At 63.1% G+C, this 55649-nt stretch carries 59 protein-coding genes (2 of these 59 running past the window's edge); 31 read left to right on the top strand and 28 right to left on the bottom strand.

Features of this window, described 5'->3' with window-relative positions; all coding sequences use genetic code 11:
* From AC0L2P_RS26770 to AC0L2P_RS26760, 3 genes are all read right to left on the bottom strand, one after another.
* Nucleotides 1–61, bottom strand: the 5' portion of a protein-coding gene (locus AC0L2P_RS26770) for a hypothetical protein (RefSeq protein ID WP_473505565.1). Its footprint begins 533 nt before the window's first position; the window shows 61 of its 594 coding nt (coding positions 1–61); it begins with the start codon at nt 59–61; the stop codon falls past the left edge of the window.
* Nucleotides 58–402, bottom strand: a complete 345-nt coding sequence (locus tag AC0L2P_RS26765; RefSeq protein ID WP_473505563.1) for a hypothetical protein — start codon at nt 400–402, stop codon at nt 58–60. Before AC0L2P_RS26765 ends, AC0L2P_RS26770 begins: the two co-directional genes overlap by 4 nt.
* A gap of 491 nt (nt 403–893) precedes the next feature.
* Nucleotides 894–1325 carry a winged helix-turn-helix transcriptional regulator gene (locus AC0L2P_RS26760; protein WP_473505561.1) on the bottom strand — a complete coding sequence of 144 codons (432 nt, stop codon included), beginning with the start codon at nt 1323–1325 and terminating at the stop codon, nt 894–896.
* A gap of 137 nt (nt 1326–1462) precedes the next feature.
* Between AC0L2P_RS26760 and AC0L2P_RS26755 the strand changes: the two genes are divergently transcribed.
* Nucleotides 1463–2278 (top strand): antibiotic biosynthesis monooxygenase, encoded by an 816-nt coding sequence (locus AC0L2P_RS26755; protein WP_473505559.1) that lies wholly within the window; start codon nt 1463–1465, stop codon nt 2276–2278.
* Between the two features lie 141 nt (nt 2279–2419).
* Nucleotides 2420–3115, top strand: coding sequence for an SDR family NAD(P)-dependent oxidoreductase (locus tag AC0L2P_RS26750; RefSeq protein ID WP_473505557.1), 696 nt, complete (start codon nt 2420–2422; stop codon nt 3113–3115).
* A gap of 58 nt (nt 3116–3173) precedes the next feature.
* Here AC0L2P_RS26750 and AC0L2P_RS26745 read toward each other — a convergent pair whose 3' ends face one another.
* From AC0L2P_RS26745 to AC0L2P_RS26705, 9 genes are all read right to left on the bottom strand, one after another.
* Complete coding sequence (locus AC0L2P_RS26745) at nt 3174–3380, bottom strand: sugar phosphorylase (RefSeq protein WP_473505555.1); 207 nt, start codon at nt 3378–3380, stop codon at nt 3174–3176.
* Nucleotides 3381–3555: 175 nt separating this feature from the next.
* Nucleotides 3556–4032, bottom strand: a complete 477-nt coding sequence (locus tag AC0L2P_RS26740) for a hypothetical protein (RefSeq protein ID WP_473505553.1) — start codon at nt 4030–4032, stop codon at nt 3556–3558.
* Nucleotides 4033–4235: 203 nt separating this feature from the next.
* Nucleotides 4236–4841, bottom strand: a complete 606-nt coding sequence (locus AC0L2P_RS26735) for a hypothetical protein (protein ID WP_473505551.1) — start codon at nt 4839–4841, stop codon at nt 4236–4238.
* Nucleotides 4842–5053: 212 nt separating this feature from the next.
* Nucleotides 5054–6334, bottom strand: a complete 1281-nt coding sequence (locus AC0L2P_RS26730) for a GNAT family N-acetyltransferase (protein WP_473505549.1) — start codon at nt 6332–6334, stop codon at nt 5054–5056.
* Nucleotides 6334–7734, bottom strand: a complete 1401-nt coding sequence (locus tag AC0L2P_RS26725) for a lipopolysaccharide biosynthesis protein (RefSeq protein ID WP_473505590.1) — start codon at nt 7732–7734, stop codon at nt 6334–6336. Before AC0L2P_RS26725 ends, AC0L2P_RS26730 begins: the two co-directional genes overlap by 1 nt.
* Before the next feature lie 153 nt (nt 7735–7887).
* Entirely contained in the window at nt 7888–8076 is a 189-nt protein-coding gene (locus AC0L2P_RS26720) for a YjiS-like domain-containing protein (protein WP_473505547.1), read from the bottom strand.
* Between the two features lie 322 nt (nt 8077–8398).
* Nucleotides 8399–8899: a hypothetical protein gene (locus AC0L2P_RS26715; protein WP_473505545.1), complete on the bottom strand. Its 501-nt coding sequence runs from the start codon at nt 8897–8899 to the stop codon at nt 8399–8401.
* Nucleotides 8900–9057: 158 nt separating this feature from the next.
* Nucleotides 9058–9363, bottom strand: a complete 306-nt coding sequence (locus tag AC0L2P_RS26710) for a hypothetical protein (protein ID WP_473505543.1) — start codon at nt 9361–9363, stop codon at nt 9058–9060.
* On the bottom strand, nt 9341–9613 hold the full coding sequence (locus AC0L2P_RS26705; protein ID WP_023677971.1) for a DUF4242 domain-containing protein: 273 nt from the start codon (nt 9611–9613) through the stop codon (nt 9341–9343). The genes AC0L2P_RS26710 and AC0L2P_RS26705 overlap by 23 nt, the downstream gene beginning before the upstream one ends.
* A gap of 199 nt (nt 9614–9812) precedes the next feature.
* Between AC0L2P_RS26705 and AC0L2P_RS26700 the strand changes: the two genes are divergently transcribed.
* Nucleotides 9813–12407 carry a helix-turn-helix transcriptional regulator gene (locus AC0L2P_RS26700; RefSeq protein ID WP_473505541.1) on the top strand — a complete coding sequence of 865 codons (2595 nt, stop codon included), beginning with the start codon at nt 9813–9815 and terminating at the stop codon, nt 12405–12407.
* Nucleotides 12408–12562: 155 nt separating this feature from the next.
* Here the strand turns inward: AC0L2P_RS26700 and secA are convergent, their stop codons facing one another.
* Nucleotides 12563–15295, bottom strand: coding sequence for a preprotein translocase subunit SecA (gene secA, locus AC0L2P_RS26695; protein WP_473505539.1), 2733 nt, complete (start codon nt 15293–15295; stop codon nt 12563–12565).
* A gap of 250 nt (nt 15296–15545) precedes the next feature.
* Between secA and AC0L2P_RS26690 the strand changes: the two genes are divergently transcribed.
* A complete protein-coding gene (locus AC0L2P_RS26690) occupies nt 15546–16463 on the top strand; it encodes a peptidylprolyl isomerase (RefSeq protein WP_473505537.1) in 918 nt (305 codons plus the stop codon).
* A gap of 43 nt (nt 16464–16506) precedes the next feature.
* Here the strand turns inward: AC0L2P_RS26690 and AC0L2P_RS26685 are convergent, their stop codons facing one another.
* Nucleotides 16507–17163, bottom strand: coding sequence for a TetR/AcrR family transcriptional regulator (locus AC0L2P_RS26685; protein ID WP_473505535.1), 657 nt, complete (start codon nt 17161–17163; stop codon nt 16507–16509).
* A gap of 160 nt (nt 17164–17323) precedes the next feature.
* Between AC0L2P_RS26685 and AC0L2P_RS26680 the strand changes: the two genes are divergently transcribed.
* The 6 genes from AC0L2P_RS26680 (at nt 17324) to AC0L2P_RS26655 (ending at nt 20918) form a co-directional block, all read left to right on the top strand.
* The gene (locus AC0L2P_RS26680; RefSeq protein ID WP_473505533.1) at nt 17324–17452 is read left to right on the top strand and encodes a hypothetical protein; all 129 of its coding nucleotides are present in this window, start codon (nt 17324–17326) and stop codon (nt 17450–17452) included.
* Between the two features lie 287 nt (nt 17453–17739).
* Nucleotides 17740–18981 carry a bifunctional glutamate N-acetyltransferase/amino-acid acetyltransferase ArgJ gene (gene argJ, locus AC0L2P_RS26675; protein WP_473505531.1) on the top strand — a complete coding sequence of 414 codons (1242 nt, stop codon included), beginning with the start codon at nt 17740–17742 and terminating at the stop codon, nt 18979–18981.
* Nucleotides 18982–18986: 5 nt separating this feature from the next.
* Nucleotides 18987–19760 carry a GNAT family N-acetyltransferase gene (locus AC0L2P_RS26670; RefSeq protein ID WP_473505529.1) on the top strand — a complete coding sequence of 258 codons (774 nt, stop codon included), beginning with the start codon at nt 18987–18989 and terminating at the stop codon, nt 19758–19760.
* Complete coding sequence (locus AC0L2P_RS26665) at nt 19757–20179, top strand: (deoxy)nucleoside triphosphate pyrophosphohydrolase (RefSeq protein ID WP_473505527.1); 423 nt, start codon at nt 19757–19759, stop codon at nt 20177–20179. Before AC0L2P_RS26670 ends, AC0L2P_RS26665 begins: the two co-directional genes overlap by 4 nt.
* A 126-nt stretch (nt 20180–20305) precedes the next feature.
* Nucleotides 20306–20611, top strand: a complete 306-nt coding sequence (locus AC0L2P_RS26660; protein ID WP_473505525.1) for a hypothetical protein — start codon at nt 20306–20308, stop codon at nt 20609–20611.
* A gap of 127 nt (nt 20612–20738) precedes the next feature.
* Nucleotides 20739–20918 carry a Flp family type IVb pilin gene (locus AC0L2P_RS26655; RefSeq protein WP_473505523.1) on the top strand — a complete coding sequence of 60 codons (180 nt, stop codon included), beginning with the start codon at nt 20739–20741 and terminating at the stop codon, nt 20916–20918.
* Between the two features lie 50 nt (nt 20919–20968).
* On the opposite strand, the gene AC0L2P_RS26650 is transcribed toward AC0L2P_RS26655, so the two are convergent.
* Entirely contained in the window at nt 20969–21841 is an 873-nt protein-coding gene (locus AC0L2P_RS26650; RefSeq protein ID WP_473505521.1) for a methyltransferase domain-containing protein, read from the bottom strand.
* Nucleotides 21842–22091: 250 nt separating this feature from the next.
* Here AC0L2P_RS26650 and AC0L2P_RS26645 point away from each other — a divergent pair, with 250 nt between their 5' ends.
* Nucleotides 22092–23051 (top strand): DUF2971 domain-containing protein, encoded by a 960-nt coding sequence (locus AC0L2P_RS26645; protein ID WP_473505519.1) that lies wholly within the window; start codon nt 22092–22094, stop codon nt 23049–23051.
* Between the two features lie 124 nt (nt 23052–23175).
* Nucleotides 23176–23967, top strand: coding sequence for a hypothetical protein (locus tag AC0L2P_RS26640; RefSeq protein WP_473505517.1), 792 nt, complete (start codon nt 23176–23178; stop codon nt 23965–23967).
* A 317-nt stretch (nt 23968–24284) separates the two neighbouring features.
* Here the strand turns inward: AC0L2P_RS26640 and AC0L2P_RS26635 are convergent, their stop codons facing one another.
* The 3 genes from AC0L2P_RS26635 to AC0L2P_RS26625 form a co-directional block, all read right to left on the bottom strand.
* Entirely contained in the window at nt 24285–24458 is a 174-nt protein-coding gene (locus AC0L2P_RS26635; protein ID WP_473505515.1) for a hypothetical protein, read from the bottom strand.
* A gap of 18 nt (nt 24459–24476) precedes the next feature.
* A complete protein-coding gene (locus AC0L2P_RS26630) occupies nt 24477–25094 on the bottom strand; it encodes a hypothetical protein (RefSeq protein WP_473505514.1) in 618 nt (205 codons plus the stop codon).
* Between the two features lie 161 nt (nt 25095–25255).
* Entirely contained in the window at nt 25256–25624 is a 369-nt protein-coding gene (locus AC0L2P_RS26625; RefSeq protein ID WP_473505512.1) for a hypothetical protein, read from the bottom strand.
* A gap of 371 nt (nt 25625–25995) precedes the next feature.
* On the opposite strand from AC0L2P_RS26625, the gene AC0L2P_RS26620 reads away from it, so the two are divergent.
* Nucleotides 25996–26397 carry a hypothetical protein gene (locus AC0L2P_RS26620; RefSeq protein ID WP_473505510.1) on the top strand — a complete coding sequence of 134 codons (402 nt, stop codon included), beginning with the start codon at nt 25996–25998 and terminating at the stop codon, nt 26395–26397.
* Nucleotides 26398–27216: 819 nt separating this feature from the next.
* On the opposite strand, the gene AC0L2P_RS26615 is transcribed toward AC0L2P_RS26620, so the two are convergent.
* From AC0L2P_RS26615 to AC0L2P_RS26600, 4 genes are all read right to left on the bottom strand, one after another.
* The gene (locus tag AC0L2P_RS26615) at nt 27217–27579 is read right to left on the bottom strand and encodes a hypothetical protein (protein WP_473505508.1); all 363 of its coding nucleotides are present in this window, start codon (nt 27577–27579) and stop codon (nt 27217–27219) included.
* Nucleotides 27580–27852: 273 nt separating this feature from the next.
* Nucleotides 27853–28434, bottom strand: coding sequence for a hypothetical protein (locus AC0L2P_RS26610; protein ID WP_473505506.1), 582 nt, complete (start codon nt 28432–28434; stop codon nt 27853–27855).
* Nucleotides 28431–28637, bottom strand: a complete 207-nt coding sequence (locus tag AC0L2P_RS26605) for a hypothetical protein (protein ID WP_473505504.1) — start codon at nt 28635–28637, stop codon at nt 28431–28433. Before AC0L2P_RS26605 ends, AC0L2P_RS26610 begins: the two co-directional genes overlap by 4 nt.
* A complete protein-coding gene (locus tag AC0L2P_RS26600) occupies nt 28634–28915 on the bottom strand; it encodes a hypothetical protein (protein WP_473505502.1) in 282 nt (93 codons plus the stop codon). The genes AC0L2P_RS26605 and AC0L2P_RS26600 overlap by 4 nt, the downstream gene beginning before the upstream one ends.
* A 376-nt stretch (nt 28916–29291) precedes the next feature.
* Between AC0L2P_RS26600 and AC0L2P_RS26595 the strand changes: the two genes are divergently transcribed.
* Nucleotides 29292–29516, top strand: coding sequence for a hypothetical protein (locus AC0L2P_RS26595; protein WP_473505500.1), 225 nt, complete (start codon nt 29292–29294; stop codon nt 29514–29516).
* A gap of 390 nt (nt 29517–29906) precedes the next feature.
* Here the strand turns inward: AC0L2P_RS26595 and AC0L2P_RS26590 are convergent, their stop codons facing one another.
* Nucleotides 29907–31136 (bottom strand): tyrosine-type recombinase/integrase, encoded by a 1230-nt coding sequence (locus AC0L2P_RS26590; protein ID WP_473505498.1) that lies wholly within the window; start codon nt 31134–31136, stop codon nt 29907–29909.
* 232 nt (nt 31137–31368) lie between these two features.
* Here AC0L2P_RS26590 and AC0L2P_RS26585 point away from each other — a divergent pair, with 232 nt between their 5' ends.
* From AC0L2P_RS26585 to AC0L2P_RS26570, 4 genes are read left to right on the top strand one after another with little or no spacing between them, the layout of a single operon-like run.
* A complete protein-coding gene (locus AC0L2P_RS26585; protein ID WP_473505496.1) occupies nt 31369–32169 on the top strand; it encodes a ComF family protein in 801 nt (266 codons plus the stop codon).
* Between the two features lie 37 nt (nt 32170–32206).
* Nucleotides 32207–32476: a glutaredoxin 3 gene (gene grxC, locus AC0L2P_RS26580; protein ID WP_473505494.1), complete on the top strand. Its 270-nt coding sequence runs from the start codon at nt 32207–32209 to the stop codon at nt 32474–32476.
* Between the two features lie 10 nt (nt 32477–32486).
* The gene (locus AC0L2P_RS26575) at nt 32487–33371 is read left to right on the top strand and encodes a carbon-nitrogen hydrolase family protein (protein WP_473505492.1); all 885 of its coding nucleotides are present in this window, start codon (nt 32487–32489) and stop codon (nt 33369–33371) included.
* Entirely contained in the window at nt 33368–33793 is a 426-nt protein-coding gene (locus AC0L2P_RS26570) for a DUF1178 family protein (protein ID WP_473505490.1), read from the top strand. Before AC0L2P_RS26575 ends, AC0L2P_RS26570 begins: the two co-directional genes overlap by 4 nt.
* A gap of 132 nt (nt 33794–33925) precedes the next feature.
* Here the strand turns inward: AC0L2P_RS26570 and AC0L2P_RS26565 are convergent, their stop codons facing one another.
* Entirely contained in the window at nt 33926–34726 is an 801-nt protein-coding gene (locus AC0L2P_RS26565) for an SDR family NAD(P)-dependent oxidoreductase (RefSeq protein WP_473505488.1), read from the bottom strand.
* Between the two features lie 151 nt (nt 34727–34877).
* On the opposite strand from AC0L2P_RS26565, the gene AC0L2P_RS26560 reads away from it, so the two are divergent.
* Together AC0L2P_RS26560 and AC0L2P_RS26555 are read left to right on the top strand one after the other, a co-directional pair.
* Nucleotides 34878–36098, top strand: a complete 1221-nt coding sequence (locus AC0L2P_RS26560; protein WP_473505486.1) for a helix-turn-helix domain-containing protein — start codon at nt 34878–34880, stop codon at nt 36096–36098.
* A gap of 9 nt (nt 36099–36107) precedes the next feature.
* Nucleotides 36108–36761 (top strand): Vgb family protein, encoded by a 654-nt coding sequence (locus AC0L2P_RS26555; protein ID WP_473505484.1) that lies wholly within the window; start codon nt 36108–36110, stop codon nt 36759–36761.
* A 39-nt stretch (nt 36762–36800) separates the two neighbouring features.
* Here AC0L2P_RS26555 and AC0L2P_RS26550 read toward each other — a convergent pair whose 3' ends face one another.
* Entirely contained in the window at nt 36801–37286 is a 486-nt protein-coding gene (locus AC0L2P_RS26550; protein WP_473505482.1) for a MarR family winged helix-turn-helix transcriptional regulator, read from the bottom strand.
* Between the two features lie 96 nt (nt 37287–37382).
* On the opposite strand from AC0L2P_RS26550, the gene AC0L2P_RS26545 reads away from it, so the two are divergent.
* Entirely contained in the window at nt 37383–38273 is an 891-nt protein-coding gene (locus AC0L2P_RS26545; RefSeq protein ID WP_473505480.1) for a DMT family transporter, read from the top strand.
* Nucleotides 38274–38292: 19 nt separating this feature from the next.
* Here the strand turns inward: AC0L2P_RS26545 and ubiG are convergent, their stop codons facing one another.
* Nucleotides 38293–39042 (bottom strand): bifunctional 2-polyprenyl-6-hydroxyphenol methylase/3-demethylubiquinol 3-O-methyltransferase UbiG, encoded by a 750-nt coding sequence (gene ubiG, locus AC0L2P_RS26540; RefSeq protein ID WP_473505478.1) that lies wholly within the window; start codon nt 39040–39042, stop codon nt 38293–38295.
* A gap of 211 nt (nt 39043–39253) precedes the next feature.
* On the opposite strand from ubiG, the gene AC0L2P_RS26535 reads away from it, so the two are divergent.
* The 9 genes from AC0L2P_RS26535 to AC0L2P_RS26495 all read left to right on the top strand — a co-directional run bounded on the left by AC0L2P_RS26535 (nt 39254) and on the right by AC0L2P_RS26495 (nt 52151).
* Complete coding sequence (locus AC0L2P_RS26535) at nt 39254–39820, top strand: putative glycolipid-binding domain-containing protein (RefSeq protein WP_473505476.1); 567 nt, start codon at nt 39254–39256, stop codon at nt 39818–39820.
* 199 nt (nt 39821–40019) lie between these two features.
* Nucleotides 40020–41273 (top strand): aspartate kinase, encoded by a 1254-nt coding sequence (locus tag AC0L2P_RS26530; RefSeq protein ID WP_254816709.1) that lies wholly within the window; start codon nt 40020–40022, stop codon nt 41271–41273.
* A 181-nt stretch (nt 41274–41454) separates the two neighbouring features.
* A complete protein-coding gene (gene ptsP, locus AC0L2P_RS26525; protein WP_473505474.1) occupies nt 41455–43725 on the top strand; it encodes a phosphoenolpyruvate--protein phosphotransferase in 2271 nt (756 codons plus the stop codon).
* A 138-nt stretch (nt 43726–43863) separates the two neighbouring features.
* Nucleotides 43864–44943, top strand: coding sequence for a peptide chain release factor 1 (gene prfA / locus AC0L2P_RS26520; protein ID WP_473505472.1), 1080 nt, complete (start codon nt 43864–43866; stop codon nt 44941–44943).
* On the top strand, nt 44936–45814 hold the full coding sequence (gene prmC, locus AC0L2P_RS26515; RefSeq protein WP_473505470.1) for a peptide chain release factor N(5)-glutamine methyltransferase: 879 nt from the start codon (nt 44936–44938) through the stop codon (nt 45812–45814). The genes prfA and prmC overlap by 8 nt, the downstream gene beginning before the upstream one ends.
* A 331-nt stretch (nt 45815–46145) precedes the next feature.
* A complete protein-coding gene (locus tag AC0L2P_RS26510; RefSeq protein WP_473505468.1) occupies nt 46146–47078 on the top strand; it encodes a DUF4167 domain-containing protein in 933 nt (310 codons plus the stop codon).
* Nucleotides 47079–47306: 228 nt separating this feature from the next.
* Nucleotides 47307–49913: an ATP-dependent chaperone ClpB gene (gene clpB / locus AC0L2P_RS26505; RefSeq protein ID WP_473505466.1), complete on the top strand. Its 2607-nt coding sequence runs from the start codon at nt 47307–47309 to the stop codon at nt 49911–49913.
* 145 nt (nt 49914–50058) lie between these two features.
* Nucleotides 50059–50424 carry an MmcQ/YjbR family DNA-binding protein gene (locus tag AC0L2P_RS26500; protein ID WP_473505464.1) on the top strand — a complete coding sequence of 122 codons (366 nt, stop codon included), beginning with the start codon at nt 50059–50061 and terminating at the stop codon, nt 50422–50424.
* Nucleotides 50425–50660: 236 nt separating this feature from the next.
* Entirely contained in the window at nt 50661–52151 is a 1491-nt protein-coding gene (locus tag AC0L2P_RS26495) for a L,D-transpeptidase family protein (RefSeq protein ID WP_473505462.1), read from the top strand.
* A 114-nt stretch (nt 52152–52265) separates the two neighbouring features.
* Here the strand turns inward: AC0L2P_RS26495 and AC0L2P_RS26490 are convergent, their stop codons facing one another.
* Nucleotides 52266–52898, bottom strand: coding sequence for a TMEM175 family protein (locus AC0L2P_RS26490; RefSeq protein ID WP_473505460.1), 633 nt, complete (start codon nt 52896–52898; stop codon nt 52266–52268).
* A 168-nt stretch (nt 52899–53066) separates the two neighbouring features.
* On the opposite strand from AC0L2P_RS26490, the gene AC0L2P_RS26485 reads away from it, so the two are divergent.
* Nucleotides 53067–54632 (top strand): MFS transporter, encoded by a 1566-nt coding sequence (locus AC0L2P_RS26485; protein WP_473505458.1) that lies wholly within the window; start codon nt 53067–53069, stop codon nt 54630–54632.
* Between the two features lie 17 nt (nt 54633–54649).
* Here the strand turns inward: AC0L2P_RS26485 and AC0L2P_RS26480 are convergent, their stop codons facing one another.
* Nucleotides 54650–55649, bottom strand: partial view of a M23 family metallopeptidase gene (locus tag AC0L2P_RS26480; RefSeq protein ID WP_473505456.1) — the 3' portion only. The gene runs 959 nt beyond the window's last position; the window shows 1000 of its 1959 coding nt (coding positions 960–1959); the start codon falls outside the window, past its right edge; it ends in the stop codon at nt 54650–54652.

The following is a 55649-nucleotide window of genomic DNA, read 5'->3' as shown; positions in this document are numbered from 1 at the left end:
TGGCGTAGAGGATCGCCGCCGCGAAGATGATCGCGCCGGCTTCCTTGAGACCTGCCCTCATTGCGCCGACCCGGCCATTTCGGTCTTTACCGGCAAGTCCACGATCGCGACCGGATCGCGGTCGAACCAGCCCGAGGCTCCATAGAGATTGTCACGCCGTTTGTAGATCTGGCTGCCGACCACGACATGCAGGTCCTGCGGCAGCGGCCGCGCCGCGGGCCACTCCCAGGCGGCGATCATGCGTTCCGGTATGCCCGGATGGACGCCGCTTGCGATCCATTTGTCGCGTGCAAGATAGAAGGCCGGCGCCGGCAAGTCCGCGATCGGCGGGTCGATGTCAAACATTGACGCGAAGACGTTGCTGGTCGATGCCGAGCGGTTGTCGAGATCGAATTCGATCATCAAAAATCTCTTCGGCTGCGACGACTCCATTCCTGTCGGCGGAACCGAGCCGGTTCGGGCACCGTGAAACGTAATGATCCAGCGCCCGGTGTCGATAGGCTCGCCCGCCGCGACCGTCGGAGTTGGCTGCGGGTTGGATGCTTCATACACAGTCATTGCGAATGACGCGGCGGCCGCCGCGAGGCCACCAAGGCCGGCGACGAGAAACGCGAAAAGACGCTGCCGCAAAGTCGATCGCTGTCCGACGGACATGTCTCCTCCCGCGAACTATCCACCAGACCCGAGCTCCGGATGCAACCTGGAGAGGTAAACTATGCGGTAACATTATGGCACAACGCGAAACAGCTTCGTCTTGGATCGTGCTGCAGCCCGGCCCCGCCGCGACGCCTAGAGCGGTTCATTCGTTTCACGGAAACGCCGAACCGCTCTATCTCTTTGTTTCTGCGCAATTCCGGACGGAAAAACCGTTCCACACTTTTCCTGGAATTGCCTTAGCGGAGGGCCGCCACGACGTCGGCGAGGTCGGGCCGCTTGCCATTGCCGGCGCGGCGCAATTGCACCTCGACGGGCTTGCCGTCGGATTGGTCGCAGTAGAAGATGGGCCCGGGCCGCACCCATTTGTCGCCCCACTCGGTCAGCGCGATAATCACCGTTTTGAATTCCAGCCCCTTTCGGGTCAGGACGTATTCGGCCTGCTCACCGGCGGCGCCCGGGCGACGATCCATCAAGCCGGCTTCGACAAAATCCTCGAGGCGCTTGGCCAGAATGTTGGTGGCGATCCCCAGGCTCTTCTGGAATTGCGAAAAGCGCGTGTAGCCGCCGAATATCGCGTCGCGCAGGATCAAGAGGCTCCAGCGCTCGCCGACCAGTTCCAGGGCGCGCGAGGCCGAGCAGTTCTGTTTTTCATAGAGACGACCAAGCATGGTGTGAACATACCCTGTTGACTTGCATCATGCAAGTATGCATTGTGCTTGCATGATGCAAGCGAAAGTGGTCGCTCAACTCATCGCCCGAGATTTCGGGTGTCCATCAATCATCAGATCCAGACAGGAGATATGTCATGAAAAAGCAAGAAGATTACACGACGTCATTTGTCGTTGAGCAAAGCCCGCAAGAGGTCTTTACGGCGGTTGTCAATCCGCGCGCCTGGTGGTCCGAAGACATCGATGGCGATACCGAGAAGCTCGGTGCGATATTCTACTATCACTTCAAGAATATTCACCGCGGCACCTTCAAGGTCACGGAGCTTGTGCCCGGCAAGAAGGTTGTCTGGCATGTCGTTCAGAACTACTTCAACTTCGTCAAGGATACGACAGAGTGGACCGGCACGGACGTGGTCTTCGATATCGCGCCGACCGACAAGGGAACCAAGCTGCGTTTTACCCATGTCGGGCTGAAGCCGAGTGAAGAATGCTACGACGTCTGCCATGATTCGTGGCGCTTCTATGTCGCGAGTCTTCGCGACCTGATTTCGACGGGCAAGGGGCAACCCAACAAAGGCGAAGAGAACGCCAATCCGACGGTCGTGCCGCGAAACGAGAACATCGGCCTCGAGCGCAATGCGGCAGGCGATGGCGCCGAGATGATCGTCATGACGACGGCAGCGGCCAAGCCCGGCATCGAGAGCAAAGTGCGGGATGCCCTGCGGGACGTAGCGGGGGCGGCCCGCAAGCAAAGCGGATGCATCGACTACAGCGTCTTTCGCTCGGAGGCAGAGCCCAACGTTACCATCTGCGTCGAGCGCTGGGCATCGAAGCAGGAGCGCGACGCTTTCCTGGGCTCGGCGGACGCGAAGAATTTCGTTTCGGCCATAACCGGCGCCTTCCTGGAGCGTCCTTCGCCCATCTCCTACACGAGACTGGAAGTCGGGTCCTAGTCGCAAGGGTTCGCCCGGCGACGGCGCCGGCTGCCCTGCAGCAGTGCAAGGGGGAGACGGCGTCCAAGCATGGAACAGAAAACTACAACATGATGCAAGAACTAATAGCTTGCATTCATGCAAGCAGGAGGAGAGATCGCCGTGCCGAAATCGATGGAAGTCACAGACAAAGCCGTTCTCGTGACCGGGGCCAACCGCGGCCTCGGCAAGGCGCTTGTCGAGGAAATATTGAAGCGGGGTGCGAAGCGCGTCTATGCCGGCGCGCGCAAACCGCTCGCCCACGCGGATCGGCGTGTCACGCGGCTGATCCTGGACGTGACCGACACGGCGCAGATCGGGGCGGCTGTCGAGCGGATCGGGTCTCTCGATATCCTCATCAACAACGCCGGCATCGGGCTCCATGACGACCTTGGCGATCGTGCCGCGCTCGAGCGACACCTCGCCGTCAACCTGCTCGGCGTGCATGGCGTAACCCACGCATTGCTGCCGCTGCTCACGCTTTCGCGCGGCGCCGTGGTCAACATCCTGTCGGAAGCGGCTCTCGTTCCCTTCCCGATTATTCCCTCCTATTCGCTGTCGAAGGCCGCCGCGTTCTCCATGACGCAGTCGCTACGTGCTCTCGCCGGGGCTCGTGGCATGAGCAGAGACGCCGACATACCGAAGAGCTCCGCGGAGAGCGTCGCGAGAGGTATTCTGGACGGCATGGCGCGAGGGGAGGAGGAAATTTTCCCCGATCCAAAATCGGCATCAATGGCCGAGGGCTGGCGCGGCAGCGCGTTCAAGGCGCTCGAACGCCAGATGGCGGCTTTCGTCCAAGCCATGCCCGCCAAGCCATAGGGCGGTCGCCGCCGCCATCGCGAGCAACATCATGCTGTTGAACGCAACTTCCCCGTTTTCACCAGCGGATCACGACGACTTTCTCGGTCCCGTTGGCGAGTTCGACAGCTTCGGTGCCGTCCGGTTTGCGGCTTTGGATTCTGGCGCTCCCGACAGCTTCAACGCCAGCAACGTTGACTGCGAAGGCTTCATCGATTTCTGCGGCACAGACCAAGGTGTCCGGCGGCAGGTCCTTTATTTGATCCAACAACTCGCGAAGCTTCATGGCCGAATCTCCTTGCGACGGCAGGACTGAGGAGCAGCACGCTTTCGCCGCACATTCGGAACCATGTCCCTTGAGAAAGGTTCCCGATGAGGCGGAGACCCCGCAATGGGACGCGCACAGCGATCCGCCCGTGGCGATGTGCTCGCGCCGTACCAAGCATCTCTCTCTAATCCTCCTAACGCTGCCGGCGCAATTCCTTGTTGATCAGGCCGCCCGCCGCTAGCCCGACTGCCATCACCGCAAAAGTCGCCGCAATAGATCGCTTCGACAGCACCGTCTCCCAACCCGGTGTCAGCCGCTTCGGCACAAGGCCATAATCTGTTGCCGCGGCGATCGCCGCTGCCGCCAATGCATCGCGAAATATCAGAAGCCACGGACGCGGCGGCCTCGAGGCGAGCCATAGTTCGAAGAGGAATGCCCAGAAGATGGAGGACGCGTGATGCGTGCCGTAACCGACGAGCGTGTGCGCCACGTCACCGCGCCGTACCGACGCAGCCTGTTCGCCATAGAGCCAGTGGCTGGTCGAATTCGTGGGCTGCAGCGCGCCCTTGCCTTCCCGCCTTGCGAGCAGGGCCAGCGCAGCTGTCGTGGCGAAGCTGACGATCGTACCCGAAACGGCTGCGGACAATCCTGTCCGGATCAGACTTCTCACTTGGTCCTCCGTCGCCCGCGGTCGGCTCCCTGGAACGGCTTCTGTCACCCCGCGGCGGGATCGGGTCGTGATTGCCAAACGGCAAAACGAGTCCGAAGTTCCGGGCACGGACTTTTGCTTGGAAGTTATCCCAGGAGCGTCCTCTGGGAGACGTCTCGAGGGACGCTGCCCTTCCTGGCAAGCTCGGATCGTAGCCTGAGCTATTACATCGGCCCCGGCACCATCTTGGTCGGCTGCTCCGGCATCGGAAACGCATAATCGTCGCATTTCACGTCCGGGTTTGTCGGGCTGAACATTCCGAGCGGGTTTTCCTTGAACAGCCAGGCGTGAAGGTCGTAGTGGTGGAACTCCTTCGGAATGAGCGGGTAATGCCCTTCCATCGGCCCCTGGAATGTCTGTCCGAAGAGCTTCGGCGGCTCCTTGGTGTCCGGCGTCAAGGGCACGAGCCATTCCGCGCCGACCAGGCGCAATTCGTTACCGACCGGCTCATAGATCAGCACATTGGGACGCGTTGGATCCGCGGTCGGGCCGACAGTCGTGACGTTGACGAAATGGATGCCCATCGCGCCCTTCGGGTAGTCCATCGCTCCCTCTATCTTTTCGCCGCTATAGAAGACGCATCCAACTGTCGATAGATAAAGCTCGCGAACGGCAACCTTGTAGTCTTTATACCTGGACAGCGACTGACGCAGGGCATCGATCTCGGCCTTGTCGGGTTCGGCGGCCCGAGGAGTGGCGGCGTTCAGGCACGCGCCAGCGAGACCTGCCAAGGCGACGATACCGAGACGCCTGAGGTGAGTAGTTTTCATCATGCATTCCTCCCAGATTTTTTTCTTCTGACCGTGCAGGACCGAGGCGGCAAGAATGCTGGACGCGCGGCCGAATTTGATCGCCTCATCCCGGTGGGACTGCCTCGATGCTAATCCTTTCCGCTGATCGGGAGAATTAACCCTGACGACCTAGGCCCGGGCGGGCCTTGGTGTGGAGACGGCCGGGCCGGGACCCACTTTGGACCGATCCACTAGCGCCGGCGCAACAGGCTCCTCATCCGGTTGCGCAGCAGGCGGGCCATGTTGCGGGTCTCGCGGTATAGATGAAGCTGCGAGGCGGCCTGGCGGGCGGGGCGGTCGGCATCCGGCGTCAGCCCGATCACCAGCGTCCCCATCGGCTTGCGTTCGGACCACAACCGGCTCATCACTGGATGGTCGGGCACCGCGCAGGAATCGGTCATCGTGATGTTGGGGTCGTCGAGATGCTGCCTGGTCACCTCGATCATCAGCAGCGTACCCGGCGAATAGGCGGCGAGCGTCTCGTCATAGGCGGTCTTCCAGGTGTAGGCGACGCCGGCCTCGACAAAGACGATCAAGCTGGCGATGGTGCGGTCGTCGAGCGTCAGCGAATGGATGCGGCACAGATCCTGCTCGGCCAGCCGGTGCACGGCCTCGCGGGCGAAGGCGGCGCGGTAGCGGTCGATGGCCATGGCGGTGCGCTCGCGGCCTTTCCAGCCGGCGGCTTCCAGTGTCAGGAAGCGTTCAATGGCATGGCGGATATTTTCAGGTCCGCGCGCCACGACATGCTCCAGCCGGCCGAGGTCGGCGAGGCGGCGCTTCAGGCGGCGGAATTCGCGATAGTGGTGTGCACGCAGCGAAGCCTTCAGATAGTCCTCGCCGTCGAGCTCGCTTTCGAGCACCGGGCGGTCGGCCTTGCCGGTGGTTACCAGGGTCAGGCCGCGTGTCTCGGCGACGCTGGCGAGCAGGCTGGCCACCGGACCGTCCAGCCTTATATCGGGCAGCACGAAAACCTTCGGCAGCTTCAGATGCGGCCTCGACAGCATCGAGAAGAAATCCTCGATGACGCCGACCGGATCGTCGCGGTCGACCAGCGGCGTGCCGATCGGGCCGAACGGGCTCGACCAGGTGCGCATCACGGGAACCCCGAGCGGCACCATCGGCCGCTCGACCGAGACCGGCACCAGCAGGCGCAGCCGGTTGCGATACTGGTCGCCGTCGCGGATGACCGCCAGCCGCACCTCGCGGTCCTCGAGCCTGGGCATGGCCGGCGCCAGGAAGCGCGGATTGAAGAAGACGTTGGGCTCGATCGTGCGGGTGCAGAGATAGTCGAGTTCCTCGACCAGGTCGAAGCCGGCGGAGGCCGGATAGATGGCAAGCTTGCGCTCGGGCCGGTTGTTGGCGAGGATCTCGACATGGGCGGGATCGGCTTCGCGGGCAAGCCCGGCAAGGCCGGACACCATGGCGCCGGCCGGGCCGCCGCTGGTTTCCTCGAGCAAGGGGACGGCAGCCATCAGGCGGCTCCTTTGGCGGGCACGAAAATGAGCATGGCGATGCCGAGCTTGCGCCAGACCGTAAACGACAGCGCGCCGGCCTCGAAGATCATGGCGAAGACGGTGGCCATCGCCGCGCCCCACAGGCCGAACAACGGGATCAGCACAACGCTGAGCGCGATGTTGAAGGCCAGCGTCATGGCATAGACGGCGGCACAGATATTCTGGTTGCCGCTCATGGTGAGCAGGCTTTCGCAAGGGCCGACGGCGGCCCGCGCGACGACGCCGAACACCAGCAGGAACAGCAGCGGATAGCCGGCGGAAAATTCCGGGCCGAACAGGGTCAGCATCGGCTCGCCCAACGCCAGCACCAGCAGCGCCATCGCCAGCGACGGCCAGAAGGTCCACGACACGGTTTCGCGGGCGAAAGCGGCGAGCTTTTGCGGCTCGCCATGGGTGAACTGCGCATAGCGCTGGGCGACACCGGCCTTGACCGCGAAATAGACGAAATGCACCAGCGCCAGTGTCTTGACCGTGGCGAAATAGACGGCGACGTCGTTGGGATCGAGATAGGCGCCGACCATCAGCACGTCGGCATTGGTGAGCAGGAAGAAGAAGCTCTCGACCAGGAAGATCGGCAGCGAGACGATGAACCATTGGCCGAAATGCAGCTTCATCGGTCCGGCCGGGATCCTTTTGTCCATACGCGAGGTGACGCCGACGAGCTGGCCGAGCGTGGTGGCATAGGTGGCGGCGATGGCGGCGAAGATCGCCGTCTTGGCGTCGGGCGCGTAGCCCGCCAGCAGCATCAGCGCCATGAACGCCAGGATCAGCAGCGGTCGCACCAGGAATGTCGGCGACAGTGCAAACAGCGCCCAGGAATTGGCCCGCGCCAGCCCTTGCAGAAGGTCGGACATGGCGATCATCGGCAGGCAGATGATGCCGAGGATGAACGGCACGACGTAATAGTTTTCGACATAGGACGACAGCAGCCAGACGCCGAGCGCGCCGAGACCGGCGATCACCGTCGAGGCAACCAGCACGAACAGCCGGCTGGCCTGCACGATGCCGCGCAATTCGGCCATCATGCCGCGCTCGCGATATTCGGGGATGAAGCGGATGATCGAGGTGTGGAAACCGAGGCAGGCGAGATTACCGACGATGACCATAGTCACCCAGACAAGCACGAAAATTCCATATTCGAACGAGCCCATCCAGCGCGCCATCAGGACCTGGCTGACGAAGGCGATGACGGCGCTGACGATACGGATCGAAAAGGCGATCAGCGACATGCGGCCGGCTTCGCCGCGCGCGCCGGCGGTGAACAGCACGGCATCGATCAGGCCAAGCAGCGGCCTGATGCGCAGCGCAAGGCGCTGCGGCAAGAACCGCCCGGCTGTCGTCGCCGCGGAAAAGCGCACCCCGATCACACTCCGTTTTCCGCCTCTTTTCTGGCTATGCGTGTAGCCAAGACAGATTAAGAAACGGTTGGGTGGGAGGAGCCCTTCGCCCCGTTCACGGCAAGAAGATGCGGCGCAGTAGGGCCTGAGAGTTCTCGTGAACCGGCGCGGCCCTCATCGAACGAATGGCCCGCCCGCTTGAACGGAGAGGACCGTACCGCGCGTCTCGCCATGGACCGTGACATGGTCGATGGCGGACCGGCTGATGCCGATGTCCTTGAGCATGCAATCGGGCAGTGCATCGAGACGGCGGCGGTCGCGGCGCGTGCGCCAGCCGCGCGCCATTTTTGCGAGAATGGTCAAGATCCCGCACCTCCGTGGTCTTGTCGGCGGGCAGGCAGATCTTCCCGCCCGTTCTGCGAATCGCCTGCGGCCAGCGTGGTGAAGATCCTGAAGATGGGCTTCCCTGCGGGCGGCACGAAGGGCTGCGCCAAGGGGGAATGTGCGTTCAATCGGCGCGGCATGAAATCGTCCTCTTTCCGTCGATCGCACCCGGTCCGGACGCGGTTGGACATTGAGCCACCCGAAAAAGCGCACGCCCAATTGGCTGATCGCCAACACTGGTGCTGTCCCTCCTTCGGGCCACCTTCTTCCCGATATGACGGGGTGAAGGAAGAGTGGCCGCCTACATACCCTTCACCGGTTCGCACGACACGTTCGGGTTCATGTCGGCGAACGCGCCGGTCGGGTTGCCCTTCCAGGCCCAGACATGCGGCTCATAGAACGGGCCGAGGCCATAGCGGTTGGGCGCGCTGTTGAAGTTGAACAGATGCCCATCGAGTGAGGCTGGGCCTTTCGAGGTGATGTATTCGACCGCGATCAGTTTCAGTGTGCCGTCGGCCATTGGTTCGTACATCACGGCTTCAGGCTTGGCGACATCGACCGCGTCGTCCTTGAGGTAGCCCGGATTGACGTAGTGGATGCCCATGGCGCCGCCGGTGATGCCGCTGGCGCAGGGGATTGGCGCATAGCCCTCGGCGGTCGCCGCGGCCACATTCTCGAAGCGGCTGTTGGCGGCGCGTACCTTGTCGGCCAGTGGATTGCCGTTCTTCGCGTGGGTCGCGGTGGCGGCGATCGACAGGATGGCCAGGGCGGCGAGGCGCCCGGTGCAAAGATTGATGTTCATGTGTTGCTCTCCGGTTGTTTGAGGACGCGCGGGTCCGCTCGACGCTGCGGCGTCCGTTGGAATTTTTGCGAAACAGGTCATTCGTCCTGTTTTGTGCCGGCCGTAATGGTGCGGCCGTGTCCGCGGCTTGTTTCAGCCCGTCGAAACGGCGCGGCGCTTTAATGGTCCCACCAATAATATTCCCAATACTCGCGCCGCTGCTCGCGGTCGGGCAGGCCCATGTCCTGCCTCAGATAATCGTCTTTCGGGGGCAGCTGGCGCCGCCTGCCCAGCAGATGCGAAGGCAGCGCCGCCGCGATCCGCCATAGACGGCTCGACAGGGAACCGCCGGTGTTTCCCATGACAGGCGCCGGTTCGCCGACCGGCATGCCATCAGGCACATCGCCATCGCCGCGAAGGGCAGTTTGATGCTCATCCTCGCCATTCGAGGCCTGCCAGCGATCAGCGATAAAAGTAAGGGTCAAGAACCCGCACCTCCGTGATCTTGTCGACGGGCAGCGAATTCTTCTGGGCGGTGCTGCGGATCGCTTCGGGCGAGGGCGCGTCATAGATGCAGAAGCTGCGCTTCTTGTCCGGCGACACGTAGGACTGCAGCCAGGTGACACCCTTTTCGGCATTGCGCATGACGACACCGCCTAGCGCGTCGGCGCCGGCTTCGTTCATCGGCACGTTGAGGCCGTCCGGGAATGTGCGTTCAATCAGATAGCGAGGCATCGAAGCCTTCCTTTCTCAAATGGGTCGCGCCCGTTCTGAGCGCGGCTCGACATTGATCACGCCCGGCAAGAGCGCACATCGGAACCTTTCCCCATTTTTGGCGGGACGATTCCCTATGTTGGCAGCGTTAAGGGCGGGATATGTTGGCGGTCCATTGCGGATCCGCCTTTTCTGCTAACTCGATCTCCGTGAGCGAATGATGCTTCTGGAACGGCAGATACAGCTAGCGCGACTCGACGGGCTGCTGGCCGAGGCCGGGCGCGGCCGTGGCTGCGTTGCGGTGCTTGCCGGCGAGGCGGGGGCCGGCAAGACGGCGCTTGTCGAGGCCTCTATCGGCCGGACTGCGCAAGGCACTCGTATCTTGCGCAGCGCCTGCGAGGATCTGTCGATACCCGATCCGCTAGGGCCGCTTTACGATCTGGCGCGGGACGCGCAATGGGCGCTGCCGCAAGCGATCGATCATCGGCAAGGGCAAAGGCTGCCGCTGTTTTCCGATGCACTCCAAATCTTCGAGACGAAGGCGCAGCCGACCCTGTTGGTGATCGAGGACCTGCACTGGGCCGACGACGCGACGCTCGATTTCGTCCGCTTTCTCGGTCGGCGAATCGCCAACACCCATATCCTGCTGCTGCTGACGGCGCGCACCGACCGCAGCGAGAGCCAGATACGGGTGCGTCGCGCGCTCGGCGAGATACCGGCAGGCAGCGTCGCGCGCATCGACGTGCCGTTGCTCAGCGAGGCGGCGGTGCTGTCGCTCGCCGACGCGGCGGGGCGCGACGGCGATGCCATCTACCGGGCGACGGCGGGCAACGCCTTTTTCGTCACCGAGCTTTTATGCAGCGGATGCGAGGAAAGAACAGCGCTGCCGGCAAGCGTGCGTGACGCTGTGCTGGCGAGGGCCGAGCGCCTGTCGGCCGGCGCCCGCTCGATGCTCGACGCGGTGTCGGTGTTCCCACGGCGGGCCGATGCCTGGGCGTTGCAAGGCCTGTGCGGCGTCGCCAGTGCCGGCCAGCTTGCCGAATGCGTCGCCAACGGCTTGCTGGAGGATTTGGGCGATGGTTATGCGTTCCGCCACGAGATCGCCCGCCGCGCCATCGAGGCTATGCTGACGACGAGCCACCGGCGGCAGTTCAATCAGCGCGCCCTGACCGCCTTGCTCGAGAACGGCGAGGTCTCTACCAGCCGCCTCGTGCATCACGCGGTCGAGGCACACAATCTGCAGGCGGTGCGCGAACTGGCGCCGGTTGCGGCGCGCGAGGCCTCCCGCGTTGGCGCCCATCGCGATGCGGCCGGCTTCTACGAGGCCGTGCTGCGGCAGGCCGACAGCCTGCCGGTGGAGGAGCGCACGGCGCTTTATGAGACATATGCCTTCGAGTGCCACTTGATCGGCAAGATCGACCAGGCCGTCGCCGCGCAGGACCAGGCGCGGCGGCTGCGTCAGGCCCAGGGGAATACGGCGAAGGAAGGGGATTGTCTGAGATGGCTGTCGCGCTTCGCCTACCTGCTTGGCGACCGCAAGGCGGCTGACGCCCTTGGCGAGCAGGCGGTTCAACTGCTGGAAACCGCGCCGGCGGGGCCGGAACTCGCCATGGCCTATTCCAACCTCTCGCAACTAGCGATGCTGGCCGAAAGACTCGATGACACGCTGCGGCTCGGCAACAAGGCGATTGCGCTCGCCGAACAGCTGAACCGGCCCGACATCGTCTGCCACGCTCTCAACAATGTCGGCAGCGCCGAGCAATGGCTGGATCTGGCGAGCGGACGGCTGCACCTTGCCCGCAGCCTGGAGATCGCGCTGGAGCAGAATTTTCAGGAACATGCGGCGCGCGCCTTCACCAACAGCGCCTGCAGCGAGATGAACCAGCTCGGTTTTGCTGACGCGCGCTCGTTCCTCGATCGCGGCATCAACTATTGCGTCGAAAACGACCTCGTGACCTGGCGCGATTATATGCGCGGCGTGCTGGCGCAGCTGCTGCTGCGCCAGGGGCAATGGGAAGAGGCTGCAGCCGAGGCACTCGAGGTGATCGCCAACGAGCAGGCGACGATGCTGGTCCGCCATCCCGCCGTGGTGGCGCTGGCAAAGCTGCGCATGCGGCGCGGCTATCCTTCCGCGGAGCCGCTGTTTGCCGAAATGGCGCGGTTCCTCGAAAAGGGATCGGAATTGCAGCGGCTGGCGCCCTATGCGGCATTGATGGCCGAGCGGGCATGGCTTGGCCAGGGCGACCGGGACGAGGCGCTGGGGCTGATCGCCCTGGCCGAGAGCCTGTCGACGACGCGGGCGGTCTTCGGCGAGCTGGCAATGTGGCGGCAGAAGCTGGCGCCGGGCGTCGATCCCGGCGATACCGCCGGCATGGCCGCGCCCTACCGGCTGCTGCTTGCTGGCGATTGGCGGGCGGCGGCAGGACTATGGGCCGGGATGAACGCGCCCTACGAACGCGGGCTGGCATTGGCAGAGGGCGACGAAACCGCGCAGCGCCTAGCGTTGGAGATATTCGAGAGCCTCGGCGCCAGGCCCGTCGCCGGCCACCTGCGCGACATTATGCGCCGCAACGGCGTCAGCAACATTGCAAGGGGGCCCCGGCAAACGACGCGTGCCAATCGTGCCGGCCTGACCCAGCGCCAGATGGAGGTGCTGCAACTGATCGAGCGCGGCTTCTCCAACAAGCGGATTGCCGAGCAGCTGACGATTTCGCCGAAGACGGTCGATCACCACGTTTCGGCGGTTCTGGGGAAACTGGACGCGGTTTCGCGGGGTGAGGCAACGGCCGCGGCACGCGATTCAGGGCTGGTTTGAGATCAGCGAGCAAGAGCCGGCGATCCTTTGCGCCCCCCTCTGGCCTGCCGGCCATCTCCCCCCTCAGGTGGGGAGATTGGCTAACCACAGACGCCCGTGCTGCCCCGCCTTCGAGCACCTTCTCCCCGTGAACGGGGCGAAGGGAAAAAGGTGCCTTACGCAAACGCCCCATGGCAATGCTTGTACTTTTTCCCCGAGCCGCACGGGCAGGCTTCGTTGCGGCCGACCTTGCCCCAGGTTGCCGGGTTCTTCGGGTCGCGGTTTTCGGGGGCGACGACGGCGTTGGTTTCCTGGCGGACCAGAACGGCCGTCTCGCCGCCTTCAAAATCGTCTTCGCCGGTGCTGCCGTCGAGATGACTGCCGAACATGTCGGGGGCTTCCGGCGGCGGCGCTTCCGCCGCCTGGCGGACCAACTCGACGCGCATCAATTGCGCGGTAACGGCCTGGCGCAGATTGCCCAGCATCGCCTGGAATAGCTCGAACGCCTCGCTCTTGTACTCCTGCAACGGATCGCGCTGGGCATAGCCGCGGAAGCCGACGACCGAGCGCAGATGGTCGAGATTGACGATGTGCTCGCGCCACAGATGGTCGAGCGTCTGCAGCACTACGGAGCGCTCGACATAGGTCATCACGTCGGGGCCGAAACGCTCGGCGCGCTCCCTGGCGGCGGCGTCGGCGGCCTGGCTGATGCGCTCGCGGATGTCGTCCTCGGCGATACCTTCTTCCTTGACCCAGTCCTCGACCGGCAGATCGAGGTTGAGGAATTCGGCGATCTCGGCCTTGAGGCCGGCGACGTTCCACTGCTCGGCATAGGCGTTTTCGGGAATGTTCTTGGCGACGATCTCCTCGATGACGCCTTCGCGCATCTCGGTGATGGTCTCGGACAGGCCTTCGCCGTCCATCAGCTCGAGGCGCTGCTCGAACACCACCTTGCGCTGGTCGTTCGAAACATCGTCATATTTCAACAGGTTCTTGCGGATGTCGAAGTTGCGCGCCTCGACCTTCTTCTGCGCCTTTTCCAGCGCCTTGTTGATCCACGGATGGATGATCGCCTCGTCTTCCTTGAGGCCGAGCTTTTGCAGCATGCCGTCCATGCGCTCGGAACCGAAGATGCGCATCAGGTCGTCCTGCAGCGACAGGAAGAATTTCGAGCGGCCGGGATCGCCCTGGCGGCCGGAGCGGCCGCGCAACTGATTGTCGATGCGGCGCGATTCATGGCGTTCGGTGGCGAGCACGTAGAGGCCGCCGGCGGCGAGCGCCTTTTCCTTCAGCCGGGCGATGTCATCGCGGATTTCCTTTTCCCTGGCCTCGCGCTCGGGGCCGGCCGGCATGTCGCCAAGCTCCTCGGCGATGCGCATGTCGGCATTGCCGCCGAGCTGGATGTCGGTGCCGCGGCCGGCCATGTTGGTGGCAATGGTGATGGCGCCGGGTTTGCCGGCCTGGGCGACGATCGCCGCCTCGCGCTCGTGATGGCGGGCGTTCAGCACCTCGAAGTCCCTAAAACCTTCCTTGCGCAGGCGCTCGGCCAGTTGCTCGGATTTTTCGATCGAGGTGGTGCCGACCAGCGTCGGCTGGCCCTTGGCGCGGGCTTCCTTGATCTCCTTGACGATCGCCCGGTATTTCTCCTCGACCGTCCGGTAGACCTCGTCATCCTCGTCAATGCGGATCACCGGCAGGTTGGTCGGGATCTCGGTGACGTCGAGATTATAGATGTTGGCGAATTCCTCGGCCTCGGTCAGCGCCGTGCCGGTCATGCCGGCGAGCTTCTTGTAGAGGCGGAAATAGTTCTGGAAGGTGACCGAGGCGAGCGTCTGGTTCTCCGGCTGGATCGCCACATGCTCCTTGGCTTCGAGCGCCTGGTGCAGGCCTTCCGAATAGCGGCGGCCGGGCATCATGCGGCCGGTGAACTCGTCGATGATGACGATCTCGCCGTTGCGCACGATATAGTCCTTGTCCCGCTGGAACAGCCGGTGCGCCTTCAGCGCGTTGTTGACGTGGTGGACGATGGCGACGTTTTCGACGTCATAGAGCGACTCGCCCTTGAGCAGGCCGGCATCGCGCAGCATATTCTCCAGCTTTTCGGTGCCTTCCTCGGTAAAGATCGAAGTCTTCTGCTTCTCATCGATCTCGTAGTCCTGCGGCTGCAGCTGGATGATGAAGGTATCGATGGTGTTGTACATTTCCGAACGGTCCTCGAGCGGACCGGAAATGATCAGCGGCGTGCGGGCTTCGTCGACCAGGATGGAATCGACTTCGTCGACGATGGCGTAGCTGTGACCGCGCTGCACCATCTGGGCGCGCTCGTATTTCATGTTGTCGCGCAGATAGTCGAAGCCGAGCTCGTTGTTGGTGGCGTAGGTGACGTCGGCGGCGTAGGCGACGCGGCGCTCCTCGTCGGACAGGCCATGGACGATGACGCCGACCTTAAGGCCGAGGAATTTGTAGACGCGGCCCATCCATTCGGAGTCGCGCGTGGCCAGGTAATCGTTGACGGTGACGACATGGACGCCATTGCCGGCGAGCGCGTTGAGGTAGACCGGCAGCGTCGCCACCAGCGTCTTGCCTTCGCCGGTGCGCATCTCGGCAATGCCGCCATTGTGCAGCACCATGCCGCCGATCAGCTGCACGTCGAACGGGCGCATGCCGAGCACGCGGCGGGCGGCCTCACGCACGGTGGCAAAGGCCGGCACCAGGAGGTCGTCGAGGCTGGCGCCGTTGGCGATGTCCTGGCGGAATTTGTCCGTGCGGGCCTGAAGCTCGGCGTCGGAAAGCGCCCGCATCTCGTTTTCCATGGCATTGATCGCCTCGACGCGCGGCCGGGTCGATTTGACCCGACGATCGTTGGAGGAGCCGAAAACCTTACGGGCGAGACCGCCGAGACTGACCATCCAATGGCCCTTTCGATAGCATTCCAAGTCATTGCGACGGGCGCCGGCCGGCCCCATCAACCCCACGTGAACGCGGACAAACGCAAAAAGCGCCCGGAAAACGGTTCTGGACGCAAAGTCGTTGGACAGATAAGAGGGGGCTCATTCGATGTCAACGCCGCGCTCGCCCGGTCGACCGCGCCAAATTCCGCCACAATCCTGCTGGTCTGGAAGCCATTCCGCTCTAGCTACCCCGCTTTGGAGAATCGTAATGTCCTTGTTGTCCCGCCGTGCGTCGCTCGCCAGCCTTGGTCTGGCTTTCGGACTGTCGGCCCTCTCGCTGTCGCCGCTAATGGCGCAGGAGGCCGCCCCTGCCCAGCCGCCAGCACCCGCTCCGGCGGCCAAGCCGGTCGATCCGAACGCCGTGGTCGCCACCATCAACGGCCAGACGCTGACCGAGGCAGACCTTGGGCTTGCCGAGGGCGAGCTGTCGCAGCAGTTCGCGCAGCTTCCGCCTGAGCAGCGCCGCGCCGCGGCACTGTCGGCGGCGATCGAAATCCGCGTCATGGCGGCTCAGGCGGTGACCACCGGCCTCGACAAGGATCCCGACTTCCAGCGCCGCATGGCCTTCCTGCAGCAGCGCGCGCTGCATGGCGAAATGGTCGAGAAAGGCGTCGTCGACAAGGTTACCGATGCCGAGGTCCGCGCCCGCTACGACCAGGAAATCGCCAACACGCCGCCCACCAACGAGGTGCATGCCCGTCACATCCTCGTGAAGACGAAGGAAGAGGCGGACGCTATCGTCAAGCAGCTCGACGGCGGCGCCGACTTCCAGAAGCTCGCCAACGAGCACACCAGCGATCCCTCAGGCAAGACCAGCGGCGGCGATCTCGGCTGGTTTGGGCCTGGCCAGATGGTACCGGAGTTCGACAAGGCGGTGTTTGCGCTGGCGGTCGGCAAATACACCGAGCAGCCGGTGCAGTCGCAGTTCGGCTGGCACGTCATCAAGGTCGAGGACAAGCGCACTAAGCAGCCGCCGGCCTTCGACCAGGTCAAGGACCAGGCCCGTCAGGCGGTCATCCGCGACAAGTATTTCGCGCTGGTCAAGTCGCTGCGCGCCAACGCCAAGGTCGACATCCCCGATGCGAACCTGAAGAAGACGGTCGACGCGCTGGAAAGCGCCAAATAGGCCAGATTGAGCTACGACAGGGCGTGCTGCCGCCCTGTCGCTTCTATTTGATGGGGCGAGCGATGATGCGTCGACGCCGGCGCCGGACCGCCGTGGCGTCGCCGGCGTCGCCAGCGACAATGCCTTTCAAGATATAGCCGACCGCCCTGCGTAAGATCGCTTCGTCCTCGTCCAGGCGGTCTGTCAGAAGGTGCGTCCAGGCAAACGAGGCGATCAGGTCGGCGACCACAGTGGCATCGACATCGGCTGCCACCTCGCCCCTTGCCTTGGCGCGTTCGACCATTTGGCCGGTGTGGATGCGACGTCCTCTCGCGTATTCGGCAAGGGCGGCGGCCGCTTTTTCGTCCGACTGCGCCTCGGCAATCAGCGACCTGAACACGCTGCCCGACGATGTGTCGCGCCAGTGCGCGAACAAGCTCTTCAGGAAGCCGACGAGATCCTCCTCCAGCTTCCCGGTGTCGGGATTGTCGACACGCTTTTGCCGTTGATAAACGTCGAGCAGCAGGGCGGCCTTGCTCGGCCACCAACGATAGATTGTCGGTTTTCCGGCGCGCGCCCGCCGCGCCACCGCCTCGATGGAGAAGCCGGAATAGCCGGCTTCGACCAGTACCGCCTCGGCGGCATCGAGAATGGCATCGGCGCTTTCGGGGCTGCGCCGTGCGCCGGCTGACTTGCGCCCGGGATCAGTTGTTTCGCCCATCTGTTGTTCCTTGCCCGTGATTTCAGCAGCCATCCTACACGACCACTTGACGAAACGGAACGGTCCGTTTTATATGTAACGGAACGTTCCGTAACGACATGGAGAACACCGATGACTTCGCCTGCAACCACCCGTTTCGCGCCTGCGCTTCGCCCTGCTGGTGCTGCTCGGCGTCTACCCGCTGATCACTGCCATTCTGTACGTAGTTTTTCCGCTGACGCAGGAATGGCAAATCTGGCAGCGTACGCTGGTCATCGCGCCGCTGATGGTCTCGATCATGATCTGGTGACTGATTCCGGGCGTGCAGCGGGCGTTTCGCGGGTTCATCAACCCAGCGGTCCGGTGATGTTCATTTCGGCGCTTGCGATGCCTCCAAACGAGGCGCCATTCGCCGTCGGCCAGTACCAAGTGGCAGAGTCATAGCGCCACCGGCGTAGCGATGCCAATTAATTTGCAACAGCCTTGGCGTGGCGCCAGGCCTCCGGCACCCGCAAGGGCTGTGAAAACGCCTTGCACTGTCACCCGCTATCGGGCAAACCGGCGTTCCCTTGCGTTTTTCCCCGCCCGAGGTCTTCCATGTCAGCCACGATTTCGCCGCTCGCGCCGAAGAAATATCCCAAGATGCCGGTGGTCGAGGGCGTGCGCATCGCCACCGCCGAGGCCGGCATAAAATACAAGAACCGCACCGATTTGCTGGCCATGGTGTTCGACGCCGGCACCACCGTCGCCGGCGTGTTCACCAGGTCGAAATGCCCTTCGGCGCCGGTCGATTTCTGCCGGCAGAACCTCGTGGCCGGCAAGGCACGCGTTCTGGTGGTCAATTCCGGCAATGCCAATGCCTTTACCGGCCAGAAGGGCCGCGCCTCGACGGCACTTACGGGCGAGGTGGCGGCGAAAGCGGCCGGCTGCACAGCAGGCGAGGTGTTCCTGGCCTCGACCGGCGTGATCGGCGAACCGCTCGACACTGGCAAGTTCAGCCATCTGCTGGCCGGGCTGGTCAAGGACGGCAAGCCGGAGTTGTGGACCGAAGCCGCCAAGGCGATCATGACCACCGACACCTATCCCAAACTGGCGACCGCGACGGTCAAGCTCGGCGATGCCGACGTCACCATCAACGGTATCGCCAAGGGCGCCGGGATGATCGCGCCCGACATGGCGACGATGCTTTCCTTCATCGCCACCGACGCGCCGATCGCAGCACCCGTGCTGCAGGATCTCTTGTCGCGCGGCACGGCCAAGACCTTCAACGCGGTTACCGTCGACAGCGACACCTCGACCAGCGACACGCTGCTGATGTTCGCCACAGGTGCTGCCGCCAGGCGCGGCGCGCCGGCAATTTCCGACCCCAAGGATGAGCGGCTCGGCGCCTTCCGCCGTGCCCTCGGCAAGGTGCTGAAATCGCTTGCGCTGCAGGTGGTGCGCGACGGCGAGGGCGCCCGCAAGCAGGTCGAGGTCACCGTCACGGGGGCCAAATCCGCCCGCTCGGCCAAGCGCATCGCGCTCTCGATCGCCAATTCGCCGCTGGTCAAGACGGCAGTCGCCGGCGAGGACGCCAATTGGGGTCGCGTCGTCATGGCCGTCGGCAAGGCCGGCGAACCGGCCGACCGCGACCTTCTGTCGATCTGGTTCGGCGACAACCGCCTGGCGCATCAGGGCGAGCGCGACGCCGCCTATTCCGAAGCGGCGACTTCGGCGTATATGAAGCGCGACGAGATCCGTATCCGCGCCGATATCGGCATCGGCCGCGGCAAGGCGACGGTGTGGACCTGCGATCTCACCAAGGAATATGTCGCCATCAACGGCGATTATCGGAGCTGACGGCGGTGGCTTCCAGACATCCGGCAAGCGTGTTGGCGATCGTGCGCCGCTACGAGGCGGCCGGCTTCCGCGCCTGGCCGGCGGCCGCCGTCCATTATGACGGGACCTGGGTGGTGCGGCTGACGGCCGGCCACCCGGCCAAGCGGCTGAATTCGGTCAATCCGCTCGATCCAGGCGACATCCAGCACATTGCCGAGCGCATCGGCCGCGCCAGCCGCCGCTTCGACGCCTATGGCAGGCCGCTGACCTTTCGCATCTCGCCGCTGTCGGGGCCGGATCTGTCAAAGTACCTCGACAGCGAGGGCTGGAGCACATTCGCTGAATCGCTGGTCATGCGGCTGCCTTTGGCGGACGCCGCGCTCGAAGATGCCATGGACCAGATTCCATTGAAGGACATCAGCCGTTTCATCGGCGCGGCGCTCAAGGTGAGCGGTTCGGATGTGTCGCTGCGACCGGGCCTGTCGGAGATCATCGGCGCCATCCAGCCGGAGGCCGGGCTGTTTGCGCTGGAGGCCGGCAGCGAACCGCTGGCAACTTTGATCTGCGTGCATGACGGCGACCTTGCCGGCCTGTTCGAGATCGCCACCGACAGATCGGTGCGCAACCAGGGCCATGGCCGCCATCTCATCCGGTCGGCGCTGAAATGGGCGCGGCTGCGCGGGGCACGGGAAGCCTGGCTGCAGGTCGAGGCGGACAACGCGCCGGCGCTGGCGCTTTACCGTTCGCTCGGATTCGATGAGGTCTATCGCTATCACTATCGCCGGCCACAAAGCGCATGAGCGACTTGGATAAGGTCGGCAAGCGCCTGCTCCTGGTCGCGGCCTGCGCGCTGGTCGATGCCGACGGGCGTGTGCTTTTGGCGCAGCGGCCCGAAGGCAAGCAACTCGCCGGCCTGTGGGAGTTTCCAGGCGGCAAAGTCGAGCCCGGCGAAACGCCGGAACAATGCCTGATCCGCGAACTGTACGAGGAGATCGGCATCGAGACCGACATCCCTTGCCTGGCGCCGCTCACCTTCGCCAGTCATTCCTATGATGATTTTCATCTGCTGATGCCGCTGTTCGTCTGCCGCCGCTTCCGCGGCATTGCGCAGCCGAAGGAAGCGCAGGCGCTGAAATGGGTGCGGCCGCGCCAGATGCGCGATTTTCCAATGCCGCCGGCCGATGCCCCGCTGATCCAGTTCCTCATCGATCTGCTGTAACGGCCGACCTCCCGTAAACCGGGTAGCTTCGCAACGCTGGGCAGCAGCGTTAATGAAAGATTTATCTGGCCGTGAAAAATTGACGCAAGGCGGTTACGCCGATTCCACCGCTGGGGAGCGATTTGCATGAGCCTCGACAAGGACTGGGAGTCGCCTTGGCACGACCGCGTTCCTGGCGCCGCCAATGCCGGCATGGGAATACTGCGCATCGCCCTTTTGTTCGGCTCGGCCGCGGTGGCTCTGGCCTTGATCGCGACACCCTACCTCGACAGCCGAACGAGGTCGCAGTTTGCCCGCGACGGCCTCGACACAATCACCACCGGCTCGATCGGCAAGCGCGACAGCTACACGCTGCGCAAGAGCGTGCTGCAGCCGCTGCCCAGTTCCGTCTGTGTCATACGGGCCGATGGAACAAGCAGCGGCGACTGCTGACTGCTCAACAGATCTCTGTAGGATGCAGCTGTTTCCAAAATGCAGCTGGTTCACCGCCCGTTAAGGCTGTCGCGTTAACCTTTCTTAACGGGTCGGCGCTAGGTTCGGGCAAGAGGGATGGGCGCCCATGAAAATCTTGCTGCAACGATTTTTAGAAGACGAGAGGGGCGCGACGGCTATCGAATATGGTTTGATCGTTGCCGTGCTGTCGCTTGCCATTGTCGCTGGCGTCGGCCGGGCTGCGGGTGCGATCCAATGGCTGTTCAGCGACAATAGCAGCAGGCTTGCCAACGCTTTTGCGCAGTGACCCGCTTAGCTTTGCGTGGGATACGCTTAGCTTTCTGCGGAGGGATCCGCTCAGGGGCCGCCGGGATTTTCCAGGATCGTCTTCAGCGATATTTTTGCGGAGCCTGGCTTCAGTGGCTTTTGCTGAGAGGCATCGGGCGCCCAGCCTGACATCCAGACCATTGAGAAACTCGCCCTGACGCGACCGTCGGCGTCCGAGAACCGCTCGGCGTAGATTTCGGCGGCGCGGGCGAACAGCGCTCGCGTGCCCGGCCGCCTGGTTCGGTCGACGAGCGCACTGGTTTCGCCCATGGCGCGCAGATCGGCGACTAGGCCAAACAGCGAATCGTAGCGCACCGTGATCGTCTCGACGTCGGCAACCGGCAGCGCCAGGCCGGCGCGCTGAAGCAGCGCGCCGGCGTCGCGGACGTCGGTGAACGGGATCACACGCGGGCTGGCGCCGCCATAGAGTTCGGTCTCGGCGGCAAGCAGGCTTTCGCGCAGCTCGGAAAGCGTGCCTGTGCCGGCGAAGGCGCCGAGGAAAAGCCCGTCCGGCTTCAGCGCCCGGCGGATCTGCACCAGCATGCCGGGAATGTCGTTCATCGCCTGCAGCGACAGCAGCGAGACTGCTAGGTCGAGGCTTTCCGGTTCGAATGGCACGGTTTCCAACGGCGCCAACAGTCCTGGCTGGCCGCCCAGGAAGGCGGCATCGGCCTCGACGCGCACGTTTTCCGTCACCTTGCCGCTTTCAGCGAGCACTTCTGCTGCTGCCGGCGTCTGGCAAAAAAATGAGGCCGCCTTGCCGAACCTGCGTTCGACGGCGCCGAGCCGATCGGCCAGATCCTCGGCCGCCCGCCGCATGAGGAAATCCGCGCCAGCGATGGGATGGGCCAGTGCGCGGCGCTTGCGCGCCAGCCAGAGCGAGGTGTCGATTACCGGCTGCAATGGGCAGGTCCTTGTGCTTCGCTGTCTGATATAGAACGGGGGGGAAGGTAAGTGAACGCTAAAACGCCATTTGCAGTAAGGCTTTAGGTGTCTTCGCCTCCCCAAGTTTTTAGGCTTGGGAACGGCTAGGGGAAAGCCCCGGAAATTAGCTGGGGAAAACTATCGATTTCCTCCATCATAGCTTCAGCGACTCAGACAGGTCGCCAAATGACCCAGATAGCGCGAAGTGGGAATCGACAGGAAGTCACTCATGTCTTTCACAGCCGAACAGCTTCAAACGCTGGAAATCTTCTATCCCTACGTCATGAGCCGGCAGATGGTAATGCGATCAACCGGCAAGCGCTTTGTGCACTATACGAGCGCCGAGGCGGCAGTCGGAATGATCCGAAATGCCGCCGTGTGGATGCGCAAGTCCTCTGTCATGAACGATTTCAGGGAAATCGAACATGGGCTGGAATGTCTCTACTACGCCTACAACAGGGACAACGGAGAGCGCTTCCGTAAGGCGCTCAACGGGCTGTTCCCCGCTATCGCCGAAGGCATCGAGGAGCTTTTCAACAGCTGGACCCCCCATTTTCGTTTGGAAACCTATCTCACCTGCATTTCTGAGCACGATGATGATGAGGATGAGCTCGGGCGACTTTCCATGTGGCGCGCCTACGCCAGCGGGACTGGCGTTGCGGTGGTCCTGAATCCAGACGTATTTCTCACGCCATCCGAGGCGCTGAAGGCATACACCAGCCCCGTCGCATACCTCTCTCCTCCCCAGTTCAAGGAGCAATTCGATCAGGTCACGGCAAAGATCGAGCGGTCGCAGGAATTTCTCAGGTCGTTGGGGAAGGAGGCGGTTACCGCCAATGTCTTCGCAATGCTCCGTTTCGCAGTTCTATGCACCAAACATCCGGGGTTCCGCGAAGAACGAGAGTGGAGAATTATCTATTCGCCGACTTTCGAAAAGTCGGATCGCCTTGTGCCGGATCATGTGACGATTCGCGGAGTTCCGCAGCCGATCTACAAAATCCCGTTAGCAGACGTTCCTGAGGAAGGACTGGTCGGCGCATCCTTACCCGGTCTCATGAACCGACTGATTATCGGCCCAACGCAGTATCCCATGGCGATGCGCGAAACTTTTGTGAAGCTCCTAAGCGACGCTGGCGTTCCTGAAGCCGGCCTAAAGGTGGTGGTCTCAGACATTCCGCTGCGAGCCTAGCGGGCCGGCGGGTTCCGGCTGCCGTCTTACTTGGGCTTAGGGGCGGCCGAAGCGGGCGCTGGTGTTTGTTGCTCCTAATCCCATTCTGGGAGATAAACGCCATTAGGGGAATCCGGGGGGGGCGATGTCTGCTAAACGTGACAGTGGCGCGATATTTGCTGTCGGGTTGGTTGCCGGCGTCGCGTTGGCCCTATTTTTCTTCGTTTGGACTTTCCCGTGGTTCAGTGATCCGCAAAAGGACTGGGTCCGCCCATTTCAGAGCTGGATTAGCACCGCCGAAGACTCGCTTGCGCAGTGGCTTATGGCTGTCTTCGGTATAGTTTCTACTGGCGTAAGTCTTTTTGCCGTAATTCTGGTCAGAGATACTCTTGAGCAAAACCGAAGGGCTACTGCTGCGGCTGAGGACGCTGTCAAGGACACGCGTCGTATCGGTGAGGCTCAAACGCGAGCCTACGTCCACATGAAGAGCATTCGATGGGTTGAATCGGATGATACGTTCATTTGCACATGTCTTGTAGAAAACAGCGGCGACACTCCTTGCAAGAGGTTCAACATAACGGCGGTACTGACTATCAGTAGGCCCGGTCTAAATCCTGTGGCGAATCTCCCTACGGAGATACAGGAGATCGGATGGAGCGGACTTCCGGGAAAGGATGTCTACAGTTGCGTCGTGCGGCCCACGCCAACGATTCCAATCAAAGAAGTAGTGGATCGGGGTAGCGATGACTTTCTGATAGTGACTGGCGAAATTCGGTATCAGACCTTTTTTAACGAATGGTTCAGAAGCGAATTCAGCTTCATGGGAAGAGGCAGGGGACGGCAGACGAAGGACAATCTGGAGGGGACTCGCATGAGTCGCACAACTGCACCAATCCGGGTATTTGAAAGACTCAGCGACGGCACCTCTGCTGGCTAATGGTAAGCCCGCCGCCGGCAAAGTACCGCCCAATCGCGCGCTCCTTTCTTCAGACCCGTGTCGTTCCCGGATCAGAGAGTTTGCAGAATTTGCAAACTTTTCCGGCCTTTTGGCGCCGCTAGCTTCTATCCGCGCCTTTCCGGCTGGCAAAGTTGGCCGGCCCGGAAACCGTCGCGAAACACGGGCCGGCCATCGGGCAAATGCCGGCCTGCGCACGACACGAACTTGCCCGAGCTTGGTGAGCGCCCCGGCCCGGCAGTGAAACCGGGCGACCCCTTTCGCGCCAATGTCATGGGATAGCAGGCGCGAGTTCACATTCATTCCGCCGGCTCCGGCTCTGGTAGGGCCTTGCAACTCAGAGGGCGGTGGAAGACGGCGATCACCCGGCCAGCGTCGGCATACAGGCGGACCACACGCCCGTCCTCGTGGTAGGATGTGGCCTCGACCAAGACCGCCTCGCCAGAGCGCTTGACGACGATGAACTTGGCCACGGTAATACCTCCTGCGTATTACGCCTTGGCCGCCAGTGCGGCTTGCGTCGCCAGCGCTGCGCGTTCCGCCTCGTCGGCCATCTGCCTGTTGAACAAGCCGCCGGCAAAGGATTCGGCCGCCTTGCGAGCGCGTCCCATGGCTTCAACCGCCTTGGTCAGCCGTTCGATCCGCTTCGTCTGCTCGGCATGGCGCTGCAGGCCGAAGCGGGAGCGCAAGTGATCGTGTTCGTTCGCGCTCAAGCCGCTGAGCCAGGGCGGTGAGGTCAGGACGACGCTCAGTGTCCGGTCGTCATTCGCCGCCAACGTCTCGCTGAGCACCCGCGACCTCTCGGCCGGGTTCATCCCAGAGAGCCTGATAAGGATCGCCTGCTGGACGAAGTTATCAAATACCTTGTTCGATAGCGCGGGCGCGGCGATAGCGTCGCGGATTTTGTCGATCTCAGCCATGGCGGCGTCGGTCTTGTTGTCGATCTCCCGCAACGCCGGTTCAAACGTCCGGATGGTTTCTTGTTTGATCCGCCAATGTCGCGCCGGCTCAGTCAGTGTCACATCGGAAAGCAGCGCGTTGCGGATCGTCACCGCCTTCTCAGCAGCTTGCTTCGCACCGTCCAGCGCGCGCCCCATGAAGGCCAGCATGACATCGGCGGCCTTAGGATCATCGAAATGTAGGACAGCCCGACCGTCGATGCTCGGCGGAGGAGCGAGCTTGCCCGGCGTGAAGCCGAGCCGGCCGGAAATGACCGCGCCGAGGCGGCCTGCTTCATTGCTTGCGCCGCTGCCGTTGGTGGTTGGTGTCGTCATGATTTCCTCGCTTGCAAGTTCCAACGCAAAAAGGTGGACGCCTCGATGTTCGGATAGTGATGGACGGCCCTGATAAGGCCGCTCTTCAGCGTGATCAGGGCGGTAAAGGAGTAGGTGTCGCTCGCGGCGTCGTAGCCGTCGATCACGCCCGGCTGGCCATAGACAGTTGCTTTGGTGCCTACCGGCAGCGGCTCCGGTTCCGGGTCAGCAGTCAGTTCGTCACTGCCGAACCAGCCGCCTTGCGGCAGGAGCGCGAAGCTCGAAATGAAGTATTTCGGGTCGCCACCCGGCCCGCCCTTGACGGATGTGATGACGCCACGGAGACGGCCGCCGTTAGCACTGGCAAGGCTGCCGATCTTCAGCATGGGCCAGCTCCGCGAGGGCGGTGTATGCTGAACGGAAGGGAGCGCTCAGGACGGCCGATGCTGTCGGCGGGTATCCTAGACCGGAAAATGCTCAGATCGCGCTGTGAGCGCGTCCTGAGGCCGACCGTGCGTCGGTTTGACGACGGCGGAAGGATAAACGCCGGAATGGATGTGAACGGCCTCATCGTTCAGCACCATACCGCGCCCGACCTCAATTTTGAAGATATGCCAGCGAAATAACCTTAGCGGTTACAAGCACTTAGATGAAAGGTCAGCATCGCTGCCGCTTTCCGGAGAGTAGCGGCCGAGCGTTTGGAGTTGCGACGAGATCGCGATATGATCCTGAAATGCCAAGCACCGGATTTCGAAAGTTGAGCACGAAGCGCGTCGAGGCCGCGTTGCGCTGGAGTGGCGGCTTAGTGACGGCAGCCGCCAAGCGGCTTAACGTCTCGCCCTCGACCGTGCACAAGTTCATGAACGAGCACCCGCAACTGCACGCGCTGCGCGCCGAGATCAACGAAGCGCTCTGCGATCTGGCGGAAAACACCTTGTACCGCGCGATCCGCGAAGGCGACTTGCGAGCGACGATGTATTTCCTTGATCGCCGCGCCCGACACAGGGGTTATGGCTGGAAGGCGGAACTCACCGGCAAAGACGACACGCCGTTACAGATCGAGATCGAAGACCCACGCGCCGTGCTTAAAGAACGACTGAACAAGATCGCCAGCAGGTTCGAACGGGCTGGAGTGAAGGCGGACGACAAAAGGCACTGACGTGGACGGCATTGCCGATCACGTCAGCCTTTAGGTCCGGTGGGCATCATCCGAGCTCCATTGTTCCATCTTCATCGTCATCCACGGCCCGAATTCTTGCCAGTTCTCGCGATCCCACGCTGTCAACGTGTGCATAATTGCAGAGCGACCTTCGCCGGCAGAACAGTGGCCGTCTCGCACCCGTATTAGGACTGCGGAGATGAAATGGTCCAATGTGTAATAGTCATCGTCCGAGATTCGCATGCTTGCCTTCCCTTGCTTTCCGCGAAGCATAGAGGAGTTCGGCCCTTATCGCGACAAGCGCGGCGTCAAATTTCAAACTGGGCTAAGAGGCGTCTGGCCTCGCGCAGGCGCGCGAACGGCCAGAACGTAAGAAACGGACGCCTTTTTTTTGCGCTCGTGCGGCCAAACTCGCCCAAGGGGTGGCGGGCGGCCATCTTCAACGTCTCCGTCTGCTCTCTTCTCCTCCTGCACTGGTGGTGGGGGCTTAGGTTGGCGCATAGCTTCCCCCTTCCGGGGGAAACTACGTGCACCGTATGGAGCCGGGATGAGGCAGTACACATTAGCTGGACCGAGACAGCCTGTTCTCGGTTGTGGTAACAGAGAGAGGATGAGCCGGGGACATCGTTCGACTCTTACGTCCGCTTCATAGGCGGGGGACCATTTTGCATTTGCTGGTCCAGCGGCAAATGCGGTCCCGCAGGTTCCGGCAACGGAGAGCCTGCTCCGGCCTCTGGACTCGCGAGGGTCCAGAGGTCTTTGATTTGCCACCGAACGACAATCTGACGAGCAGGTCGGGTTCCCGATAGACGGGCTCGGCTATATGGTCGCCATCTTGAGCTTCTTCCTCATGCGGCGACGTGTCTTCTTGCCCGGACGCTGCGGCTTTTTCCTGCCGGCATCCGATGCTTTGTTTGGCCGCGGATTCGGATAATTCATCCACGCCTCGGCCTTCTGCCGTTCCTTTCTGCCATCGGAGCCGGACAGGCCCGCACGACGGCGGCTCGCCCAGCGCTTGATGTCGTCCGTCCCGAGCGCCTTGCCCGGTGAGCAGACGGTTACCCAGCGGCCGGCAGCGGCGTCGAAATACTTGGGGTCGGCCGCGCTGGCAGGTGGGGACGACGGGATGAGCCCGTTGTCATTCCAGATTCTTCCCTTCTTGAGGCGGCGCGCCTGATCCAATGCATTCCACGCCTCCGCTCTAGTGGCGAAGGGACCGGCGATGTGATCACTGTCGTTGGGTCCGGTGAGCGCGCACCATGTGCCGTCCGGCAGGCGCCAGACGGGGCTTCCCTTTGAGAGTTGTGAAGGTGAATTTGTTGCGCTATGCTGACTCATCGATCTGCCCTGATCGTTTTCTTTGGCCGGCTTCTGGTGGTAGCGCCTTCAGAGCCGGCCTTCGCTTTTCAATACCAAGTATCCCCCAAGTCATTCGTGCTGTCCATACGGCGTCACCTAAGTAACCGTTGCGGTTAAACTTTCTCTATTCTCATCCGCTTTGTTGGTCTTAGTGGCTGGCGTATTCCCTTCGGCCATTTTGAGCAAGTTCATTACCGCTGCGGAGGACAAGCGCTGCTTGGCCATCAGCTCACGAGCGATATGCTCGATTGCCGAGCGGTGGCGACGCACAAGACCGCGCGCGTGACGACGCAGCCGGGCTTCCCAGCTTGCCAGCCGATCGGTCGGGATTGCCAGACTGTCGAGCATCATTACAATCCAGTACTGGTCGTCACCGTCAGCGTCCTGACAATGACCGAGACATTCTTCCTCAGCCTGCCGTCCAGCCATCACGCAGATGATGCGCGCCCTAGTCGCGGTTTCATCATTACGATGCCACTTTTCCTGCTCCCACCACGCACCCACAATTCCCCATAGCTCAGCGAGAATTATGTGGCCTGCACTATCGTCATCCGCCACGACCGTGACTTCGCTGTAAGGCAGACCGAGCACATGGGCCATCACGACATGCCCGGCTTCATGAATGGCGATGTGCTGCGGATCATTGGCGATGCCGGTGTCCGGATCATCTTCTGTCATGGTCGCGCCTCCTGCCGCTCCAGCGCTTCGGTGATCGTGACGTAGGCGACGTTCCAGCCGTCCGGCGCACGCTTGGCGAGCAGTTCGCCGATCTTCGCCGGGTCATCAACGGTGGTCTCGGTTTCCTTGCGCACATCTGTTCCATGCGGTTCACGAGCAGGGCCACGCCATGAGATTGCTACGCGATAGACGGTGGGTCTCATGCGTGTTCCTCCTGCTTGTGTTTCTGCTTGATCAGCCGGACGCGATTCGGCGCTCGCTTGCGCTTCCCGCGCGGCTTCTCATCACGGGAGTCGAGCCACGTTTTCCAGTGATCAGTCCGGATGCCCACCTTGCGTTCACTCAGCCGGGTCAAGATCGGGCCGTCAGCGGCGTTCAGGAAATCCTTGAACATGGACCAACTGATGCGGCCCTTGAGATCGGCCTCCCACCGCTCGCGCACCGAGCGGACGCGGAAAGGGGATTCGATGGTGTCGGACATTGCAGCCTCCGGAATTGCTGATGCCGGGAGAAGCTATTACCTATTGGCAACAAACTGCAATAATACCGAGGTACTAAAATGCAGCAGTAACAAGCACTTAGCGTAACCATAGCGGTATAAGCTGGCCTCTAAGATCAGGTGCTGAAACGACAATCCGCTATACTCACAACTCCGGCTGGCCGTCTTCCTAGCGCTAGGAAGACGCCGGAAAGATGCGGGCTGGCGGGAGGTCGGACCATGCGGCCCTGCGCTCTGGGGCGGGCGTCGGGTTGGACGGAGGTGCGCGGGCAAAGGGGGAGCATCTCAGTTTGAAATTTGGATTGTCGCATCCGGCCCCGGACCACTGTATGCTTGGCGGAAAGCGTGGGAGGCCAGAGTGCATTTTGTAGTTACCCCGATAAACCGACAGGCTGATATGGGCTTCTGGCTTCAGGCGGAGAGCCCTGAAGAGGCGAGGCGATTGGTATCGCTCAACGTGCCGCAGATGGGTAACGCGACCAATGCGGCCTTTGCCACCTGCGACCAAGATCAAACTTACGCTCCGGGCTACGGCGTTATCGTTGAGGGCTCCGGACGCACCCACACAATCAAGAAGCGATGATGATGCCAACCGGCTGGGTCCGGCTTGGACTAGCCGTCACGATCCTATGGATGGTCTGCTCAGCGATTGTGGTTGGATGGCTCCAATATCAGAGCAACCAGTCTTATTTCGATGACCTAATGTCGGCCTGCTTGGCCTATAGAGAGATTGCGTTCTGCGGAGAACTCACCGACAGCGCGCGCCGAGATTTCGCAGCAATCCCCTCTAATTCGTATCCGGTCGTATTGGTCAGTTTGGGACCCGTTCCCGTCTTCTGGTTGCTGGGATCGCTTGTGCTGTTCCTTCTCCGCAAGGGAGAGGTTCACAGGCGCGCGTCCTGACCGTCCGGTAGGACGCGGCGGCCCGCCGGGCAGGAGCGCTCGACGGGCCTTGGTGCGCTCAGTATAGACGCTATCCAACGCGCTTCATCTCGATGACGGTGCCGTCCGCCAGCGCCTCGACATAGTCGGCCCACTTGGCTAGCGCCTCGCGCTTCTGAGGCTCATAGGTTGACCTGTTATAAACCGATGCGACGCCCGCCCGGTAGCTGCGGTGCGACAGGCACTCCTCGACGACGTGAGGCAGGATATCCAGATGTTCCGCCATATGGGTCGCCATCGACCGGCGCAGATCGTGAATCCGCCAGCCCGGCATGGTCGCCTCGACGCCGGCCGCCTTACGCGCCTTGGCGATCTGCTTGTCCAGCTCCGCCTTAGTTATCGAAAAACTGCTGAACAGGCCGAACACCGGCCCGCCTTTCGCGGGTCGCTCCGGTAACAACCTCAACGCCTGATCGCTGAGCGGCACGCTGTGCTTGTCATGGTTCTTCATCCTCGACGCCGGAATGGTCCACAGCCCCTTGTCCAGATCGAATTCCGACCAGTCGGCGTTTGCGACCTCAGACCGCCTCAAGCCGGTCAGGATCAACAACTTGATGACGTTATTGCCCACCGTGTCGCCTACCGATGCGGCGTCCCACACCTCCGCGATTTCCGCCGCGTCTAACACCCGGTCACGGGACGGCGGCAGCGGCATCTTGCGGATGCCGATCACAGGATTCTGCTTGGCCAAGCCTTCCTCCATACACCACACAAATATCGCGGAGATGCTTGAACTGAGGACGATCGCGGTATGCACGCTGACCTCATCTTTGACGCGGTCCAACAGCGCCTTGACCTTCGCGCTGTCGATCTCATCCAGCGGTGTGTGGTGCCACTCCTGACAATAGACGCGGAGGTGGCGGGTCTGATTTTGCAGTGAGCGTGGACGGTTGCCCTTATCGTGTTCCTGATAGCGCAGGAACCTGTCGATGACCTCACCGAACCTGACCTGTGCCTTGATACGCTCGGCCTCCGCCCGCTTCGCGGTCAGCGGGTTATCGCCCAGCCGGGCGCGGCTCAGGTGGCGGCCAGCCTCCTCGCGAGCATCCTTGCAGGACATGCCACCGACCGTGCCGATCTTCATCTTCTGGGACCGGCCGGCGAATTCCCAAGCGATCATCCAAGTCCGCTTGATATCGCCCTTCACACCTCCACGGAGGCGGGCGGCGAAACCGCTTTGCACGGTGTCCCACAACCACACATCATCGGTGGTGGGCTTGTAAGAAAGGGCGACGGAGTCTGTGAGCTTCATGATAGGCATAATGGTTCTCCAGTGGTTTTGTTTTCGGGAAGGCGTTGGGGAGAGAAAACGCGTCGCTATCTCTGCCAAGTCCTGAGCTAACTATTGCTCCTAGCTATTTAGCGGCAATAATTCAGGAACTGCAACCATTGCAACCACTTCGAACATTCTATGACAACTAATTGCGCTACTATTTCTGTACTCAAAATAGCGTCTAAAACTCTCTGATATAGTGATGCGGAGGACCAACCACGTGGCCGATCCCATGCCAGAGATCAAGCGTATTGCGATCAAGAGCATTGCCCGCAAGGCATTGGCCTGGCCGGCGCGGCTGTTGTTCCCGCCGGTCTGCGCCGGCTGCCGCCGCCAAGTCTCGCAGCCCGGCGTGTTGTGTGGCGCCTGCTGGCCGAAACTCAGGCTGCTGGAACGGCCATGGTGCCCGGTGATGGGCACGCCGTTCACCCACAATATGGGTGAGGGTTTCCTATCGGCGGAGGCGATAGCCGACCCGCCGCCGTTCGAGCGCGCGCGGGCGGCGGTCGCCTATTCCGGCGTTGCCCGCCAGATGGTGCAAGGGCTGAAATACCAGGACCGCACCGATCTGGCGCCGTGGATGGCGCGCTGGATGCTTCGCGCCGGTGCCGAACTCATCGCCGAGGCCGACGTGGTCGTGCCGGTGCCGCTGCACTGGCGGCGTTTCTTCAGGCGGCAGTTCAACCAGTCGGCGGAACTGGCGCGGGCGGTGGCGCAGCTCGGGGAGCGGCCTTTCGCGCCATCAGCCATCAAGCGCGTCAAACTCACGCGCCAGCAGGTCGGGCTGGAGCGGCGGGAGCGCGAGGAAAATGTTCGCGCCGCATTCAAAGTGCCTGATGAGGCGGAGATCGAAATCGCCGGCCGCCGGGTGCTGTTGATCGACGATGTCTACACCACCGGCGCGACCGTCCGCGCGGTCGCCAGGGCATTGAAGAAAGGCGGTGCCGGCGCGGTCGACGTACTGACCTTCGCGCGCGTGCTGCCGGGGGACTTTCGGGCAGACGAATCGGCGCCTATATAGCCTACATGACAGCGGAACGAGGCAGGGTTGCTGACCGATGGTCGATGTGACGATCTACACGCGGATGATGTGCGGCTATTGCACCGCGGCCAAGCGGCTGCTCGACCGGAAGGGTGTGGCCTATACCGAGCACGACGCCTCCTTCTCGCCGGAACTGCGCCAGGAAATGATCGCCCGGGCCCACGGCCGTTCCACCTTTCCGCAGATATTCGTCGGCGACACGCATGTCGGCGGCTCCGACGATCTCCACGAATTGGAGGCGGAAGGACGGCTGGACAGATTGCTCGCCAACGGCTCGACCAGATAAGGACATGACCATGGGTGCCATCAAGTCGGGGGGTGCTTTCAAGGCGGCGGCGGTCCAGATGCGTTCGGGTACCAGCCCGGAGCGCAATGCGGTCGATTTGGAACGGCTGGTGCGCGAGGCGGCAGGCCTTGGCGCGACCTATATCCAGACGCCGGAAATGACCGGCGCGCTGATCCGCGACAGCCAAGCGCGGGCCGCTTCCTTCACCTCCGAAGACAAGGACATCGTCGTCTCGACATCGCGGAGGCTGGCCAAGGAGCTCGGCATCTTCCTGCATATCGGCTCGACCGCCATTCTGCGCGCCGACGGCAAGCTTGCCAACCGCGCCCTTCTGTTCGGGCCGGACGGCGCCACGATTGCCACCTACGACAAGATTCACATGTTCGACGTCGATCTCGACAATGGCGAGAGCTGGCGCGAATCCGCCGCTTATGAGCCGGGCACCGAAGCCGTCGTCACCGAAATCGATGGCGCGAAGCTCGGCTTTGCCGTCTGCTACGATCTGCGCTTTCCGCAGCTGTTCCGCGCCGAGGCGCTCGCCGGCGCCGATCTGCTTTCGGTGCCCGCCGCCTTCACCCGCCAGACCGGCGAAGCGCACTGGCATGTGCTGCTCAGGGCGCGCGCCATCGAGAACGGCGCCTATGTGATTGCCGCCGCGCAGGGCGGAGTGCACGAGGACGGCCGCGAAACCTATGGCCATTCGCTGATCGTCGATCCTTGGGGCCGCATCATCGCCGAGGCAGCGCATGACGAGCCGGCGGTGATCGTCGCCGAGATCGACCCGGCGCAGTCGGTCGCCGCGCGCAAGAAGATACCGAATCTCAAAAACGCGCGCGATTTTGCCATAAACGCCGGTTCGGCGGAGGCAATGCCGCTCAGGGGTGCCGCCTCTTGATCCGCTTTTCCCTGATCTGCGAGCACGAGCACGAATTCGAGGCCTGGTTCCGCAGCAACGACGATTTCGACACACAGAAGAAGCGCGGTTTCGTCGATTGCCCGGCCTGCGGTTCGCACAAGGTCGAGAAGGCGCTGATGGCCCCGGCGCTCTCGACCGGCCGCAGCCAGGAGAAGATCGCGCTGGCCATGGGCGAGGCGCAAAAGCAAGCGCTGGCGCAGCTCAAGGCACTGGCCGAGAAGGTGCGAGAGAATGCCGATTATGTCGGCGACAAATTTGCCGAGGAAGCGCGCAAGATCCATTTTGGCGAGAGCGATCCGCGCGGCATCTATGGCGAGGCGACGCTGGAGGAGGCCAAGAGTCTCGCCGACGACGGCGTCGAGTTCTTGCCTATTCCAAGCTTCCCCGACGACCGCAACTGATTCGTCAACCTGCTCCGGACATAACCAGGCATCTCTGCGTCAGGCAGCGCCGTGGAGGTCGGAGCTGTCGCCAAGGACAGCAGCGGGGCAGAGGGGGGCGATGCTGCCGCCCCTGCACAAGCGTTCGCAGTTTCAGGCCGAGCAGCAAGGATGGGGCTCGCGGCTAATCGTTTCGCTGCTTCTTTTGTGTCCGCTGCTCGACGGGCTTGCTTCAGTTGACGGGCTTGCTTCCGCATAGGCTGCGAACTGGCGTTCAAGCGCCTTGACCGCGCTGCCGCGCCAGCCCTCCGCCACAGACTCCGACATGGGATCGGGGAAGATTTCCTCCTCGCCGCTCTCCACTCCGTCCAGGATTGCCCGCGCAACAGACTCCGCAGAGGCCTTCGCGATGTCCAGGCCCCGGGTCATGTCCGTATCCACCGGGCCGGGAAGCACCCTGTGGACGCTGACACCCCGTCCGGCCAGGAGGACGCGCAACGACTGTGACAGAGAAAACGCGGCCGCCTTCGAGATCGAGTAAGCCGGACTAAATGGCACGGCGGCAATCGAGGCCAGCGACAGAATGTTGACTATGGCTCCCCGCGACCGGGCCAGCAGCGGCAGCAGAGCCTGGGTAACGTCATACGAGCCGAAGAGGTTTACGGCGAGCTGTTGTTCGAGCACGCGACGCTCGCTGAGGTCATCGAAGGGCGATACGCCGGCGTTGTTGATGAGGATATCGAGGGCATCGATTTTCTCGACTGCCTCCCGGATCTGCGCGGCGTTGGTCACATCCATGGTCAGGGACGTCACTCGCCGGTCCGGATGCGCCATGGCTTGGCGGGTTGCGGCATAGACGCGCATTACGCCTCTGCTCAGGGCTTCCTCGAGCAGTGCCCGACCGATGCCCCGATTGGCTCCAGTCACCAGGATCGTTGTACCTTCGATCTTCATTGCGTCTCTCCTAGTCCTTATCCTTGTCTTCGAACTCAGTGTGCAATCGCGCAGGTTGGCTACAGACGCCATTCTCGATACGACTGGTTGGTGAGATGGACTTAGCGCCGGATGTGGACGCCATGGGAGTGACAAGTGTGACGGGATTCCGATGGACTCGCTGATCACCGCCGCCGCGCATGCGCTCGCGGCGGGCGATGCGCTCGGCGCCTTGAAACGGGTTGCGCTGCGCGACGATGCGCCGGCACTTGCGTTGCGCGGTATCGCTATGGCACAGCTTGGCGATCTGGTTCGGGCGAAGGTTCTCCTCAAAAGGGCGGCGCACGCATTCAGCCCGAGGGAGGCCGTAGCCCGCGCGCGGTGTGTCGTCGCCGAGGCCGAGATCGCGCTCGTTTCGCGCGACCTCGCCTGGCCGGCCAAGGCACTCGACGCCGCGCGGGCGACGCTTGAAAAGCATGGCGATCGGGTCAACGCCGCGCATGCGCGCAATCTCGAAGTCCGGCGCTTGTTGCTGATCGGCCATCTCGACGAAGCCGAGCGCAGGCTGGACGGCTTCGATCCCTCGCCGCTGCCGCCGGCATCGCGGGCCGCCCATGAATTGGCTGTCGCCGGCATCGCCATCCGCCGCTTGCGGACCGGCCCTGCGCGCGTCGCGCTTGGCTTGGCGGCGCGTGCGGCGCGCGCGTCCGGCATCCCCGCGCTGATCGCGGAGGTGGAGAGCGCATCGCTGGTGCTGGACACGCCGGCCGCACGCCTCGTCGTGCGTGGCGAGGAACGGCCCCTTCTGCTCGACCAGGTCGAAGCACTCCTGGCGTCGGGGGCGCTTGTGGTGGATGCATGCCGCAATGTCGTGCGGGTCGCAGATACCGTCGTCTCGCTGGCGACCCGCCCGGTGCTGTTCGCGCTGGCCCGCGCACTGGCCGAAGCCTGGCCGGGGGATGTGGCAAGATCGACGCTTATCGCCCGCGCGTTTCGCGGAAAGGACGCGGACGAATCACATCGCGCGCGGTTGCGGGTCGAAGCCGGGCGGCTTCGCGCGGAGCTTCGGAGCTTGGCGGATGTAAGCGCGACGAAGCGGGGTTTTGCGCTGGCGCCGCGCCGCGCAGGTGAGGTCGTCGTCTTGGCGCCGCCCGTCGAGGACAATCATGCCGCGGTGCTCGCTTTCCTCGCCGATGGCGAGTCGTGGTCGAGTTCGGCCCTGGCGATTGCGCTTGGGGCCAGTTCGCGTACCGTGCAGCGGGCGCTCGAGCAGCTCGCCCAGGCTGGCAAGGTGCAGTCGTTCGGCCGCGGGCGGGCGCGTCGCTGGATGACCCCGCCGGTAACGAGCTTCCCGACAATCTTGTTACTCCCCGGTCCACTGCCGGGCTACTAGGATACAATCATGGAACGATCAGCAGCCGAAATCCTCCGAGAATACGGGCCCTTTCCGGGCGTCGACCACGTGGACGGCGTTACCTTCGACGGTGAGCATGTCTGGTTTGCCTCAGGCGACAGATTGAACGCCTTCGATCCGGCAAGCGGCAAAGTGGTGCGCTCGATCGATGTCGCGGCACACGCCGGAACGGCCTTCGACGGCCAGCACCTCTATCAGATCGCGGAGGATCGTATCCAGAAGATCGATCCGAAGAATGGCCAGGTGCTGGCGTCGATTCCGGCGCCTGGCAATGGCGGTGATTCCGGGCTCGCCTGGGCCGAAGGAACGCTCTGGGTCGGGCAGCACCGGGGCCGAAAGATTCATCAGGTCGATCCCGAGACAGGGGCAATCCTTCGTACCATCGTTTCCAACCGCGTCGTCACCGGGGTCAGTTGGGTCGACGGCGAGCTGTGGCACGGCACCTGGGAGGGCGAGGAGAGCGATGTCCGGCGGATCGATCCTGAAACGGGAAAAGTCCTGGAGAAGCTCGATATGCCGCCGGGAACAGGCGTATCGGGGCTCGAATCCGATGGCGGCGACCAATTTTTCTGCGGTGGCGGAAACAGCGGGAAGATCAGAGCTGTTCGCCGGCCCAAACGAGGCTCGGCGGGCAGGATTTAGGCTTTCCAACCTCTCGGCCGGGCCTCTTGGCCGGTTTGGCTAGTTCAGGCTCGCGATCAGTTTTTCAAGCAGGCGTGCCAGCATAACCTGCTCAGGGCGTGCTAATCCAGAAAGTATCTGGTGTTCGTTGGCAACGTGCGCGGCAATCGCTTCGTCGATCAACGCCAGACCCTTTTTAGTCAGCTGCACGACAATGCCGCGGCGATCATCGGGATGCGGTCCGCGCCTGATCAGGCCGGATTTCTCGAGCCGATCGAGGCGGTTGGTCATCGCGCCCGACGTCACCATCGTCGCCTCGTAGAGAGCTGTCGGCGTCAGCGCGTATGGCGGCCCGGAACGACGCAGCGTCGCCAGCACATCGAATTCTCCGGATTGCAGCCCGTAACTTGCAAACAGCGGCGCCAGCCGCTCTCGCGCAATCAGCGAGGCGGCCTCGTTCAACCGTCCGAGCACGGCCATCGGCGAGACGTCGAGATCCGGCCGTTCCTTTTTCCATTGCTCGATCGCTTTTGCCGCGCGATCCATGTCTCTCACCGTTGTGTATCTTGACGTGAAGAATCTCTACCTTATTTTACCTCAGCTTGTGATATCGGCCAAGTGCGGACAGGCGACGGAACGGCGATGAAATTTCTCTGGGACTCGGCGCTTGGCCTTCTGGTTGTCACCGGTGGACTGCTCGGCCTGACGCTGCCGTTCGGCAAGATCGCGACGGCGGCGGGCGTGCCCGCCATGGTCTGGGCCTTGGTCATCTCGCTTGGTGCCGGCGGCGTGCTTTTGTGCGCATTGCTGCTCAACGGAAAGCGCATGCGGCTTACCCCGCACAGGCTGCGCTATTTCTTCGTCACGGCGCCCGTCTCCTACGCAATCCCCAATCTGCTGATGTTTTCAGCCATTCCGCATCTGGGCGCCGGCTACAGCGGCATCATGTTCACGCTGTCGCCGGTCGTCACGCTGGTGTTCTCGATGCTGCTCGGCGTCAGGCGCCCGACCATGCTGGGCATCGTCGGCATTGTCGTCGGTTTCATCGGCGCGGTCATGGTGGCGATGACGCGCGGCGAAGCGGGCCAGCCGGCCGAATTTTTCTGGGTTGTGATGGGCCTGCTCATTCCAGTCAGCCTCGCCGCCGGCAACATTTACCGTACCGTCGACTGGCCCGAAGGCACCGGCCCGATAGAGCTTGCCGTCGGCAGCCATCTGGCAGCAGCCTTGATGCTGGTTGCCGGCATTCTGGCCCTGCTGGGCGGCAATGCATTCGGCTCGCTCGGCGACGTGCCGCTGGTCGCTGCGGCACAGGTGGCCTCAGCCTCGGCGATGTTCGCCTTCTTCTTCCGGCTGCAAGCGGTCGGCGGCCCGGTCTATCTCAGCCAGATCGGCTATGTCGCGGCGGCGGTCGGGCTGTTTGCCGGGACGCTCGTCCTCGGCGAGCGCTATCAACTGCTGACCTGGGCCGGTGCCATCATCATCACCGCCGGCGTGTTCATCACCACCAAGGCGCAAAGCCAGAAGACCTAGGGGCCAGAAGACGTAAGTTTCAGACGGATGCCTTCTCCGCCAGCACCATGTAGTTGACGTCCATGTCCTTCGAGCGCTGCCAGCGGTCGGCGAGCGGGTTGTAGGTGACGCCGGTGCGGTCGATGACGGTCAGGCCGGCGCCGGCAAGCGCCTTTTCCAGTTCCTCGGGGCGCACCAGCTTGCCGAACTGGTGAGTGCCGCGGGGCAGCCAGCGCAGCACATATTCGGCGCCGATGATGGCCAGGCCCAGGGCCTTCAGCGTACGGTTGATGGTGGCGACGAACATGATGCCGCCGGGCTTGACCATCTCGCCGCATTTGGCCAGGAACAGATCGACATCGGCGACATGCTCGACCACCTCCATGTTGAGGATGACATCGAATTTTTCGCCGGCATCGGCCAGGTCTTCCGCGGTCGTGGAGCGGTAATCAACGCTCACGCCGACTTCCGCCGCATGCAGCTTTGCCACTTCGATGTTGGTGGCGGATGCATCGGCGCCGACCACTTCGGCGCCAAGCCGCGCCATCGGCTCGCACAAAAGCCCGCCGCCGCAGCCAATGTCGAGGAAGCACAGGCCTTCGAACGGGCGTGCCGCACGCGGATCGCGGCCGAAGCGGGCCGCCACCTGGTCGCGGATATAGGCAAGCCGGATCGGGTTGAACTTGTGCAGCGGGCGGAACTTGCCGTTAGGGTTCCACCATTCGGCGGCAAGGGCGGAAAAGCGTTCCACCTCTCCGGCATCGATCGTCGATCGTCGGGGCTCTGGCATGGCGTGGTCTCCTCGGACGCTAGGAAGTCGGGCGCGAGGCGGTGAATGTCAAGGCGCGAAATTCACCGCCGGCAGCGCGACGCGCGCGATGCCTGCCGGCGCCGCCCTTTGCCGGCTGCATTTGTGTCAGCACTGTCAGTTGATGGTGTGCCGGAAGGAAACAGCTAGGCTCGGGCGGACGAAGCAGAGACGTTCGAAGGAGTGCAAAACGATGCGGACGGTAGCTTCCATTCTTTGGCGCCGGCTTGACCAGGAAGGCCACGAAGCTTGCCTGCTGTCGGAAGCGACTTCCGGGTGGAATCTCAGGGGACACGCGCTTTTCGTCCAGGACGGCCAGCGTTGCAGCGTCGCCTACGAGGTGGACTGCGATAACGGCTGGCATACGCGCTCGGCGCGCGCCGACGGCTTTCTCGGCACGCAAGAGCAGCATCACAGGATCGACCGGCCGACCGAGCGCCAATGGACGCTGAACGGCGAGCATCAAGCGGAAGTAGACGGTCTCATCGATGTCGATCTCGGCTTCACCCCCGCCACAAACCTGCTCGCGCTCCGCCGTTCTGCCCTCGATGTCGGCACGGCGACGCCCGCCCCGGCAGCCTATCTGACATTTCCCGAACTCAGGCTCGTGCGCCTGGAACAGAGCTATCAGCGCGTCGATGCGGCACATTACGTCTATGCCGCCCCGATGTTCGGCTACAATGAGATGCTGGAGGTCTCGCCGCTCGGTTTCGTCCTCGACTATCCGCGCTTGTGGAGAGCCACGGCCCAGCTGGGCTGAAGCGCGCGCCATTTTGGCAAGAGGCAGTGCGGGAGCGATGCTGCGCTGGTCTGTCGCCCGGCCGGCAGCGGCGGCACGCCTTGCGAAACGACTGTCATTTGGCTAAGGAGGCCGCGCATTGAGCGCCCGGCCGCAGCTTGGCGCATTTTTCCGCTTTTCGGCCTTCGGTCCGGCATCCAGTCAAAGGCATTTCGCTTCCATGGCGCGCATCGTGATGAAATTCGGCGGGACCTCCGTCGCCGACATCGCCCGCATCCGCAATGTGGCGCGTCATGTCAAACGCGAGGTCGATGCCGGCCATGAAGTCGCCGTTGTGGTCTCGGCGATGGCCGGCAAGACCAACGAGCTCGTGCAATGGACGCGCGAGGCCTCGCCGATGCATGATGCGCGCGAATACGACGCCGTCGTCGCTTCCGGCGAGCAGGTCACCGCCGGCTTGCTGGCGATCGCGCTGCAGAATATCGGCGTGCATGCCCGCTCCTGGCAAGGCTGGCAGATCCCGATCAAGACCGACAACGCGCATGGCGCGGCGCGCATTCTCGATATCGACGGCGCGTTCCTGATCAAGCGCTTCGGCGAAGGCCAGGTGGCGGTGGTCGCCGGTTTCCAGGGCATCGGGCCGGACAACCGGATCGCAACGCTCGGCCGCGGCGGTTCCGATACCAGCGCTGTCGCCATCGCGGCGGCGGTCAAGGCCGACCGCTGCGACATCTATACCGACGTCGACGGGGTCTACACGACCGATCCGCGCATCGAGCCGAAGGCGCGGCGGCTGGCCAAGATTTCCTTCGAGGAAATGCTTGAAATGGCCTCGCTCGGGGCCAAGGTCCTGCAGGTGCGCTCGGTCGAGCTTGCCATGGTGCACAGGGTGCGTACCTTTGTGCGGTCGTCCTTCGACGATCCCGATGCACCCGGAATGGGGGATTTGCTCAATCCGCCGGGAACGCTTATTTGCGACGAGGAAGAGATCGTGGAACAGCAGGTCGTCACCGGAATTGCCTATGCCAAGGACGAAGCGCAGATTTCGCTGCGCCGCGTCGGCGACCGGCCGGGCGTCGCCGCCGGCATTTTCGGGCCGCTGGCCGAGGCCAACATCAATGTCGACATGATCGTCCAGAACATTTCCGAGGACGGCAAGTTCACCGACATGACCTTCACCGTGCCATCCGGCGACGTCGACAAGGCGCTCGCCGTGCTCGAGCGGCTGAAGGCGACGATCGGCTACGATGTGGTGCAGTCGGAAGCCGGCATGTCGAAGGTCTCGGTCATTGGCATCGGCATGCGCAGCCATGCCGGCGTCGCCGCCACCGCCTTCAAGGCCTTGGCCGACCGCGCGATCAACATCCGTGCCATCACAACGTCCGAAATCAAGATTTCGATCCTGATCGACGGTCCCTATACGGAACTAGCAGTTCGCACTTTGCATTCCGTGTACGGTCTGGATAAGCAGTAGCAGACTGCATCGGCCCGAAAATCGGAGTCGATTCTCGGAAGGCAGGATGCAGCGGATCGAAGGTCTTGGAGCGGCCTTTATGCGTCCAATTGGACGATGGCGCTCTAATTGAGTTGTTGCGTTTGTGCCGCTGTGCAGGGCAACCTGCACCGGTTGAAACGCTATTGGAGAAGAAGCCGCGATGCGTGATTCGGCCAGTGGCCCGCGCGTTTTGCTGAAACGGCTCCGCGAGCTCATGCAAGAGCCGCTGGACCCGCAGGAGCGGCTTGACCGAATCGTGCGCGACATCGCCTCCAACATGGTTGCCGAAGTCTGCTCGCTCTATGTGCTGCGCGCCGATTCGGTGCTCGAACTCTATGCCACCGAAGGCCTGAACCCCAACGCCGTCCACCTGGCGCAGCTCAGGCTGGGCCAGGGCCTGGTCGGCACGATCGCGGCCTCGGCGCGGCCGCTAAACCTCTCCAACGCGCAGGAGCATCCTGCTTTCGCCTACCTGCCGGAGACCGGGGAAGAAATCTACAATTCCTTCCTCGGCGTGCCGGTGCTGCGGGCAGGGCGGACGCTCGGCGTCCTGGTCGTGCAGAACAAGACCATGCGCCATTATCGCGACGACGAGGTCGAGGCGCTGGAAACGACGGCGATGGTGATCGCCGAGATGATCGCCACCGGCGATCTGGAGCGGCTGACAAGGCCCGGCCTGGAGCTCGATCTCCGCCGCCCGGTAAGCTTTACCGGCCTGTCCTTCAACGAAGGCGTCGGGCTCGGCCATGTGGTGCTGCACGAGCCGCGCATCGTCGTCACCAACCTGTTCAACGAGGACAGCGAGGAAGAGGTCAGGCGGCTAGACGCGTCCCTCGGCTCGCTCAGGCTCTCGATCGACGACATGCTGGAGCGCCGCGACGTCGCCTTCGAAGGCGAGCATCGCCAGGTGCTCGAAGCCTATCGCATGTTCGCCAACGACCGCGGCTGGGTGCGCCGGCTCGAGGAGGCGATCCGCAACGGCCTGACGGCCGAAGCGGCGGTCGAAAAGGTGCAGAGCGACATGCGTGCGCGGATGCTGCATATGACCGATCCGTACCTGCGCGAACGGATGAGCGATTTCGACGATCTCGCCAATCGGTTGTTGCGGCAGCTTATGGGGCGCGGGCCGGAGGACGTCGCGGCCTCGCTGCCCAAGGACGCCATCATCGTCGCCCGCTCGATGGGTGCTGCCGAGCTGCTCGACTATCCCAGGGACAAATTGCGCGGGCTGGTGCTGGAGGACGGCGCCGCGACCAGCCATGTCGTCATCGTGGCGCGGGCCATGGGCATACCCGTCGCCGGCCAGATGAAGGGCGCCGTTTCCATGGCGGAAAACGGCGATGCCATCATCGTCGACGGCGAGGAAGGCGCGATCCATCTGCGCCCGCAGCCCGACCTCGAGGCGGCCTACGCCGAGAAAGTGCGTTTCAGGGCGCGGCGGCAGGAGGTCTACCGCGAACTGCGCAAGAAGCCGTCGGTGACCAAGGACGGTGTCCAGGTCGATCTTCTGATGAATGCCGGGCTGGCGGTCGATCTGCCGCAACTGGCCGAAGCGGGCGCGGCCGGCATCGGCCTGTTCCGCACAGAGCTGCAATTCATGGTCGCCTCGACCTTTCCGCGCGCCGAAGCCCAGGAGCGGCTCTATCGTGACGTGCTCGAAGCGGCGCGCGGCAAGCCGGTGACGTTCCGAACCATCGATATTGGCGGCGACAAGGTGCTGCCCTATTTCAAGGGCTCGATCCAGGAAGAGAACCCGGCGCTCGGCTGGCGCGCCATCCGCCTGACGCTCGACCGGCCCGGATTGCTGCGCACCCAGATCCGCGCGCTGCTCAAGGCCTGCGGCGGGCGCGAACTGAAGCTGATGCTGCCAATGGTGACCGAACTGGGCGAGATCGCGCAGGCGCGCGAGATCATCGACCGCGAGGTGCGGCATCTGTCGCGCTTTGCCCATCATTTGCCGACCAGCCTCAAGCTCGGGGCGATGCTGGAGGTGCCTTCGCTGCTTTTCCAGCTCGACGAACTGATGAAGGCGGTCGATTTCGTCTCGGTCGGCTCGAATGACCTGTTCCAGTTCGTCATGGCGGTGGATCGCGGCAATACCCAATTGTCCGACCGCTTCGACCCGCTCTCGACGCCGTTCCTGCGCGTCCTGAAGCAGATTGCCGACGCCGGGGCGCGCAACCAAACGCCGGTGACCCTGTGCGGCGAACTTGCCGGCAAGCCGATTTCGGCGATGGCGCTGATCGGCCTTGGCTACCGCTCGATCTCGATGTCGCCGGCATCGATCGGCCCGGTCAAGGCGATGCTGACGGAATTGCCGCTCAGCGAGCTGGAAGCGTTCTTCGACGACAATCTGATGGCGCCGGCGCATGGCCTGCCGATGCGGGCGCTGCTGCAAGCCTTTGCCGACGACCGCTCTATACCGCTATAGATTCACGTGAGGGCGGCCTGCAAATGTCGATTTTCTGCGCTTCCGGTGCTCATGTACCAAATGTACATTCCGCTCCGGTTCTCGAAACTCGTCATTTTCGGCTCGCCCTGACTTGAATCTTATCGAAGTACCAGGACTATGATCAACCTGCCCCGCGACCGTATGGATCAAGTCGTCAAGCGTTTCGACATGCTCGAAGCGCAGATGTCGGCCGGGCCGGCGCCGGATGCCTATGTCAGGATGGCCTCCGAATATGCCGACATCCAGGAGATGGTGGCAAAGATCAGGGCACTGCGCGCCGCGGAGCGCGAACAGGCCGATCTGGAGGCGATGCTCGCCGACAAGGGCACCGACGCTGAGATGCGCGCCTTGGCCGAGGCCGACCTGCCGGAGGTCAAGGATCGCATCGAGACGCTGCAGAAGGACATCCAGATCCTGCTGTTGCCAAGGGATGCCGCCGACGACAAGAACGCCATTCTCGAAATTCGCGCCGGCACCGGCGGCGACGAGGCGGCGCTTTTCGCCGGCGACCTGTTTCGCATGTACGAACGCTATGCCGCGGCCCATGGCTGGCGTTTCGAGACGGTGTCGGCCAGCGAGGGCGAGGTCGGCGGCTACAAGGAAATCATCGCCACCGTTTCGGGCAAAGGCGTCTTTGCCCATCTGAAGTTTGAATCCGGCGTGCACCGGGTACAGCGCGTGCCGACGACCGAGGCGGGCGGACGCATTCATACCTCGGCGGCGACGGTCGCGGTGCTGCCTGAAGCCGAAGAGGTCGACATCGACATCAGGGCCGAAGACATCCGCATCGACACGATGCGCGCCTCGGGTTCCGGCGGCCAGCACGTCAACACCACCGATTCGGCCGTGCGCATCACCCATCTGCCGACCGGCATCATGGTGGTGCAGGCAGAGAAGTCGCAGCACCAGAACCGGGCGAAGGCCATGCAGATCCTGCGCGCCAGGCTCTACGACCTCGAGCGCAGCAAGGCGGACGAGGAACGCTCGGAATCGCGCAAGTCGCAGGTTGGCTCGGGCGACCGTTCGGAGCGCATCCGTACCTATAATTTTCCGCAAGGTCGCGTCACCGATCATCGCATCAACCTGACGCTCTACAAGCTCGACCGGGTAATGATGGGCGAGCTCGACGAGATCGTCGACGCGCTGATCGCCGATCACCAGTCGAAGCTGCTCGCCGATATCGGCATCGATGGCTGACAGCCTGCCCGCCACGCTGGCGCCGCTGCTGCGGGAGGCGCGAAACCGGCTCGCCGCAGCCGGGGTTGCGGATCAGGCGCTCGATGCCAGATTGATCGTCGAGCATTTTTCCGGCACCAGTCGCACGCAGGCTATCGCCGATCCCGGGCGAGCGGTCGATGCGGACGTGACGGCGGCAATCGAAGCCGCCTTGCGACGGCGCATTGCAGGCGAGCCGGTACACCGCATCCTCGGCTACCGTGAATTCTACGGCTTGCGCCTTTCGCTTTCGCCGCAAACGCTGGAGCCGCGGCCGGATACCGAAACGCTGGTCGAGGCGGTGCTGCCTTTCGTCAAGGCAGTTGCGACACGCGAAGGCGGTTGCCGGATCCTCGATCTCGGGACCGGCACCGGTGCCATCGCGCTGGCGCTGCTCAGCGCCGTTCCGGCCGCGACCGCCACCGGCGTCGACATTTCGCAAGAGGCGCTGGCCACCGCCACGCGCAATGCCAGGGAATTGGGGCTCGCCGGCCGGTTTACGGCGCTCAAATCCGACTGGTTTGAAAAAGTTTCTGGCCGGTACCATGTAATTGCCGCAAACCCTCCCTATATACCCTCAGACGACATTGGAAATCTGCAGGACGAGGTCCGCGGTTTCGATCCACGCAAGGCCCTCGATGGCGGCGTGGACGGTCTGAGCCCCTACAGGAAGATCGCCGCAGGAGCGGCAGCGTATTTGGAAGTCCAAGGCAGGATTGCGGTCGAGATCGGCCATACGCAGCAACAACAGGTTACGGAGATATTCTCCGCGGCCGGGTACCGTTCGGTCGGGGTGTTTCGTGATCTCGGCGGAAACGACAGAGTTCTTGTGTTCGAACGGTGGAAGCCGTGATGCAGTGCGAAAAAAGCGCTTGGCAATACCGGGGAATGCGGCTAGGGTCGCCTTAACCGGATGAGACGAAGCAGGCAGTGCTCTTAGCGATTCGGTTTTCCTTGGAAATAGCTGCCTTCTTGCGCAAACGACGCCCAAGCTTCGTGCGGGAATCGTCCGGCAAGTGAAGTAACCGGAACAGGATGGCACGTGGCGCCAACGCAATTGATGCGGGCGAACGCCGGTGAAGGAACGAAACGGCTGGCCGCATGAGCGCCTCCGTTCGTGAAGAGTTTTTCGAAAATTTCAAAGTGAAGAGAGTCTAATGAGGCCACAACAGCAAAACAGGCGCATGCGCGGTCGCAACAACAATGGCGGCGGCAACAACAATAACAACAACAACAACCGGAAGGGGCCGAATCCCCTGACGCGCAACTACGAGAGCAACGGCCCGGACGTGAAGATCCGCGGGTCGGCTCAGCAGATTGCCGAGAAGTACGCAACCCTTGCCCGTGACGCGCAAAGCTCCGGCGACCGGGTGATGGCGGAAAACTATCTCCAGCATGCAGAGCACTATAACCGCATCATCGCGGCCGCTCAGGCGCAGATGCCGATCCAGAACGCGCAGCAGAATCGCGACGATTTCGACGATGACGGCGACGAGGATCGCGACGAGTTCGACAATGCCGGCAACAACAATGCCAACGAGACATCGGGCTCGACGGTCAATCAAGGGGCCGGCCCGCAGCCGGTCATCGACGGCACGCCGGCCGAGCTGGCCCTGAACCAGGAAAACAGCCGCGAAAATCGGGGCGGTCGCGATAACCGTGACGGCCGCGACAACAATGGCGGACGCCACCGCGACCGTCGCCCCAATGGCGGTTTCGGCCAGAACGGCCAGCGCGGCGAGTATGGCGCGCGGGGCGAGCAGCAGGGTGGCCAGCGCGTCGAACAGCCACGGCGCGACGAGACGCCGGCGCAGGCGGAGCCCGCGCCGACCGCTGAGCCGGCCTTTGTGAGCGAGCCCGCACCGCAATTCGACAACTTTTCGCCGGCGGGTCTCGCAGCCCAGGCCGAGCTCAACGAAGCCGCGGCCGAAAACAGCCCGGCCCGCCGCCCCAGGCGCCCGCGTCGTCCGCGCCTCGATGTCGAACAGGCAAATGGCGGCAACGACAACGCCGGCCCTGACAGTGCCGACACAAGCAGTGCTGCGACTGGCAATGTCGATGCAGCGCCGGCTGAAGACGCTGGAGGCGAGCCCGCCATCATCGACGTCAACAACTGAGCAAGCTTGGCAGACCAAGCTTTCGAGCCATTCTTGGACGGCGGAGAGAAATCTCCGCCGTTTTCTGTTGCGCGCAAATATTATGAATTGACCCTTATCAAGGCGCCTTGAGAGAGCCTGGCCCATGCACCATATCCTGCGTGAACAGGATCCGGCTCGAACGGGCGGGTCCGTCACCGCAATCTGATCCGGCGCCGCGAAGCGGGCCGGTGACGGAAGGAGACAGGCATGAATCTTGAAAAATATTCCGAGCGCGTGCGCGGCTTTATCCAGTCCGCGCAAACCATGGCGCTTTCCCGCAATCACCAGCAATTCACCCCCGAGCATATCCTCAAGGTCCTTGTCGACGATGACGAAGGCCTGGCTGCGTCGCTGATCGAGCGCGCCGGCGGCAATGTCCGTGACGTCAAGCTCGGCGTCGAAACGGCACTGGAGGCAATGCCCAAGGTCGAGGGCGGCAATGGCCAGCTCTATCTGGCGCAGCCGCTGGCAAAGGTGTTTTCGACCGCCGAGGAACTGGCCAAGAAGGCCGGTGACAGCTTCGTCACCGTCGAACGGCTATTGCAGGCGCTGGCCATGGAAAAATCGGCCAAGACCGCCGACATCCTCTCCAAGGCGGGTGTTACGCCGCAGGCGCTAAACCAGGTCATCAACGACGTACGCAAAGGTCGCACCGCCGATTCGGCGAGCGCCGAGCAGGGCTACGACGCGCTGAAGAAATACGCGCGCGACCTGACGGCGGATGCCCGCGCGGGCAAGCTCGATCCGGTCATCGGCCGTGATGACGAAATCCGCCGCACCATCCAGGTGCTGTCGCGCCGCACCAAGAACAACCCAGTGCTGATCGGCGAACCCGGGGTCGGCAAGACGGCGATCGCCGAAGGGCTGGCGCTGCGCATCGTCAATGGCGATGTGCCGGAATCGCTCAAGGACAAGCAGCTGATGGCGCTTGACATGGGCTCGCTGATCGCCGGCGCCAAATACCGCGGCGAGTTCGAGGAGCGGCTGAAAGCGGTGCTTTCCGAAGTCACGTCTGCCGCCGGCGGCATCATCCTGTTCATCGACGAGATGCACACGCTGGTCGGCGCCGGCAAGGCGGATGGCGCCATGGATGCGTCGAACCTGCTGAAGCCGGCGCTGGCCCGCGGTGAACTGCACTGCGTCGGCGCCACTACGCTCGATGAATACCGCAAGCATGTCGAGAAGGATGCAGCCCTTGCCCGCCGCTTCCAGCCGGTCTTCGTCAACGAGCCGACGGTCGAAGACACCGTCTCGATCCTGCGCGGCCTGAAAGAGAAATACGAGCAGCACCACAAGGTGCGCATCTCGGATTCGGCACTGGTCGCGGCCGCAACCCTGTCCAACCGCTACATCGCTGACCGCTTCCTGCCGGACAAGGCGATCGACCTCGTCGACGAGGCCGCGTCGCGGCTCCGCATGCAGGTCGATTCGAAGCCCGAGGCGCTGGACGAGATCGACCGCCGCATCATGCAGCTCAAGATCGAGCGCGAGGCGCTGAAGGTCGAGAAGGACGATGCCTCGAAGGACCGGCTCGCCCGGCTCGAGAAGGAACTCTCGAACCTCGAGGAGGAATCGACGGAGCTGACCTCGAAATGGCAGGCCGAGAAGCAGAAGCTCGGGCTTGCCGCCGACCTCAAGAAGCAGCTCGACGAGGCGCGGAACGAACTTGCCATTGCCCAGCGCCAGGGTGAATTCCAGCGCGCCGGGGAACTTGCCTACGGCAAGATACCGGAACTCGAAAAGCAGCTGAAGCAGGCCGAAGCCAGGGATGGCAAGGCCGGCATGGTCGAAGAAGTGGTCGGCCCCGACCACGTCGCCCATATCGTCTCGCGCTGGACGGGGATCCCGGTCGACAAGATGCTGGAAGGCGAGCGCGACAAGCTGTTGCGCATGGAAGACGAGATCGGCAGGCGCGTCGTCGGCCAGGGCGAGGCGGTGCAGGCCGTGTCGAAAGCGGTGCGTCGTGCCCGCGCGGGTCTGCAGGACCCGAACCGGCCGCTCGGCTCGTTCATGTTTCTCGGGCCGACGGGCGTCGGCAAGACCGAATTGACGAAGGCGCTGGCCAGCTTCCTGTTCGACGACGAGAGCGCGATGGTGCGTATCGACATGTCGGAGTTCATGGAGAAGCACTCGGTCGCCCGGCTGATCGGCGCGCCTCCCGGCTATGTCGGCTATGAGGAAGGCGGCGCGCTGACCGAAGCGGTGCGGCGCCGGCCCTATCAGGTCGTACTGTTCGACGAGATCGAGAAGGCGCATCCTGATGTCTTCAACGTGCTGCTGCAGGTGCTCGACGACGGCCGGCTGACGGACGGGCAGGGCCGCACGGTCGACTTCCGCAACACGCTGATCATCATGACGTCCAATCTCGGCGCCGAATATCTGGTCAATCTCGGCGAGGACCAGGATGTCGACGTCGTGCGCGACGAGGTGATGAATGTCGTCAGGGCTTCGTTCCGGCCGGAATTCCTCAACCGCATCGACGAGGTGATCCTGTTCCACCGGCTGCGCCGCCAGGATATGGGCCAGATCGTCCAAATCCAGCTCAAGCGGCTGGAAAACCTGCTCGTCGACCGCAAGATATCGCTTTCGCTCGATCAGGAGGCGATCGACTGGCTGGCGGCCAAGGGTTACGATCCGGCCTATGGCGCGCGGCCGCTGAAGCGGGTGATGCAGAAGGACTTGCAGGACCCGCTGGCGGAAAAGATCCTGCTCGGCGAGATTCTCGACGGCTCGACCGTCAAGGTCACCGCCGGATCCGACCGCTTGAACTTCCGCTCGAAGCCGGCGATCGTGGCAACCGAGGCGGCCGCCTGAGTTCAAGCCAAGAGCCTGTTCCATCCCGATCGAATCGGGATGGAATTCCTATCTTCAATTTCGATCATGATCTTTTCCGAAAACCGGCATCCGCTTTGGTACGCCGACCTTCGGTTCATGGTCTAAAACCACTGGCGGGGTGCAGATGACGTTGGACGACTACAACAGTTTCTGCGCCTCGCTTCCTTCGACGACCCACGTCGTGCAGTGGGGCGGCGCCCATGTCTGGAAAGTCGGCGGCAAGGTGTTTGCGATCGGCGGCTGGAGCGAAGGCAAGGAGCCCTCCATCACCTTCAAATGCTCGGATATCGCCTATGACGTGCTGAGGGAACAGCCGGGCCTTCGGCCGGCGCCGTATCTCGCCTCGCGCGGCATGAAATGGATCCAGCGCCGGACAAGCGAAAGCATGGATGATGAGGCGCTGACGGACTATCTGCGCGAAAGCCACCGTCTTGTGGCGCTAAAGTTGACGAAACAGGTACGCAAGGAGTTGGGGCTCCCTGTCGGTTGATCCGCCAGACCCGCCATCTTCATGCCCGGTTCATATTGGAACCTTATGGTTGACAACTGATTTGCCGTCGAAGGGGTTTGCCTGCCGCATCGGCCCGAAGATCGAATTCGATGTTCGGAAAGGACGATGCGGAGATTTAGGTATTGGAGCGACCTTTGCGCGTCCGAAAGGACGCGCAGCGTTCCGAGAGGACAACGTCGACGGCGGCATTTACGGACCGGAGAATCTTGGCCACCATGCTGCGCACCATCTTCACCCTTTCAGCGCTTGCTGCCGGGCTGCTGGCGTCTAATGCGATGGCCTCGCCCCTGGCGGATACCGCGCCCGGGGTTGTTCGCGCTGCCGATGCGGGCGGCGTTCTGATCGCCCAGAACGGCAATCTCGATATCTACTACGACGCTAGGGGAAATCGCGTCATCGTCGATGCGGAAACCGGCAAGGTTATCGCCATCCAGCCGCCGCAAACCAGGCTCGACCGCCGTGCCTTGCGCCGCGAGCGCTTGCGCAATCTCGGACCGGTCGAGGACGACCGCTATTATCTCGACGACCCGCAGGACATGGCGCGCTACCGCCGCAGGCAGTTGGAAGACGAGGGCAGGATCGTCGTGCCGCCTGCCGACGACTACGACTTTAATGGCGACAATTCGGTGGAAGCGTTCCCCGAAGCGCCACGGGATGATAGCTACGGCAACGGTTATCCGGAGGCAGCGCAGCCGGTGAACCCGGGCACCATCGAGCGCCAGCCGCTCAACGAGGCCTCGATCGAGCCGGTCGAGCCGACAGTGCCGAACGCGGCCTTGCCACCAGACATGCCGCCAGACACTGGCGGCAAGACGGCGGTCGACCCGTCGCTTTCGCTCGGCGCCCGCCAGGACGTGGCGGCGCTGCAGGTGCTGCTCGACCGTGCCGGTGCGTCGCCCGGCGTCATCGACGGACGCTTCGGCTCGAATGTCGACAAGGCGCTCGCCGCCTACAACGAGATCACTGGCAGCAATTTGAAGTCGACCGACGCGATCGGCATCCAGGCCGCCCTGGCGCAATCCGGCGGCGATGCCTTCGCTTCCTATACGATTACGCCCGAGGATGCGGCCGGCCCCTATGTCGCCTCGATACCGGAGGACTACAGCCAAAAGGCGCAGCTCGAGCGCATGGGCTACACGTCGGTGTCCGAAGCGCTGGCCGAGCGCTTCCACATGGACGAGGCCTATCTGAAATCGCTCAATCCGGACGCCAACTTCAATCGTCCGGGCACCATCATCAAGGTTGCCAAATTCGGCAGGCTGGTGGCGACGCCGGTGGCGCGCATCATCGCCGACAAGGCCAATAAGCAGGTTCGCGCCTATGATGCGGCGGACAAGCTGGTCGCAGCCTACCCGGCGACTATCGGCTCGTCGGACACGCCATCGCCGTCCGGCACGCATGCGGTGTCGCGCGTCGCATTTGATCCGAACTACACCTACAACCCGAACATCAATTTCAAGCAGGGCGAAAACGACAGGATCCTGACCATCCCGCCAGGACCGAACGGCCCGGTCGGCTCGGTCTGGATCGCGCTGGACAAGCCAACCTACGGCATTCACGGCACGCCGGATCCGTCAAAGATAGGCAAGACCGAAAGCCATGGCTGCGTGCGGCTGACGAATTGGGATGCGCGCGAGCTCGCCAAGATCGTGACGCCTGGCGTGACGGTGGAGTTCGTCGAGCAGGGCATGTCGATATTCAGGTGATGCCGGCCTGCACGACTCAAAAGTACGCTCCGCTCCGGTTCTCGGAAGCCACCATTTTCGGCCCGGCCTGACCTGAATCTCAACACACCCTGAAGCGGACATGCGTCGCTCCATTCACCCGATGATCTTGCGCAGCAGTGGCGTGTGCAGCGCTGCCGCGTAGATCAGCTGCACCACCAGGATAAAGCCGACGCTGAGCAATGGGCTGGCCAGGCAGAGTGCTGCGCCGACGGCCCACAGGATCTGTGCCTTGACGATGCGCAGATAGACCGTTCGGGTGGTCTCCGCGTCGACACGTTCGGCCAGGAATCCGTTCTTGTCCGCATAGCGCCAACTGGCGAGCAGCGTCAGGCCGAGCATCAAAAGATTGAGCCAGTAGACGAGCACCGCGGTTCTGTATTCGAGGAAGTCGGCGAGAAGGTCGGTCGAGAACGGCAGCAGGGCGATGAAGCCGAGAAAGCAGAGGTTCAGCGTGGCAAGCCGTCTGTCGGATTTTGCGATCAGCCCGTGTTGCGCCTGCTGGCCGAACCAGAAGATGGTCAGCGTCAGGAAGCTGAGCGCATAGGTCAGGAAACGCGGCGCCAGTGCTGTGATCGCGGCGATCAACTCGCTTTCGGAGTGCACCGTCTCATGCGCCGGCACCCTGATCTCGAGAACGATCAAAGTGAGCGCGATGGCGAACACGCCGTCGGTGATGCCGACGACGCGCCCGCGTCCTTCCGCCGACGGTTCGAGTGGCCGTTTCATGCGGTATTTCCCCGTTGTCTGTAGCGCTGCGAGAAGCTTAGCACGGCATCTGCCGTTTGCACCCGGAGCGGCGTGATCCTGCCTGTGTGGCCAGGTTGGGCCTGGTTTCAACGAGAACAGCGTGCTGGCCGGTTGTCGCCAACGCGCCGGCGGTCTAGGTAAGGCGGCATGCAAACGCCAACCAAAGTCGGTACCGGCGCCGTTCCCCTGACCGGCTCGCTTCCCGCCGACACGTTCTGTCCGCAGGCGCAGCGGCGGTTCGTGCTGATCGCCGCGATCCTGGCTTCGGCGCTCGGCTTCATCGACGGATCGGTCCTGGCCATTGCGACGCCGGCGATCCGCATCGACCTCGGCGCCAGCCTTGCCGAGGCACAATGGATTTCCAATGCCTATGCATTGACGCTTTCAGCCCTCATTCTCGTCGGCGGCGCCGCCGGCGATCGCTTCGGCCTGCGCCACTCCTTCGTCATCGGCATCGTCCTGTTCATTGCCGCCTCGCTTGCCTGTGCGCTGGCGCCTAACCCGGCGGTGCTTATTGCATTTCGGGCCATCCAGGGTGTCGGAGCGGCAATCATGGTGCCGGGCAGCCTGGCCATCATCGCCAAAGCCTATCCGAAAAAGGAACGCGGCCGGGCGATCGGCATCTGGGCCGCGGCATCGGCACTGACGACGGCGCTCGGCCCGGTGCTGGGTGGCTTCGTGCTGTCGGCGTTCGGCGGCGGCATCTGGCGGGCGATCTTCGCCATCAATCTGCCGCTCGGTCTTATCTCGATCTATCTTCTGCTGGCCAAGGTCCCTGCCGACGCGCCGGCGGAAAAGCGCAGCCTCGATCTCGGAGGCGCTGCACTCGCCATGTTGGCGTTCGGAGCTCTCGCTTACGGCCTGACCTCGATGAGCGGCGACGGGGAGGGGCTGATGTCTGGCCCGAGTATTGCCGCCGGTGCGATTTTGCTCGTCGTGTTCATCGTCTTCGAGCGCCGGCGGCGCGAGCCGATGATCGACCTGTCGCTGTTTCGGATCGGCGCGTTCGCGGGCGCCAATGTGGCGACCTTCTTCCTTTATTTCGCGCTGTCGGCCAATCTGTTCTATCTGCCGATGCTCATGATCGCCGGATGGGGGCTGAGTGCCGCCGAGGTCGGTTTCATCTTCCTGCCGCTGTCGGCATTGATCGCCTTGTTGTCCGGGCCGGTCGGCCAGTGGTCCGACCGCATCGGGCCTCGCTTTCCGGTCGCCAGCGGCAGTCTGGTTGTGGCTCTTGCCTTTGCCGGGCTTGCCTTGCTGGCCTATTGGGGGATCCACAATTTCTGGTTGGGGGTGTTCCCGCTGATGGCGCTGATGGGGTTCGGCATGGCGCTGGTGGTGTCGCCGCTCTCGACCGCCATCATGACGGCCGTCGAGGACAAGGATACGGGTGCCGCCTCGGGCATCAACAACGCGGTCTCGCGCATCGGCGGCCTGATCGCCGTGGCGGCGATGGGATCGCTTGCGGCCTGGGTCTATGCTGGCGTGCTCGGCACCGGTGCCGGCTCCGGGATTCCGGGCTTCGGCGAACCGCCGCCAGCCGGCCTAGCGCCCGGCCTCGATGCGGCACGACTTGCCGCCAGCGACGCGGCATTCGCCGCCGTTGCCGCGGTCACTGCGCTGCTTTGCCTGCTTTCGGCAATCACCGCGTGGACGACGGTTTCCGGCGAGCGGCTGCCATGGGCGCGCGACACGGCGAATCAGCAGGGCTGACGACGAAAAACGTCGGCTCAGCCTTCGATTTTGGCGCTCGCGACCTTCAACTGATTGCTGTCTTCCTGCTTGAGCAGGTCGTCGATGCGTTCGCGCTCGCGCTTGAAGGCGACGAGATCGTCGCCCTTCAGCGTCTTGCCGACCGGCAGGCGGACGCGCATCGAATCGACCTTGGTGCCGTTGACGATCAGTTCGTAATGAAGGTGCGGACCGGTGGAGAGGCCGGTTGATCCGAGATAGCCGATGACCTGACCCTGGCGAACGCGAACACCCGGCTCAATGCCTTTGGCAAAGGCGCTCTGGTGGTTGTAGGACGTCTCGTAGCCATTGGCGTGACGCAAGATGATCTGCTTGCCATAGCCGCCGGCCCAGCCGGCTTTTTCGACGACGCCATTGCCCGCGGCAATGATCGGCGACCCCACCGGGGCTGCCCAGTCGGTGCCGGTATGCATTTTCACATACCCCAAAATGGGGTGGCGCCTGGCACCGAACCCGGACGTAAACCTGCCATTGGGCAAGGGATTGCGCAGCAGAAACTGCTCGGCGCTGCTGCCGTTTTCGTCGAAATAGTCGGTGCTGCCGTCCTGCATCTGGAAACGGTAGAAATTTCGCGTCGTGCCGCCGAAAGTGGCGGAGACGTAAAGCAGTTCGGATTCGTCGGACGCCTGGTCGTCGCCATCGGGCTGCGAGAACAGCACCTCGATGCGGTCCGTGGGATTGAGGCGCGACTGGAAGTCGACACTGGATGCCAGCAACTTGATCAGCCGTTGCGTCATCGCCTTGGACATGCCGTAGGAATAGGCGGTGCGGTAGATGCCATCATAGACATTCGGCAGATTGCCGCGCACTACGGGCGCAGGCGAATCGTCGAACGCCGTCAGCAATTCGGGATTTGGCTCCGGCTCCTGCGCCGGCACGTACTGGTCATGATCGTCGAGCGCGATGGTAACGATGTGCTGGGTCCTGTCGTACACGCTGGTGCGAACAATCTTGGCGACGTCGCCATGGACCTCGAGC

It is taken from the genome of Mesorhizobium sp. WSM4836 (genome assembly GCF_055811815.1).
The sequence above is the reverse complement of the archived record's forward strand: the minus strand, read 5'-3'. Positions and strand labels throughout refer to the sequence as shown.

What these genes read in the sequence shown, in the direction of transcription:
- AC0L2P_RS26765 (WP_473505563.1), bottom strand. Translation starts at nt 402, where the DNA reads ATGATCGAATTCGATCTCGACAACCGCTCGGCATCGACCAGCAACGTC.
- AC0L2P_RS26760 (WP_473505561.1), bottom strand. Translation starts at nt 1,325, where the DNA reads ATGCTTGGTCGTCTCTATGAAAAACAGAACTGCTCGGCCTCGCGCGCC.
- AC0L2P_RS26755 (WP_473505559.1), top strand. Translation starts at nt 1,463, where the DNA reads ATGAAAAAGCAAGAAGATTACACGACGTCATTTGTCGTTGAGCAAAGC.
- AC0L2P_RS26745 (WP_473505555.1), bottom strand. Translation starts at nt 3,380, where the DNA reads ATGAAGCTTCGCGAGTTGTTGGATCAAATAAAGGACCTGCCGCCGGAC.
- AC0L2P_RS26735 (WP_473505551.1), bottom strand. Translation starts at nt 4,841, where the DNA reads ATGAAAACTACTCACCTCAGGCGTCTCGGTATCGTCGCCTTGGCAGGT.
- AC0L2P_RS26730 (WP_473505549.1), bottom strand. Translation starts at nt 6,334, where the DNA reads ATGGCTGCCGTCCCCTTGCTCGAGGAAACCAGCGGCGGCCCGGCCGGC.
- AC0L2P_RS26715 (WP_473505545.1), bottom strand. Translation starts at nt 8,899, where the DNA reads ATGAACATCAATCTTTGCACCGGGCGCCTCGCCGCCCTGGCCATCCTG.
- AC0L2P_RS26705 (WP_023677971.1), bottom strand. Translation starts at nt 9,613, where the DNA reads ATGCCTCGCTATCTGATTGAACGCACATTCCCGGACGGCCTCAACGTG.
- AC0L2P_RS26700 (WP_473505541.1), top strand. Translation starts at nt 9,813, where the DNA reads ATGCTTCTGGAACGGCAGATACAGCTAGCGCGACTCGACGGGCTGCTG.
- secA (WP_473505539.1), bottom strand. Translation starts at nt 15,295, where the DNA reads ATGGTCAGTCTCGGCGGTCTCGCCCGTAAGGTTTTCGGCTCCTCCAAC.
- AC0L2P_RS26690 (WP_473505537.1), top strand. Translation starts at nt 15,546, where the DNA reads ATGTCCTTGTTGTCCCGCCGTGCGTCGCTCGCCAGCCTTGGTCTGGCT.
- AC0L2P_RS26685 (WP_473505535.1), bottom strand. Translation starts at nt 17,163, where the DNA reads ATGGGCGAAACAACTGATCCCGGGCGCAAGTCAGCCGGCGCACGGCGC.
- argJ (WP_473505531.1), top strand. Translation starts at nt 17,740, where the DNA reads ATGTCAGCCACGATTTCGCCGCTCGCGCCGAAGAAATATCCCAAGATG.
- AC0L2P_RS26665 (WP_473505527.1), top strand. Translation starts at nt 19,757, where the DNA reads ATGAGCGACTTGGATAAGGTCGGCAAGCGCCTGCTCCTGGTCGCGGCC.
- AC0L2P_RS26660 (WP_473505525.1), top strand. Translation starts at nt 20,306, where the DNA reads ATGAGCCTCGACAAGGACTGGGAGTCGCCTTGGCACGACCGCGTTCCT.
- AC0L2P_RS26655 (WP_473505523.1), top strand. Translation starts at nt 20,739, where the DNA reads ATGAAAATCTTGCTGCAACGATTTTTAGAAGACGAGAGGGGCGCGACG.
- AC0L2P_RS26645 (WP_473505519.1), top strand. Translation starts at nt 22,092, where the DNA reads ATGTCTTTCACAGCCGAACAGCTTCAAACGCTGGAAATCTTCTATCCC.
- AC0L2P_RS26640 (WP_473505517.1), top strand. Translation starts at nt 23,176, where the DNA reads ATGTCTGCTAAACGTGACAGTGGCGCGATATTTGCTGTCGGGTTGGTT.
- AC0L2P_RS26630 (WP_473505514.1), bottom strand. Translation starts at nt 25,094, where the DNA reads ATGCTGGCCTTCATGGGGCGCGCGCTGGACGGTGCGAAGCAAGCTGCT.
- AC0L2P_RS26625 (WP_473505512.1), bottom strand. Translation starts at nt 25,624, where the DNA reads ATGCTGAAGATCGGCAGCCTTGCCAGTGCTAACGGCGGCCGTCTCCGT.
- AC0L2P_RS26610 (WP_473505506.1), bottom strand. Translation starts at nt 28,434, where the DNA reads ATGACAGAAGATGATCCGGACACCGGCATCGCCAATGATCCGCAGCAC.
- AC0L2P_RS26605 (WP_473505504.1), bottom strand. Translation starts at nt 28,637, where the DNA reads ATGAGACCCACCGTCTATCGCGTAGCAATCTCATGGCGTGGCCCTGCT.
- AC0L2P_RS26600 (WP_473505502.1), bottom strand. Translation starts at nt 28,915, where the DNA reads ATGTCCGACACCATCGAATCCCCTTTCCGCGTCCGCTCGGTGCGCGAG.
- AC0L2P_RS26590 (WP_473505498.1), bottom strand. Translation starts at nt 31,136, where the DNA reads ATGCCTATCATGAAGCTCACAGACTCCGTCGCCCTTTCTTACAAGCCC.
- grxC (WP_473505494.1), top strand. Translation starts at nt 32,207, where the DNA reads ATGGTCGATGTGACGATCTACACGCGGATGATGTGCGGCTATTGCACC.
- AC0L2P_RS26575 (WP_473505492.1), top strand. Translation starts at nt 32,487, where the DNA reads ATGGGTGCCATCAAGTCGGGGGGTGCTTTCAAGGCGGCGGCGGTCCAG.
- AC0L2P_RS26565 (WP_473505488.1), bottom strand. Translation starts at nt 34,726, where the DNA reads ATGAAGATCGAAGGTACAACGATCCTGGTGACTGGAGCCAATCGGGGC.
- AC0L2P_RS26560 (WP_473505486.1), top strand. Translation starts at nt 34,878, where the DNA reads ATGGACTCGCTGATCACCGCCGCCGCGCATGCGCTCGCGGCGGGCGAT.
- AC0L2P_RS26555 (WP_473505484.1), top strand. Translation starts at nt 36,108, where the DNA reads ATGGAACGATCAGCAGCCGAAATCCTCCGAGAATACGGGCCCTTTCCG.
- AC0L2P_RS26550 (WP_473505482.1), bottom strand. Translation starts at nt 37,286, where the DNA reads ATGGATCGCGCGGCAAAAGCGATCGAGCAATGGAAAAAGGAACGGCCG.
- AC0L2P_RS26545 (WP_473505480.1), top strand. Translation starts at nt 37,383, where the DNA reads ATGAAATTTCTCTGGGACTCGGCGCTTGGCCTTCTGGTTGTCACCGGT.
- ubiG (WP_473505478.1), bottom strand. Translation starts at nt 39,042, where the DNA reads ATGCCAGAGCCCCGACGATCGACGATCGATGCCGGAGAGGTGGAACGC.
- AC0L2P_RS26535 (WP_473505476.1), top strand. Translation starts at nt 39,254, where the DNA reads ATGCGGACGGTAGCTTCCATTCTTTGGCGCCGGCTTGACCAGGAAGGC.
- AC0L2P_RS26530 (WP_254816709.1), top strand. Translation starts at nt 40,020, where the DNA reads ATGGCGCGCATCGTGATGAAATTCGGCGGGACCTCCGTCGCCGACATC.
- ptsP (WP_473505474.1), top strand. Translation starts at nt 41,455, where the DNA reads ATGCGTGATTCGGCCAGTGGCCCGCGCGTTTTGCTGAAACGGCTCCGC.
- prfA (WP_473505472.1), top strand. Translation starts at nt 43,864, where the DNA reads ATGATCAACCTGCCCCGCGACCGTATGGATCAAGTCGTCAAGCGTTTC.
- prmC (WP_473505470.1), top strand. Translation starts at nt 44,936, where the DNA reads ATGGCTGACAGCCTGCCCGCCACGCTGGCGCCGCTGCTGCGGGAGGCG.
- AC0L2P_RS26510 (WP_473505468.1), top strand. Translation starts at nt 46,146, where the DNA reads ATGCGCGGTCGCAACAACAATGGCGGCGGCAACAACAATAACAACAAC.
- clpB (WP_473505466.1), top strand. Translation starts at nt 47,307, where the DNA reads ATGAATCTTGAAAAATATTCCGAGCGCGTGCGCGGCTTTATCCAGTCC.
- AC0L2P_RS26500 (WP_473505464.1), top strand. Translation starts at nt 50,059, where the DNA reads ATGACGTTGGACGACTACAACAGTTTCTGCGCCTCGCTTCCTTCGACG.
- AC0L2P_RS26495 (WP_473505462.1), top strand. Translation starts at nt 50,661, where the DNA reads ATGCTGCGCACCATCTTCACCCTTTCAGCGCTTGCTGCCGGGCTGCTG.
- AC0L2P_RS26490 (WP_473505460.1), bottom strand. Translation starts at nt 52,898, where the DNA reads ATGAAACGGCCACTCGAACCGTCGGCGGAAGGACGCGGGCGCGTCGTC.
- AC0L2P_RS26485 (WP_473505458.1), top strand. Translation starts at nt 53,067, where the DNA reads ATGCAAACGCCAACCAAAGTCGGTACCGGCGCCGTTCCCCTGACCGGC.